The following is a 56,324-nucleotide window of genomic DNA, read 5'->3' as shown; positions in this document are numbered from 1 at the left end:
GGCAAGCTATGCGGACGCCGTTCGCCGCGCCAATGCAAAATCTCACCCCGGCGCTCGCGGCCGGCGGTCAGATCAGCAGCGCTCCCTCGTGGCGCAGCAGCCAGGTCTTGCGCTCCAGCCCGCCGCCGAACCCGACCAGGCCGCCGTCCGCCCCGATCACCCGATGGCAGGGCAGGACCAGGGCAAGCGGATTGCGGTTCAGCGCCACCCCCGCCGCCTGGGCCGCGCCCGCCTCTCCCGCGCGCCGGGCCATCTCGCCATAGCTCAGGGTGGTTCCGCCCGGCACCCGGGCCAGTTCCCGCCAGACGCGGCCGTTGAACCCCTCGGCGCCCGCCGCCCCGTCCAGAGACCAGGCGATCCGCGACAGGGCCGCGATCTCCCCGTCGAAATAGGCGTCCAGGGCCTGGGCCGTCGCCTCGGGCGCCGCCCCCGCCTGCCGGGCCGCGCCGGGATAGGTCCGCGCCATGGCCCGATCCAGTCCGGGCCCGAACGAGACGCCCCTCAGCCGTCCCTCCGTGTCGAAGGCCAGGCCCAGCGGCCCGATCGGGCTGGACCGCTCGGTCAGGATGAGACTCGGCGTCATGACCCCATCCTGCCGCGCCCCGCCCGTCGCGTCTCGCGGTTTTCGGCCGTGGTCAGGCCCGGCCGGTCGCCAGCCGCCGCAGGGCGCCGATGGCCCGGCCGGCGATCTCCAGCGCATTGATGATCAGGATCAGGACCAGCAGATGCCCCAGGTCGAACCGGCCGTGGACCAGGGCGCTGATCCGCTCGATCACATCGCCCAGCCCGTCGATGCGCGCCACGGGCGCCAGGGACGACTGGGTCCACACCCAGTAGAGAATGCCCGCGCTCGCCCCCGCCAGGCTCAGGTCGCCGACCGCCAGGGGCCGCACCGCCCCCGGCGCCGCCATACGCGCCAACTCCAGCCCGATCCGCGCCAGACCATAGACGATGACCGGCCAGTACAGCGGGTCGGCCAGGCCGCTCAGGGCCTCGCTGTAGTCCACCCCGGAGAAGGCCGATCCGGCCGCCGCCAGCATCTCCTGCGGGCTCAGCCCGCCGGGCGTGAAGACCCCCACCCACCACAGCAGGAACACCGTCCAGCCCGCCACACACCACAGGGCCCGGGCCACGGGACTGGTGCGGCCGCCCAGCCGCCGCGTCGGCGCCGCGGCCATGGCCGCCACCCGCTCGCCGAACCGCCCGCCGCCCAGGTCATCCCCGTTCAGGGACCAACGCCGGAACAGCTCCAGATCCCTGACCCGCCAATCCGTCATGAAGCGCGGCCGGTTCGGCTGACGCTCCAGGGCGAAACCGATCAGGGCGGCGATCCCGACCACCGTCAGCCCGCCGTTCACCAGGCCGCTGATGATCTCGCTGATCACATCGCCCATATCGCCGCCCTGGACCACTGCGGCGCCGATCGCCCCGACCGTCACGAACACGGCCAGCAGGGCCAGGGCCGCCTTCACCGCGAACCACCAGTAGGGGAACAGCTCCGGCCCGATCAGGTGGTCCGGGCCCCCGCGATAGCGCGCCGCCACGGTCAGCGGATGACCGAATTCGCGCAGCAGGGCTTCCGTCTCGGCCTCGGTCATCGCCCGTCCCAGCTCCGCCTCGCGCGCCTCGACCCGTTCCGCCAGGGCGTCGTCCAGCTCGGCCACGATGTCCTCGCGCCGGTCGCGCGGCAGGTGGGCCGCCACGGCGGCCAGGTAGCGTTCGATCAGGGTCATCGCCCTGTCCCCTCCATGTTGAGTGCTCACAGGATCCGCTCCAGCGAATCCGAAATCCGACGCCACTCGGCGTGAAGGCGGCCCAGGACGGCCTCCCCCTCGGCCGACAGGCGATAGAAACGCTTCCTGCGCTTCTCCTCCTCGCGCCATTCGCTGACCAGCAGCCCCTGCCCCTCAAGCCGGCGCAGCAGCGGATAGAGGGTGCTCTCCTCCATCTCCAGCCCGTCCTGGGCCAGGGCGACCCGCAGCGAATAGCCGTATTGCTCGGTCCGCAGCCGGGCCAGGACCGCCATCACCAGCGACCCCCGCCTCAGCTCCAGCCGCAGCGTTTCATAGAGATCGGTCTCGCCCACCTCGGGCCCTCACCTGCCGTCACATAGTGTGTGACACACAGTGTATGCCGCATACTGTGTGAGGGAGTCAATGCTCAATCGGATCAGTCCCCAGCCAGGCGCCGCACCCCTGGGCCTTCCTCAGCGCCCGCGCAGGAGAAGTCGCCACCCACAACGACAGTTTCAGTCGAGGCGCGACCTATGGCGTCGGGTCACCTTGCCGCCTACATTCCGTTCATGGCCCGTTCTCCTTCGAAATCCGGCAAGCCCCAACCTGCCTCGGGCGTCGCCCAGGCCGCGACGGCCTTCGTCCATGATGCCGGCCGCATGCCCATGTTCGCCCCCGTGGCCGGCCCCCGCCTGACGCCGGAAGAGGCGCCGGGCGCCCCCGCCGACTGGACCCCGCACCGCCCCTCGCGCCCCGACAAGCGGCGCCACATCCCCTTCCGCCTGGTCAGCGACTACACCCCCGCCGGCGACCAGCCCGCCGCCATCGCCGAACTGGTCGCCCAGGCCCAGGCCGGCGACCGCGATCAGGTGCTCTTGGGCGTCACCGGCTCGGGCAAGACCTTCACCATGGCCAAGGTGATCGAGGCGACCCAGCGCCCGGCCCTGATCCTGGCCCACAACAAGACCCTGGCGGCCCAGCTCTACTCCGAGTTCAAGGCCTTCTTCCCCGACAACGCGGTCGAGTATTTCGTCTCGTACTACGATTATTACCAACCCGAAGCTTATGTCCCAAGAACAGACACTTACATCGAAAAGGACAGTTCAATAAACGAGCAGATCGACCGCATGCGCCACTCGGCCACGCGGGCGATCCTGGAGCGGGACGACGTCATCGTGGTGGCCTCGGTCAGCTGCATCTACGGCATCGGCTCGGTCGAGACCTATACCGCCATGACCTTCGACCTGAAGGTCGGGGACCAGATCGACGAGGCCAAGCTGAGGGCCGACCTGATCGCCCTGCAGTACAAGCGCAACGACGCCGCCTTCGAGCGCGGCATGTTCCGCAAGCGCGGCGACACGATCGAGATCTTCCCCGTCCACCTGGAGGACCGGGCCTGGCGCGTCAGCCTGTTCGGCGACGAGGTCGAGGCGATCCAGGAGTTCGACCCCCTGACCGGCAAGACGACCAACGACCTGACCGAGGTCACCGTCTACGCCGCCAGCCACTATGTCACCCCGCGCCCGACGCTGAACCAGGCCATCGGCGGCATCAAGGCCGAGCTGAAGGAGACGCTCGACTGGATGGTCGAGAACGGCAAGCTCTTGGAGGCTCAACGCCTGGAGCAACGCACCCGCTTCGACCTGGAGATGATGCAGGCCACCGGCTCCTGCGCCGGCATCGAGAACTATTCCCGCTGGCTGACCGGCCGCGCGCCCGGCGAGCCGCCGCCCACCTTCTTCGAATACATCCCCGACAACGCCCTGCTGTTCGTGGACGAAAGCCACGTCACCATCGGCCAGATCGGCGCCATGTACCGGGGCGACTACCGCCGAAAGTCGACCCTGGCCGAATACGGCTTCCGCCTGCCGTCCTGCATCGACAACCGCCCGCTGAAGTTCGACGAATGGGAGGCCATGCGCCCCCAGACCGTCCACGTCAGCGCCACCCCCGGCGCCTGGGAGCTGGACCAGTCGGGCGGCGTCTTCGTGGAACAGGTGATCCGCCCCACCGGCCTGATCGACCCGCCGGTCGAGGTGCGCCCCGTCTCGACCCCCACCCGCACCCAGGTCGACGACGTGATCGACGAGGTGAAGGCCGTGGCCCGCGCCGGCTATCGTTCCCTGGTCACCGTCCTGACCAAGAAGATGGCCGAGGACCTGACCGAATACATGCACGAACAGGGGGTGCGCGTCCGCTACATGCACTCCGACGTCGACACCCTGGAACGGATCGAGATCCTGCGCGACCTGCGGCTGGGGTCGTTCGACGTGCTGATCGGCATCAACCTGCTGCGCGAGGGGCTGGACATCCCCGAATGCGGCCTGGTCGCCATTCTGGACGCCGACAAGGAGGGTTTCCTGCGCTCGGAAACCAGCCTGATCCAGACCATCGGCCGCGCCGCCCGCAACGTGGACGGCCGCGTCATCCTCTACGCCGACCGCGTCACCGGCAGCATGGAGCGCGCCATGGCCGAGACCGAGCGCCGGCGCGAGAAGCAGCAGGCCTACAACCTCGAACACGGCATCACGCCGGAATCGGTCAAGCGCGACATCAAGGAGATCCTGGCCAGCCCCTATGAGAGCCGCGCCCTGGACCAGCTGACCCGCCCCGGCGTCGCCGAGGCCGCCAAACCCTTCACCGGCTCCAACTTCCAGGCCGCTCTACGGGACATGGAAGGCCGCATGCGCGACGCCGCCGCCAACCTGGAGTTCGAGGAAGCCGCCCGCCTGCGCGACGAGATCAAGCGCATGAAGCTGATGGACCTGGAGTTCGCCAACGAGGCCCTGACGGGGGCGGGGGAAGAGGTGGACAAGAGCGCGCCGAAACGGTGGCGGGCGGAGGCGAATGCGGAGAGGGCGGAGCGGTTCAGGAAGGGGCGGTAGAGGGCAGCCAAGCCCTTCCATTTGAAATTACGACCTCGCGATCACCGTCGCATCTGGATAATCGTCCACCGTTTCTGGGTAGAGGATCAATTGGTGCAAGAAGCTCGTGGCCTGCCAGCCCTTAGGTAAAAGGACGGTAGCCGCTTCCAGAACCTGGCGGGCCGACATCGGAGCAGGAGACAAGGAGATGGGCGTTGTCATCAGATCGGTCGCCGGCCTCCTGCCTTGGGTTTCATATCGGAAAGTGTAAGGCAAAGCCTGCTTCAGACGGATGACCACCTCACCCACTGTTGAGGCATTAGAAAAATCGACATCTAGTGGCCGCTCGATATCGACGGGATACCGCGCATCAAAGTTCACGGTGCGAATACGTGTGCGGTCTCGCCGGCGTCCCGGATCATTGGCTCCAAAACCTCGGTTATTCCAGGCCGTTCCGTCTTTCGCATAGTGTTGGATAAGTTGGGTTTCGAGATCGATCGCGGTGAAGACGAAGATTCGGACCGCACGGAAACTAACTCGCGCAGGATCCAGTCCCACACGGTGCTGTATCTTCAACGCATGACGGTCCAGACGCTTTCTAAGGCCAGCTTCCGCGTCCGTCTTGCCAATGTAAACAAGCTGATCATCTAGGAAAAGTTGATAGACGCCTTGTGCTTCAGGCACCTCCGAGACGGCATTCGTATGCAATGCCGCAGGTTCCAGCGCATCCAGCACTTTGATCAGATGATTCAAGAGCGCATCGGGCAGATCGAACTCGAACTCGGTATAGCCCGCGATACCAGTCACGCAGCGAACCTCAGTCGCCGCGCCACATCCTTGCCCACCATTTCCGCCAAGCGCACCGGCACCGCGTTCCCCAATTGCCTCATCGTCTCGCTCCAGGAGCCGTGAAATACATAGTCATCCGGAAAGGTCTGCAAGCGAGCGCTCTCGCGCACAGTGAAATAACGCACCGCTCCGCTAGGCTTTAGCAGCATATTCTCACCGCCCGGCACGCCATGAACGCCCGCCTTCAAGGTCTTGGCTGGCTCATCCAACGGGCTACCCGTATGCCCCGGATAGCAGCGCGCACCAGGCTGCAACCGATGGTTCGCGAACACCTGGACATCATTCGAGGGATGTTCAGGATCCGGGAGGCCGGTGATCGCGTCGCGAACAGTTCTCCAAGCGGCCGCAATCGGCCTGGCCTCCATCCGCTCGGCGCGCTTGCGAAGAACCTCATTCACCGGACGCGCCTTGGTCGCAACCTCATGCCGTTCCCAGTAACTTCCGTCGCGGTATTGGTCCCACAGCAGGCTCTCGGCCGAATGTGTCTCGACGGGAAAGGACCATTCCAAATCCAGATCGTCTCGGAAACCGACAAACAAGACACGTTCCCGCTTCTGCGGCACGCCATGATTGGCAGCGTTCAGGAGACGGGTGACCAGGCGATAATTCAGTCCTTGGCGAGAGCCGGAGGTATGATGTTGCTCCAAACGGCCATAATGATCCGTCCAATCCTCACCGGTCTTGGCGGTCACATCGGGATGACGCATCTGTAGTTGGATGTATTCAAAATAGTTCTGGAAGCTGGCGCGGGTCAGGCCTTTGACATTCTCGAAAACAAAGGCGCGCGGCCGCGCCTCACGCACGGCGCGGATGGCCTCGGGAAACATGTCCCGCGCGTCGTCATAGGCTCTATGCTTGCCGCCCATTGAAAAGGGTTGGCAGGGCGGCCCGCCCGAAACGAGATCGAGCTTCCCCGCGTGGATGGAGAAATCCACGGCACGCACGTCGCCCTGTTCCAGCGTCCAATCCGCGACCAACGAACCGGCGCGCGCCTTGTTCTCGCGAATGGTGTCACAGCAATAGGGGTCGCGTTCGACCACCTGGACCGGATGGAACCCCGCCCTATGCAGGCCCATGCCAAGGCCGCCGGCACCAGCGAACAGTTCTATGGACTTCATGATACCCTCGTTCAGGCGCGCAAGAATGTTCCGATTTCGTTCGCGAGTGAAGCCCTGTCGCGCAACTGGCATTCCCAAACCGTCATCACTTCCCATCCCGCAGCCCGCAAAGCCGCTTCGTCACGCAAGTCGCGCGCGCGATTACCTTCGAGCTTGGGCCTCCAGAATTCCTGTCGCGATTTGGGCATTCTCGCCAATTTGCAGTCCGGATCCGGATGTCGATGCCAAAAACAGCCATGGACGAGAATGACCTTTCGGCGGCTCGGAAACACGAGATCCGGCGTGCCTGGCAAATCGCGACGATGAAGGCGGAAACGATAACCAAGACTGTGAACGAGGCTACGAACGGCTAATTCCGGGCCGGTATTCTTGCCCCGGACACGCGACATGCGCGCACTGCGTTGGACGGGCGAGAGTGAGTCCATGCGAAGGCTGTGAGCCCTTCGATTCATCAATGCAATGAAGATCACGTCCGCCCCTGACGCCTACGTCCCCTATCCTGTCCGCCATGACAGCCTGGCGCGACCACAAGATCCGATCCGAAGAGACCTGGGCCGAGGTGCGGCGGTGTTGGGAGGCGGGGGAGACGGGGGCCTCGGTCGCGCGGCGGTATGATGTGGGGCTGGCCAATCTGTGGCGGCGGCGGGCGGCCGAGGGGTGGGCGCGGGACCGGCCGGACGATCCCGCCGCCGAGCCGGTCGAGGGCTGGGACCGGTATGCGCAGGGCAGGCTGGCGGCCTGGGAGGGGGAACTGGAGGCGGCGCGGGAGCTGGCGCTGGACCTGATGGCGGCGTTGGCGGGCGGGCCTCTGGAAGGGGCGACGGCCTGGCGCCTGGGGTGGCTGTATCGGATGCGGGCCCAGCGGCTGGGCCCCGAGGTGGCGGCGGCCGACCGCGAGGCGGCGCGCGACAAGCCGTGGTTCGAGGCCTTCTGGACCGACGAGGGCCGGTTGCGGCGGCAGGGGCGGCTGGATCAGGCGACCCTGGTCCTGTGGCGCGACGACTGGCGGCGGCAGGCGGGCCTGCCCCAGGGGGCGGCCGAGCGGTTTCCCTGACGGCTCGGGATCAGCCGCCCGAGGCGGCGGCCGCAGCCGTGGCCGTGCGGGCGGCGGCGCGGCGGTCGGCCTGGGCCTTCTGCCAGGCCTGGAACTGTTCCACATGGGGCAGGCGGCGCAGGACGCGGTCGTTCGGGTCCAGCAGGATGTGGGCGCCGGCCGGGGCGTCGAAGGTCGCGCGGCCGCCAGCCATGTCGAGGGTCTGGACCCGGCCGTCCACCTCCACCTCGACCGGCATGGGGAAGGGTCGGCCCGAGGGGACGATCCATTCCACCGTCGCCCGGTCGCCGTCGCGGGTCAGGCGCAGTTCGGGCAGGGCGGCGTGGTAGAGATAGGCGTCGAAGAACCAGCCCAGGTCGCGGCCCGAGGCGGCCCGGGCGTTGGCGATGAACTCGGCCGTCGTGCCGTAGCGGGGGGTGAAGTTTCCGGGCCGCGGATCGGGGCGGCCATAGACGCTGGTGCGGACCGCGCTCCAGAAGGCCTGGTCGCCGATCAGCAGGCGCAGGGTGTGGGCGATCAGGGCGCTCTTGTAATAGAGGTCCAGCGCCGGGCCGGTGGCCTCGGTATAGACCTGGCCCGAGGTCTGGGTGTGGCCCGAGACGACGGGGAAGCGGTTGATCAGCTTCAGCCGCATGGCCGCCAGCTCGGCCTCCATCGCCCGGTCGCCGTGCAGCCAGCGGGCGTAGAGGGGCTGCATATAGGTGCCGAACCCCTCGTGCAGCCACATGTCGTCCCAGTCGGCGTTGGTCAGCTGGTTGCCGAACCACTCGTGGGCCAGCTCGTGCTGGAGCAGCCAGTCGTAGCCCTTGCCGTCCAGGGCGTAGCCGTTGCCGTAGGCGTTGATGGTCTGGTGCTCCATGCCCAGGTGCGGGGTCTCGACCACCCCCATCTTCTCGTCGCGGAAGGGGAAGGGGCCGACGGTGGCCTCGTAGAAGTCCAGCATGGGGGCGAACTGGGCGAACAGGTCGCGCGCCTGCATCGGGTCGTCGGAGGCCAGGCGCCAGAAATGCAGGGGGAAGGTGTCGCCGAAGCGGCTGGCGTAGCTGTCGGTCAGTTCGACATAGGGGCCGACCGCCAGGGTGATGGCGTAGGTGTCGGGGTCGCGGGTGGTCCAGTTCCAGGTGGTCCAGCCGTCGCCATGGTCCACCTTGCCCAGGAAGCGGCCGTTGGAGGGGGCCGACAGGTCGGACGGGATGGTGATGTGCAGGTCGGCGCGCCCCGGCTCGCCCTGGGGGTGGTCGATGCAGGGCCAGAACAGGTCGCAGCCCTCGCCCTGGACGGCGGTGGCGATCCAGGGCTTGCCGTCCGGGGTGGTGGCCCAGACGAAGCCGCCGTCCCAGGGCGCGCGGACGGCCTGGCGGGGCGATCCGGAATAGGCGATGCGGACGCGGACGGATCGGCCGGCGGCCAGGGCGCGCGGCAGGCGGATGGTCATCCGCCCCTCGGGATTGGACCACTGGCCCGGGGCCAGGGCGCGGCCGTCCACCGAGACCGCGGAAACGGCGAATACGGTGTCCAGCTCGACCACCACGGCCCGCAGGCTTGCGATGGCGGTGAAGTCCAGAACGGCGACGCCGTCGATGGTCTTGGTGTCCGGATGGACGCGGAAACTGAGGTCCGCCTTGTCGAACCGGACCGCCAGCTGTTCCGGCGCGCGCGGCCGGCCGGTGTCCAGGGTGAAGGCGGTCGAGGCGGCGGCGGGCGCCTGGGCCAGGGCCGGCGCAGCGGCGACGGCGGCCAGCCCCGCCAGGGCGGCCGAGACCAGCAGGCGGCGAACGGATGTCATGGCGCGGCTCCCCTCAGAACGAGGGGCCAGACTATCGGGCGCGGAGGACGGACAAAAGGCCGATCATTCAAGGCCGCGCGCGTCGCTGGGCCTTGGTCGCCCGGCGGGCCCAGGCCTTTTCGATCTGTTCGGCCAGGCGGGCGTCGTCGGCGGCCTCGTATCGCACCAGGACGGCGGGCCAGCCCTGATAGTGAGGCGTCTGGAAATAGGTCTGGGGCTCGGTCTCCATCAGGAAGGCCAGGGTCTCCAAGTCCAGCGCCAGGGCCAGGGCGTCGGGCTCGCGCCCTTCATTGACGATCCACTGACCGCGCACCCGCACGCAGCGCCCGCCGTGCAGGGTGGAATCCTCGGCGCCGGGCAGGGCCAGGGCGCAGGCGAACATCTGGTCGCGGGTCATATTCCTCCCCCTAGCGAAGCGGACGGGGGAGGAATAAAAAAGGCCGGCGTTTCCGCCGGCCTCGTTCGTTCGGAGTGTCGTCGCCCGATCAGGCGGCGGCCTGTTCGGCCAGCTTGGCCTTGACCTGGCGCTTGATGCGCTGGGCGGCGACCGACAGCTGCTCGTCGCGGGCCTTGACGATATAGGCGTCCAGGCCGCCCTTGAAGTCCAGGGTGCGCAGGGCCGCGTTGGAGATGCGCAGGGAGAAGGTCTGGCCCAGGGCCTCGGACGTCACCTTGACCGACTTCAGCGACGGCAGGAAGCGGCGCTTGGTCTTGATGTTCGAGTGGCTGACCGAATGGCCGACCATGGGGCCGACACCGGTGAGTTCGCAACGACGCGACATCGTCAGATCCTTGGGCTTGCGCGCCCCTTTCGCCAGGGGCCGGCGCATGAAACAGAAGCGCGCGGAAGACGGGTTCCGCGCGAGAGCCGGCGATATAGAGGAAAGCCGGGGGGCGGGTCAAGGTCTGGCGGCGGCCTAGGTGATATCGACATTCAGGATTCTCAGACGCTGAGATGTCTGATTCATAGGGCTCCGTTCGATGGACGGAGCCCTTTTGATGTCAGCCAAGCGCTACGAGTTGAGCCAGGTTCAGTGGGAGCGGATCGCGGACCTGCTGCCGGGCAAGGCGGGCGATCCTGGGCGGACTGCCGCCGACAACCGGCTGTTCGTCAACGGGGTGCTGTGGGTGCTGCGCTCGGGGGCGCACTGGTGCGATCTGCCCGAGCGCTATGGACGCTGGAAGACGCTGCACAAGCGCTTCAGCCGATGGTCGAAGGCCGGGGTGTGGGATCGGGTGTTCGCCGACCTGATCAAGGACCGTGACAATCAGTACCTGATGATCGACAGCACCTTGGTCCGAGCCCACCAGCAGGCGGCGACCGGAAAAGGGGGGCCTCGGATCAGGCTCTGGGGCGCTCCCGAGGCGGACTGACCACCAAGATCCACATGGCCGCCGACACCCTCGGCCGGCCGATCCGGTTCATCCTAACCGCCGGCCAAAGCGGCGACGCCCTGGCCGCGCCAGCCCTGCTGGAAGGCTTTCGCCCCCGCGCCGTGCTGGCCGACAAGGCCTACGATTCCAACGCCCTGCGCCAACTCATCGCCGACGCCGGCGCGCAAGCCGTCATCCCCTCCAACCGCACTCGCAAGGTGCTGATCGCCCACGACATTGAAGCCTATCGCGCTCGTAACCGCATCGAGCGTTGCTTCTCAAAGCTCAAGCACTTCCGACGCTTCGCCACCCGCTACGATCGCAGAGCCATTCACTTCCTAGGCTTCGTTCACCTCGCCGCCGCCATGATCTGGATGCGATGAATGTCGATTCCACCTAGAGCATGATCCGTAGAGATGGAATCGCTTCGCTATTTCATCGATGCGGTGAATCAGGCTCCAGCATTTAGCGAGAGCCTGATTCACGCTTCAGCCGGAACCGCGTCGCGGGTCCGTCTAAAACGATCAGGCTCTATCGCGCGACGTCGAACCCGTCGGCCCAGGCCTGGATCAGGGTGCGGGCGATGGCGATCGGGGGCGGCGGCTTGATCGGATGGGTTCCCGCCAGGCAGGCCCGCGCCTCGTCCCGGCTCAGCCAGGCCACGGCTTCCAGCTCGGTCTGATCGGGCCGGGCCTGGTCGGAATCGACCGTGCAGACCAGGCCGATCATCAGCTGGGACGGAAAGGGCCAGGGCTGGCTGGAGTGATAGCGGACGGCGGTGACCGTCAGGCCCGATTCCTCGGCGATCTCGCGGGCGCAGGCCTCCTCGATCGTCTCGCCCGGCTCCAGGAAGCCGGCCAGGGCCGACATCCGCCCGGCGGGCCAGGCCGACTGGCGGCCCAGCAGGCAGCGAGGCCCCTGCGGCCCGTCGTGGACGGCCAGCATGATGACCACCGGGTCCACACGGGGGAAATGTTCGGTCCCGCAGGCCTCGCAGACCCGTTTCCAGCCGCCGCAGGCGTCGCGGCTGGCCCGGCCGCAGGCGGCGCAGAAGCCGTGGCGGCGACGCCAGTCGAACAGGCTCTTGGCCGCCCCCGCCATGGCCGCCTCGGCCCCCGGCAGAAGGGCCGCGGCCGCCCGCATTTCGTGAAAGACGCCCAGGCCCCGCACCGGGCCGTCGGCGGGATCGACCGACCCCTCGATCTCGACCGCGAAGACCGGCGCCGCCTTCCACAGGCCCAGGAAGGCCTCGCGGTCGGGGACCAGATCGCGCGCGTGGTCCATGGGCAGCCAGACCAGGCGCGGCCCGTCGGGATGGTCCTCGATCAGGGGGCGGCCTTCCCACAGGAGCATGGCCTGGGCGCGAGGATCGGCGGCCTGGGCCGCCAGCCAGTCGGGATCGTCCCGGCGGTCGCCGGCGCGATCCAGCGGATTGCCGGCGAAGGTGTTGGTCGGCGTCAGACGCATGGGAGGCACATACCCCCGTCGCCCCGTCTTGGGGAGAGCGCCATGGCCCGGACCGCCTCAGATCAGGCGGATTTCCTTCAGCCGCTCGGTCAGGAAGTCCTCGGCCATGATGGCGCGGCCTTCGTAGCGGTCCGGATTGTCGGGCGTGACCATGGACGGCAGGGTCTGGATCACGAAGTCCGGGTTGAAGTGCAGGAAGAAGGGCGTCGAATAGCGGGCGAAGCCCCGCCGCTCGGGCGCCGGATTGACCACCCGGTGGGTCGTGGACGGCAGGACGTGGTTGGTCAGCCGCTGCAGCATGTCGCCGATATTGACCACCAGGGCCCCCGGCGGCGGGGCGATGTCCAGCCACTCTCCGTTGGCGTCCTTCAGCTGCAGGCCCGCCTCCTCGGCGCCCAGCAGCAGGGTGATGACGTTGATGTCCTCATGGGCGCCGGCGCGCACGCCGGGCGCGTCGGCCGGGACCGGCGGATAGTGCAGCATCCGCAGCACGGAATTGCCCAGCTGGACCTTGTCCTCGAAATAGTCGTCGCCCAGGTCCAGATAGCGGGCGATGGCCTTCAGCACCTTGCGGCCCAGGTCGTCCATGGCCGTGAACATGCCGTACAGATGGGCCTTAAAGCCCGGAATCTCGGTCGGCCACAGGTTGTCGCGCATGTATTTGCGATAGGGGTGGTCCTGGGGCAGTTCGCGGCCGACGTGCCAGAATTCCTTCAGGTCCACCGCCGCGGCGCCCTTGGCCGCCTCGACGCCGAAGGGGGTCAGGCCACGCGCCCCGCCCGTGCCCGGCACATGGTATTTGCGCTTGGTCGGCTCCGGCAGGGCGAAGAACATCTTGGCGTCGTCCAGGGCCGCGTCCAGCATGGCCTGGTCCAGGCCGTGGTCGGCGATGACGGCGAAGCCATAGCGTTTGAACGAGGCGCCCAGGGCGTCGGCGAAGGCCTGGAAGTCCTGGTCGTGCAGGGACATCGACACCGGGTCGATGGCGGATTTGACGGCGGTCATGCGGGGCTCGCGGCGGGACGAAACGGGATCGATTGCTGTTTCCATACGCCCTGTGGCGGCCTGATGGCAAAGCGGAGGGGCCATTCACCTGTGATACAGGTTGGAACCTTCACCGTAAGCCCGCGTTTTTCCGCAACCCGCTATTCGGAGCAAAATCCCATGCGCGCCAGACTGGCCCTTGTCAGCGTCTCGATCGCCGCCCTCCTGGGCGCCTCGGCCTGCACCACCACCGACCCCTATCGTTCCGCGCCCCAGCGCAACAACACCGGCACCGGCGTCCTGGCCGGCGCCGCCGCCGGCGCCCTGCTGGGCTATCTGACCAATACGTCCAATGGCGAACAGGGCCGCAAGAACGCCCTGATCGGCGCGGGCGTGGGCGCCCTGGCCGGGGGCGCGGTCGGCAACTATATGGACCGCCAGCAGCGCGCGATGGAGGCCGAACTGTCCGGCACCGGCGTCGGCGTGGCCCGCCAGGGCGACAACCTGGTGCTGCGGATGCCCGCCGACGTGACCTTCGCCACCAACCAGTCGACGATCGACAGTCGCTTCCTGTCCACCCTGGATGACGTGGCGCGGGTGCTGCAGGAATATGATCGGTCGATGGTCGATGTGATCGGCCACACCGATTCCTCGGGCGGCGACGCCATCAACCAGCCCCTGTCGGAACGCCGGGCCTCCTCGGTCGCCGGCTATCTGATCGACCGCGGCGTGATGCGCGAGCGACTGTTCGTTCAGGGCGTCAGCAGCCGCAGCCCCATCGCCGACAACGGCACCCCGGCCGGACGCGCCCAGAACCGGCGCGTCGAAATCCTGATCCGCCCCTTCACCGGCTGATCGAATAGAAGACCACAGATGGGACGGGCGGCCAGCGATGGTCGCCCGTTTCGCCTTTTGCGACACACCGTTCCGTGACTTGCGCCCAGCGCGCGAAAATGGTCCTTGGCGTCCGGATGCGATTCCGGGGGGAACGGTGGACGATCAGGAACTGGCGCAGGGTCTGAAACTGGCCGCCACCGCCGTGGCCTCGGCCGTCGTCGTCGCCGCCCTGGTCATCGCCATCGGCGGACCTTTCGTGAACCGCGCCGCCTCCACCGCCGCAGAGCCCGCAACCGGCGTGGTCCTGGTCCGCACCGCCGGCTGAGGCGTCAGGCCCGGCCGATCGAACTGTAGCGGAAGCCCCGCGCCCGCATGTCGTCGGGCTTGTAGACATTCCTCAGGTCCACCATCACCGGCTGGCGCAGCAACAGCTTGACCCGGTCCAGATCCAGCGCCCGGAACTGGTCCCATTCGGTCAGGATGACCACCGCATCAGCGCCCTGGACCGCCTCATAGGGGCCGTCCTTGAACTGGACGCCCTCCAGCACCTTGGAGGCCTCGTGCATGCCTTCGGGATCGAAGGCCTGGACCGTCGCCCCGGCCGCGATCAGGGCCGGCGCCACGTCCAGAGACGGGGCGTCGCGCATGTCGTCGGTGTTCGGCTTGAACGTCAGGCCCAGCAGGGCGACGGTCTTGTCCTTCAGGTCGCCCAGGGCCGTCTCGACCCGCCCGGCCATGGCCTTCTTGCGCGCATCGTTGACGGCCACCGTCGTCTCGACCAGGCGAACCGGGCTGCCGGCGTCGGTCGCCGTACGGACCAGGGCCAGGGTGTCCTTGGGGAAGCAGGAGCCGCCGTAGCCGGGCCCGGCGTGCAGGAATTTCGACCCGATCCGGTTGTCCAGGCCGATGCCCTTGGCCACCTGCTGGACGTCGGCCCCGACCTTTTCGCACAGGTCGGCCATCTCGTTGATGAAGGTGATCTTCAGCGCCAGGAAGGCGTTGGCGGCGTATTTGATCAGTTCCGACGTCCGCCGCCCGGTGAACAGGATCGGCGTCTCGTTCAGGTTCAGCGGACGATAGATCTCGCCCATCACGCCGCGCGCGCGGTCGTTTTCGACCCCGACCACGACCCGGTCGGGCCGCTTGAAATCGCCGATGGCGGCGCCCTCGCGCAGGAATTCGGGGTTGGAGACCACGGCGAAATCGGCGTCGGGACGGCGCTCGCGGATGATCCGCTCGATCTCGTCGCCGGTGCCGACCGGCACGGTCGACTTGGTCACCACCACGGTGAAGCCGTCCATCAGGTCGGCGACCTCCTGGGCCACCGCATAGACGAAGCTCAGGTCCGCATGGCCGTCGCCCCGGCGCGAAGGGGTGCCCACGGCGATGAAGACCGCATCGGCCGAGCGGATCGCCTCGGCCCCGTCCACCGCGAACGACAGGCGGCCGTCGCGCACATTGGCGGCCACCAGGTCGTCCAGCCCCGGCTCGTAGATCGGCATCTCGCCGCGGTTCAGCCGTTCGATCTTGCCCGCATCCTTGTCGACGCAGACGACGGTGTGGCCGAAGTCGGCGAAACAGGCGCCGGACACCAGGCCGACATAGCCCGTTCCGATCATGGCGATGCGCATGGCGTTCCCTCGGGCGGCCCTTTGAAGCGTGGCGGCCGGAATACCGCCCGGCCGCCCTCTTGTGAAGCGACGCCGGGTCTGCGACGGACGAAGCCATGACCGAGGGGACCGATCCCGCGAGCCGCCTGGGCCGCCTGGCGCGGCTGGAGGCCGAGAGCATCCACATCCTGCGGGAGGTGGCGGCCCAGTGCGCGCGTCCGGTGCTGCTCTATTCCATCGGCAAGGATTCGGCCGCCCTGCTGCATCTGGCGAAGAAGGCCTTCGCTCCCCTGCCCCCGCCGTTCCCGCTGCTGCATGTCGATACGACGTGGAAATTCCGCGACATGTACGCCCTGCGCGACCGGATGGCGGCCGAAAGCGGGATGGAGCTGCTGGTCCATTCCAACCCCGAAGGCCTGGATCGGGGGATCAATCCCTTCGACCATGGATCGGCCGTTCACACCGACATCTGGAAGACGCAAGGGCTGAAGCAGGCGCTGGACCTGCACGGCTTCGACGCGGCCATCGGCGGCGCCCGGCGCGACGAGGAGGCCAGCCGCGCCAAGGAGCGGGTGTTCAGCTTCCGGGGCCCCGGCCATCGCTGGGACCCGCGCCGCCAGAGGCCCGAACTGTGGAGCCTCTACAACGCCCGCATCCAGCCGGGCGAGAGCATGCGGGTCTTCCCCCTGTCCAACTGGACCGAACTGGACGTCTGGGACTACATCGCCGCCGAAGACATCCCGGTCGTGCCGCTGTATTTCGCCGCCCCGCGCCCGGTCGTACGGCGCGACGGCGTCTGGATCATGGTCGATGACGACCGGATGCGGCTGGCGCCCGGCGAGACGCCCGAAATCCGGTCGGTCCGCTTCCGCACCCTGGGCTGTTATCCGCTGTCGGGCGCGATCGAGAGCACGGCGACGACGCTGGAGGCCGTGATCGCCGAGATGCGCGCCTCGCGCAGTTCCGAACGCCAGGGCCGGCTGATCGACAGCGACCAGGCGGGATCGATGGAGAAGAAGAAGGCGGAGGGCTATTTCTGATGCCGACCCGTCCGCCCGCCTCCGACACCCTGCGCTTCATCACCTGCGGCTCGGTCGACGACGGCAAGTCGACCCTGATCGGCCGGCTGCTGGCCGAGGCCGGGGCCGTGCCGGACGACCAGATCGCGGCCCTGCCGACGGGGCCGGGCGGGCCGGACTATTCCTTCCTGGTGGATGGGCTGCTGGCCGAACGCGAACAGGGCATCACCATCGATGTGGCCTATCGCTACTTCTCGACCGAGCGGCGCAAATTCATCGTCGCCGACACCCCGGGGCACGAACAGTACACCCGCAACATGGTCACCGCCGCCTCGACCGCCGACGCGGCCGTGGTCCTGGTGGATGCGCGCAAGGGGGTCCTGGTCCAGACGCGGCGCCACGCCTTCCTCTGCGCCCTGCTGGGGGTCCGTTCGGTGGTGCTGGCGGTGACCAAAATGGACTTGGTCGCCTGGGACCGCGCCGCCTTCGAGGCCGCCGTGGCCCAGTTCCAGGCCTTTGCCGAGCAGATCGGGCTGACGACCGTCCTGCCCATTCCCCTGAGCGGCCGGGACGGGGACAATGTGGTCAGCCGCAACGCGCGCACGCCCTGGTTCGACGGGGCGCCGCTGCTGGAGACGCTGGAGACCCTGGCGGGCGCCCAGGCGGGCGACGGCGCCTTCCGCATGCCGGTGCAGCTGGTGCGCAAGGTCGGGGACGATCGCGCCTATCTGGGCCGGATCGCCCAGGGCCGGGTGGCGGTCGGCGACCGGCTGCGGGTCGAGCCGTCAGGCCGGGAGGCGGCGGTCCGCGCCCTGACCTTTTCGGGAGAGGCCGTCGAACAGGCGGGCGACCAGGCGTCCATCGCCGTGACCCTGGACGCCGATGTCGATGTGGCGCGCGGCGATGTCCTGGCGGCGGCCGGCGACCCGCTGGAGGCGGCCGATCAGTTCGAGGCCGTGATCGTCTGGATGGCCGATGCGGCCATGCTGCCGGGCCGGGTCTATGACATCCAGATCGGGACCGCCTCATGCGGGGGCCAGGTCACCGACATCCGCCATCGCATCGACGTCAACAGCCTGGAGCCCCTGGCGGCGCGCAGCCTGGCGCTGAACGAGATCGGGGTCTGCCACCTGGCCCTGTCGCGCGAGGTCGCCTTCGCCCCCTATGCGCAGAGCCGGGACCTGGGCGGCTTCATCCTGATCGACCGGGAGACGCGGGCCACGGTGGGGGCGGGGATGATCCGTTTCGCCCTGCGCCGCGCCCACAACATCCATCGCCAGTCGCTGAGCGTGGACCGGGCCCGCCGCGCCCTGGCCAAGGGGCAAAAGCCGACGGTGGCCTGGCTGACCGGGCTGTCGGGCTCGGGCAAGTCGACCATCGCCAATGCCGTCGAGGCCCGGCTGACGGCCGAGGGGCGGCATTGCTATCTGATCGACGGGGACAATCTGCGCCACGGGCTGAACCGGGACCTGGGTTTCACCGCCGCCGACCGGGTGGAGAATGTGCGCCGGGCGGCCGAGGTGGCGCGCCTGATGGCCGACGCCGGCCTGATCGTCCTGGTCGCCCTGATCTCGCCCTTCGCGGCGGAACGGCGGATGGCGCGCGAGATGATGGGCGAGGGCGAGTTCTTCGAGATCTTCGTCGATGCGCCCCTGGCCACGGTCGAGGCGCGGGACGTCAAGGGGCTCTACGCCAAGGCGCGGGCGGGTGAGCTGAAGAATTTCACCGGCATCGACAGCCCCTATGAGGCGCCGGAGACGCCGGAACTACATCTGGACGCCGGCGGCCAGACGGTCGAGGCCGCGGCGGACCAGGTGATCGCCGCCCTCAAGGCCGTAGGCCGGCTGGCGCCCTGATCGGTCTCGCACGGCGAACCGGGCGCATGGACGCCTGAAGGCTGCATCCTGAGCGGTCAGGAGCAGGATCGATGCACCATGAGGAACTCCGCCGCCCGCTGCGGCGCGATGGGAATGGGGTCAAGAAAGGGCTGTTTTCCCATTAGGTGCTGGGGATTGGATTTCACCGCTTCCCCGGCGACCCGAAGGGCGGCGCGTAGCCGCCAATGCCGGGGAAACGGAATGTCAGGACCCTGCCAACACTCAACGGGAACGCAGCCCAAAAAGAAAACCGCCGCCCCGTGAGGAGCGGCGGCTTCCGAAGTCGTCATCGACGCTTCCAGCCCATGATCGGGAGCCAGGTGACCGGCTCCCTCTCAAGGGTCTCAGAAGTTGATGTCGATGGTTGCGCGGCGGTTCAGCGGCTCGCGGACGCCATCGGCGGTGGCGCGGGCCAGCTGGGTTTCGCCCTTGCCGTCCAGAGCGATCACGCCGCCGTTCACACCCTGGGCGACCAGGGCGTCCGCGACGGTGCGGGCGCGGCGGTTGGACAGGCCGACGTTATAGGCGGCCGAGCCCGAGGTGTCGGCGTGGCCGACCACCAGCACGCGGGTCGGGTTGCCCGACTTGGCGTAGTTGGCCGCCTGGGTCACCACCGAGCGGGCCTCGGCCGTCAGGTCCGAGCGATCCCAGTCGAAATAGACCACGAACTGCCGCGCCGTCGGAGCCGGCGGAGGCGGCGGCGGGGGCGGAGGCGGCGGAGGCGGCGGGGGAGGCGGCGGCGGGGGCGGAGGCGGCGGCGGCGGGGGCGGAGCCTCCGGAGCGCCGAACGCATAGCGCAGACCCAGGCTCACCGTGTGCGACTGGTCATAGTCGCCGTCCCAGGTGCCGAACTGCGTCGCCGTGCCGGTGCCCGAAGACAGGCTGGCCACCTGCATGTCGCCGCTCAGATAGCGGTAGGTCAGGTCGATGTTGGTGCGGTCGCTGACCTGCCAGCTCAGGCCGGCGATGGCCTGGGCCGCGAAGCGGGTCGAGCTGTCGTCGGCGGCCAGATAGGCCGGACGGTTCTGACGCTGACGGCCCACCACGTCCAGGTTGACCTTGTTCACGCCGACACCGACGCCCACGAACGGACGCACGCCCCAGCCTTCCCAGCCGAAGTCGTAGATGATGTTGGCCATGACCGTCATCGAGGTCATGTCGCCTTCCGGCGAATAGCAGGCGCCCGAAGCCGGGGTCACGTTGCACAGGCCCTGCGGACCCGTCACCGCGCGAACGCGGCCGATGTCGCCCGAGCGATAGCCGCCTTCCAGCTCGACGCGCCAGTTCGGATCGAAGCGATAGCCCAGACGGCCAAAAGCCGCCCAGCCGCTGTTCACTTCCCAGTTCCAGTTCGCACCGGTCGTCGACGACTCCAGATTGGCGTCGTCCATCTGATGATAGCCCGCGTCAGCCGCGCCATACCATCCCGGCACCTGGGCCGAAGCAGCACCAGCCGACAGGGCGAGGGCCGCCGCCGCGCTGGATGCCAGAATCACATTTTTAATTCGCATAGGGATCAGCCCTCCGCAGCCATAATTATTCTTTCGCGGCGGGTTCGCCGCCTGATTGTGCTTTAACAGCCTTGTCGCAGCAGGTCGAGCAGCAAACTTGGCCTTTCGCCACAGGAAAGGCGAAAGCGTGGCGTTGAAGCTACAGGCGAAATCCCCCGGCGACTCCGGGTTTCGGGCGCCCCTGGCGTCGCTCTGGACCGTTGAGACCCGCCCCTGACCCGCCTAAGACACGACGGATGAGCGACGCCGACGCCCGATGTGAAGTGATCGCCGAGGCCGGGGTCAACCATAACGGCCGCGGCGACCTGGCGCTGGACCTGGTCGAAGCCGCCGCCATCGCGCAGGCGGACACTGTTAAATTTCAGACCTTTGATCCTGATGACCTGGTGACGGCCACGGCCTCGACCGCGACCTATCAGGCGCGAGCCGGGGCCGGAGAGGCGCAGAAGGCCATGCTGGAGGCCCTGGCCCTGCCCCGGCCGGATCTGAAGCGGGCGGCGCGGGCGGCGGAAGCGGCGGGCGTCGGATTCCTGTCGACGCCGTTCGACGTGGGTTCGGCCCGGTTCCTGGTGGACGAAGTAGGGATGAGGCGGATCAAGGTCGGGTCGGGCGAACTGACCAACCTGCCCCTGCTGCTGGACCTGGCGCGGCTGGGACGGCCGATCCTGCTGTCCACCGGCATGGCGACGATAGCGGAGGTGCGCCGCGCCCTGGGCGTCCTGGCCTTCGCCCGGCTGGCGGAGGCGTCGGAGACGCCGTCGCTGGCGGCGTTCGAGGCGGCCCTGGCGGCGCCGGAGGCGGATGCGGTGCTGGGCGAGACGGTGGTCATGCAGTGCACGACCCAGTATCCGGCCCCCCACGATCAAGCGAACCTGAGAGTGCTGGACGCCTATGCGGCGCTGGGGGTCCGGCCGGGGTATTCGGACCATACCCTGGGGCTGGACATCGCCCTGGCGGCCGTGGCGCGCGGCGCCGTGGTGATCGAGAAGCACCTGACCCTGTCGCGGGCCATGGAGGGGCCGGATCACGCCGCCTCTCTGGAGCCGCAAGAGATGGCCGAACTGGTGCGCGGCGTCCGGCGGGTCTTTGAGACCCTGGGGTCTGCGCACAAGACGCCCCAGCCGGCGGAGATCGCCAATATGGCCGTGGCGCGGCGGGTTCTGGTCGCGGCCCGGCCGATCCGTGCGGGTGAGGTCTTCACGCCGGACAATCTGACGGCCAAGCGCGCGGGCGAAGGTCTGACGCCGGGCCTGTACTGGTCGCTGCTGGGCCAGGCGGCGGCCCATGACTTCGCGGCCGACGAGGTGATCCGGCCATGAGGCGGATCGGCGTCTTCACCGCCACCCGGGCCGAGTTCGGCCTTTTGCGCCCGGTGATCGCGGCGCTGGAGGCGTCGGCGACGCTGAGGCCGCTGGTGATCGTGTCGGGCGCCCATCTGTCGGGAGCCCACGGCCTGACGGTGCGCGAGATCGAGGCCGAAGGCGTGCCGGTGGCCGCGCGGGTTCCGGTTCCCCTGGCCGGAGACGGGCCGGCGCAGATCGCCGCCGACATGGCCGCGACCCTGGACGGCTGTGCGAGGGCCTATGTGGAGTTAGGCCTCGACGCCGTTCTGATGCTGGGCGACCGGACCGAACTGCTGGCCGCGGCGACGGCGGCGGTCCCCCTGACCCTGCCGATCCTGCATCTGGAAGGCGGGCATCTGACGCATGGGGCGGTCGACGATTCCATAAGGCATGCGGTCAGCAAGCTGGCGGCCCTGCATTTCACCGCCGCCGAGCCTTATCGCGCCCGGCTGATCCAGATGGGCGAGGCGCCGGAGCGGGTGTTCACCGTGGGATCGACGGCGGCCGACAATCTGTTGGCCTTCGGACGGCGGACGCGGGCCGAGGTGGAGGCCGAGACCGGCCTGGACCTGTCGCCGGGCTTCATCCTGGCCACCTTCCATCCCGAGACGCTGGGGACGACGGCGCCGGACCGGCAGATCGACGAATTCCTGCGCGGGCTGGAGGCGGGGCGTGCGGGGCGCAAGGTGCTGATCACCCTGCCCAACACCGACGCGGGCTCTGGGGCCGTCCGTGAACGGATAGAGGCCTGGGCGGCGGCGAACGCCGACTGGGCCGCGGCGCGCGCCTCGCTGGGAGCGCGGCTGTATCTGGGGGCGCTGACGGCCTGCGACGCGGTGGCGGGAAACTCGTCCAGCGGGGTGATCGAGGCGCCGATCGCGGGCGTTCCGAGCATCAATGTGGGCGAGCGGCAGGCAGGGCGGCTGCGTCCGCCAGGGGTGATCGATGCGGCCCTGGACGCCCCGGCCATAGCGGCGGCGGTGAGGCAGGCGCTGGATCCCGCCTTCCGCGCCCATACGGCCAAGGCCCCTGCCCCGTTCGGCGACGGCCGGGCGGCCCGGCGGATCGTGCGGGTGCTGGAGGCGACGGATTTCGCCGGACTGGCGCGCAAGCCCTTCGTGGATAGGGCCTGAGCGACGTTTTCGCGGATCAGCCCCTGATCGCCGCCTCGGCCGCCGCGAACTCGGCCGCCGTGTCGATGTCCCAGCCGCGTTCGGCCGGCATGAGCCAGGCCAGGGCGCCGGGCACATCGAACCGGCGATCCGCCGCCAGTCGATCCGGCCGGCCGACATAGATCGCGCCGTTGATGACCCTCAGATCGTCCAGATCTCCCGCCGGGCCGATCAGCCCGTCCGTCACGCGGCGATGGAAGGCGGCGGGCTTCGGCGGCGGCGAGACCCCGACCACGGCGGGGGCCGACTGGGCGTGACACAGGGCGACGGCCCCCTGGACATCGGCCGCCGTCCGAAGGGGCGAAGTGGGCTGAAGCAGCGCCACATAGTCCCAGTCGCCGCCGATGACGCCCAGGGCGTGGGCGATGGCGTCGAAGACGCTGGCGTCCGCGCCCGCCAGGGCGGCCGGACGGTCGATCACCGTCGCCCCGTGCGCGGCGGCCAGGGCGGCGACGGCCGGATCGTCGGTGGTCACGGCCACGGCGTCGACCGCCGACGCGCCCAGGGCGGCGTCCAGGGTCCAGTCGATCAGCGGCCGACCGTTGAAGGGACGCAGGTTCTTGCCCGGCAGCCGCTGCGACCCCGCCCGCGCGGGGATCAGGGCCAGGACGCGCGCGTCGTCGATCATGCCGTCTTCCTTATCCCCGCGCGCGGCGGCTGATAGACTCGATTCGATCCAGAGAATCAGGGGGCGGCCCGCAGATGGCAAGGAACGGCGCGGAGCTGAACGGGCGCAGGGTGCTGGTCACCGGCGCCGGCGGCTTCATCGGCAGCCGGGTCTGCGAGCGGCTGGTCGAGGCGGGCGCAGATGTGCGGGCCCTGGTGCGCTATACCTCGGACGGCGAGGCGGGCTGGCTGGACCGGTCGCCGATCCGGGCCGGGATCGAGGTGGCGCGCGGCGACCTGGCCGACCGCGACAGCGTGGCCGAGGCCATGAAGGGGTGCGAGATCGTCCTGCACCTGGGGGCGCTGATCGCCATTCCCTATTCGTATCTGGCGCCCGAAAGCTATGTGCGGACCAACATCCTGGGCACGCTGAACGTGCTGCAATGCGCGCGGGAACAGGGGATCGGCCGCCTGGTCCACACCTCGACCAGCGAGGTGTACGGCAGCGCCCAGACCGTGCCGATGACCGAGGATCACCCCCTGGTGGGCCAGTCGCCCTATTCGGCGTCAAAGATCGCGGCGGACAAGCTGGCCGAAAGCTATCACCGGTCGTTCGGCATGCCCGTGGTGACCCTGCGGCCCTTCAACACCTTCGGCCCCCGGCAGAGCGCGCGGGCGGTGATCCCGGCCCTGGCGGTGCAGGCCCTGGCCGGTCAGGTGGTGCGGATGGGCGACCCGCGGCCGACGCGGGACTTCGTCTTCGTGGACGATACGGCCGACGCCTTCGTGCGGGCGGCCACGGCGCCGGGGATCGAGGGCCTGACCCTGCATTTCGGCGGCGGACGGGAAATCGCGGTCGGCGATCTGCCGCGCATGATCGGCGAGGCGGCAGGGATCGACATTACGGTCGAGCATGATCCCCAGCGCATGCGCCCGGCCGCCAGCGAGGTCGAGCGGCTGGTCGCCGACGCCTCTCGGGCGCGTGAGTGGCTGGGCTGGACCCCGCGCGTCTCGGTGGAAGAGGGGCTGGCCCAGGTGGTCGACTTCATCCGGGCGCATCCGGACCTGTATCGCCCCCAGGAGTACGCCGTGTGACCGGCCCGGTCGGCATCCAGGCCAATCTGATCGGCGAGGACGCCACCGTCCTGTCGGCCGTCGAACGCATGGACGCGGTGCGGCGCAAGCTGCTGCTGGTGGTGGACGCCGACGGCCGGCTGCGCGGCGCCCTGACGGACGGAGACATCCGGCGCGGCCTCATGCGGCGGGTGCCGGTCGAGGCGCCGGTCGGGGAGATCATGAACCGGACGCCGGTCGCCCTGAAGGCAGGGGTTCGGGACCGGGCGGCGCTGCGGCGGCTGGAGGCCCTGGGCGTCAGCCTGGCGCCGGTGGTCGACGACCAGGGCCGGGTGACGGGGCTGTATCCCGATGCGGTCGGTCCGGCGCGGCCGCGCGACAATCTGGTGGTCATCATGGCCGGAGGACGGGGCGTGCGCCTGGCCCCCCTGACGCGCGACTGCCCCAAGCCGATGCTGAAGGTGGCGGGGCGGCCGTTGCTGGAGACCATCATCGAACGGCTGCGGGCCGAGGGGTTCCGCCGCATCCGGCTGGCGGTCAACTATCTGGCCGAGGTGATCGAGGACCATTTCGGCGACGGGTCGGCCCTGGACGTGGATATCCGCTATCTGCGCGAGGACCATCCGCGCGGGACGGCGGGCGCCTTGTCGCTGCTGGACGAGCCTGTCGAGGCGCCGATGCTGGTGATGAACGGCGACGTGCTGACGCGGGTCGGGTTCGGCGACCTGATCGACTTCCACCAGGGCCTGGGGGCCGAGGCGACCCTGTGCGTGCGCGAGCACAGCTTCCAGTCGCCGCACGGGGTGGCCGAGACCGACGGGCCCAGGCTGGTCTCGCTGAAGGAAAAGCCGACCTTCCGCTGGCTGGCCAACGCCGGGATCTACTGCCTCGACCCCGCCGCCCTGACCCGGGTCCCGGCCGAGGGGCGGTTCGACATGCCCGATCTTCTGGCCGGCCTGGCCGCCGACGGACGCCTGGTCGGGGCCTTTCCCCTGCACGAATACTGGCTGGATATCGGGCGGCCGCCGGATTTCGAGACGGCCCAGCAGGATTTCGCCAACCTGTTCCAGGAGCCCGCGCCCCTGTCGTGAGCGCTTGCAACTGCGAGGCGCGCGGCTATGGTCGCGGCCGACGGCCGGTCAGGCCGCCGGGGCCGGCATCCGACTCAGCCGGACCGCCCCGAACCTGTCACGCCGTGCTGGGGCGCCGGTCCGCTTTTCATGAACGCCATCAAGTCCAGCGTCTCCTTCTTCGCCGGCCAATTGCGCATCATCGGCGCGCTGATGATGCGCGAGCTGGCGACCCGTTTCGGCCGCGAGGGGCTGGGGTTCCTGTGGCTGATCGGCGAACCGCTGATCTTCTGCATCGGCGTGATGATCATGTGGAGCGCGACCAAGCCGGCCTATGAGCACGGCATCCGCATCGCGCCCTTCCTGATGACGGGCTATATGGCGCTGCTGCTGCTGCGCCATCAGATCGGACTGAGCCAGGGCGCGCTGCAGGCCAATATCGGCCTGATGCACCACCGCCAGATCTCGGTGCTGCACCTGTATGTGGCCCGCAACCTGCTGGAGATCGCCGGGACGACGATGGCCTTCATCGTGGTCTATATCGCCCTGATTTCCCTGCGCCTGATCGGCCCGCCGCATGACCTGCTGCTGCTCTATCACGGATGGTTCCTGCTGGCCTGGATGGGGATGGGGTTCGCCCTGATCCTGGCAGGCATCGCCATGCGCTATGAGTTTATGGAGCGTGTGGTCGGCCTGCTGTCCTACATCCTGATTCCGTTCTCGGGGGCCTTCTTCATGGTGGCCTGGTTGCCGCCGGCCTATCGCGACCTGTTCCTTCTGGCGCCCTTCCCCCATCCGATCGAGATGGTTCGGGCCGGGGTGTTCGGCGAATTCACCCCTACCTTCTATGACGCATCTTACGCCCTGATCTGGTCCGCTGTATTCAACATCATCGGGATGGCTCTGATCTATGGCGCGCGCGACCGTATCGACGTGGAGTGATCCAGTGTACGTCAGCCCTCCGCCTTCCCTTGTGGGACCGAAATGACCGACTCCAAGCTCAACTACATCGGCCCCATTCCCAAGGCCCTGACCTTCGACCGGCCCAAGGGGGCGTGGTGGACGCGGCTACCGCTGGGCTTCCTGCTGATCGTGGTGCTGCCGACCCTGATCACGGCGATCTATTTCCTGATGATCGCCAGCCCCCGCTATGTGTCCGAAGCGCGGTTCGTGGTCCGGGCGCCCAGTTCGAACCAGCCGTCGGGCCTGGGCCTGGCCCTGCAGTCGGCCGGCATCGCCTCCAGCCAGACCGACGCGTTCGCGGTGCATGAATACGCCCGTTCGACCCAGGCGGTGATCGACCTGGAGAAGACCCTGGACCTGAAGCAGATCTTCGGTCCCAAGAACGCCGACGTCTTTTCCCGCTATCCGCGCCTGGGCGAGAGCCGCTCGATCGAGGGGATGCGCAAGGGGCTGGAGCGGTTCGTCACCGTCGGATACGACGCCACGACCGGGATTTCGGTGCTGCGCGTCGAGGCCTATCGCCGCGAGGACGCCCAGCGGGTGGCCCAGGGCCTGCTCGCCGGAGGCGAACGCCTGATCAACAGCATGAACGCCAGGGCCGCCGCCGACGCCGTGGCCGACGCCGAACGCGCCCGCACCGAGGCCCAGGCCAACCTGGCCCTGGCGCAACAGCAGCTGACCGCCTTCCGCAACCGGGAACAGATCGTCGACCCGACCCGCCAGGCCACCGAGGGCCTGCAGATGATCGGCGACCTGATGAGCGCGGTCGCGCGGCTGAGGGCCGAGCGGTCGCAGCTGGCCGGCGAGGCGCCGAACAGCCCACAACTGCCCCTGCTCGATTCGCGCATCGCCGCGTTCCAGCGGCAAATCGACATCGAACGGGCCAATATGGCCGGGGCCCGGGGCTCCCTGGCGTCCAAGATCAGCACCTATGAGGACCTGGCGCTGAACCGCGAATTCGCCGACAAGCAGCTGGCCGCCGCCACCGCGGCCCTGACCTCGGCCCAGCAGGAGGCCCGGCGCCAGAAGCTGTATCTGGATCGCATCGTCGAACCCAGCCGCCCGGACGAGGCGCTGGAGCCGCGGCGCTGGCTGTCGATCCTGACCGTCCTGGCCAGCTGCCTGCTGATCTATGGCGTCGGCTGGCTGATGTGGGCCGGCATCCGCGAGCACAGGCAGGGCTGATGGAGGCGCAAGCCGACCCCATCGGACTGCGCGTCGAGAACCTGGCCAAGACCTATCACGGTCGCAGCCGGCCGCTGTTCACCGGGCTGAATTTCGAGCTGGAGCGGTCGGGGCGTCTGGCCCTGCTGGGACGCAACGGCCAGGGCAAGTCGACCCTGATCAAGATGCTGGGCGGCGTCATGCCGCCGACGGAGGGCCAGATCAACTGGTCGATGGCCGCCTCATGGCCCATCGGCTTCGGCGGCGGCTTCCAGGGCAGTCTGTCGGGGCTGGACAACATCCGTTTCCTGTCCCGCCTGTATCGCAAGAATTTCGAGAACATCCTGGCGCGGGTCGATGACTTCGCCGAACTGGGGCCCGCGCTGAAACTGCCGGTGAAACACTATTCCTCGGGCATGCGCGCCCGTCTGGCCTTCGGCCTGTCCCTGGCCATCGAGTTCGACTGTTATCTGATCGACGAACTGGTGGCGGTGGGCGACGCCCGCTTCCAGCAGAAATGCCAGCATGAACTGTTCGGCCGGCGCGGCGAGCGGGCCTTCATCATGGCCTCGCACAGCATGGACCTGATCTCGGCCTATTGCGACCGGGCGCTGATCATCGAGAGCGGCAAGGTCAAGCTGTTCGACGACATCCAGGAGGCCGTCGAGATCTACACCTGGCTGCGGGCCGCATGACCCAGCCGCTGCGGATCCTGTTCACGCCTTCGCTGCGCGAAGGCTACTGGCTGCATGTGATCCATACGGAGGCGGGCGCGCGGGGCGTGTCCGTAGCCAATTTCGGCGAGGGGGAGGCGGACATCCTGCTGGCCCACGCCATCGACCATGATGAGGCCTTGGCCCAGACAGCGAGCGACTGGATCATCCTGGCCGACAGCCCTGAAGCCGCCCTGTCGATCTGCGGCGCGGCGCTTGAAGAGGTCCCGCCAGGGCGGCAGGCCTGGCTGGCGGCCAACCACCGGTTGGCGCCCGCGGCTCTGCTGGCCGGTAGAGGATCGACCGTGTTCGACATGGGCGCCGCCCGGCTGGACCTGCCGCGACTGGGGCCCATCGAGATGCCGTTCGAAATTCCGGTCCAGACGCCGCCGCCCGCGCCGCAGCTTGGCCTGTACGCGCAACTGCCGATACCGGTGGGGGCGGCCAGCGTCTGGCCGGCGGATCTGTTCAACTACCCCCTGGGCGACGACCCCACGGGAGGCGAGTCCCAGATCGACCTGACCGGCCGGGCGCGGACCCTGATGTTCGGCCCCTATGCGACCCTGCCGCCGGGCCGCTGGCGCGCGACGGTCAAGGTCATGGTCGATCCCGAGGGCGGGTGGACGCCCCTGTGGTTCGACTGGGGCGCCCAGGACAATATGACCGTCCACGAAGAGACGATCCACGAAGCCGGGGTTTACAGCCTGTCGCTGGATGGGGGCTGGGACCGGCCGACCGAGGTGCAGATGCGGGCCGTCCTGACCCAGCCCGTCTTCCAGGGCCGGTTCGAGATGCTGGAATGCCGGGTCGAGCGACTGGACGACGCCGAACCCGCCGGCGATCAGCCGGCCGAGGCCGCCGCCTCCGCCTGAGTCAGGCCGAGGCGACGGGTCGCCGAGCCGTCGGCGACGATCGGCGCCCACCAGTCCGAGTTCTCGAGATACCAGCGCACGGTCTCAAGCAGGCCCGTCTCGAACGCGGTCGTCGGCCGCCAGTCCAGCTCCCGGCCGATGCGGGTCGGATCTATGGCGTAGCGGCGGTCGTGGCCCGGCCGGTCGGCGACATGTTCGATGGCCGAGGCGTGGGGCCGGCCGTCCGGGCGCGGGGCCAGGCGGTCCAGGGCGGCGCAGAGGCCGGAAACGACGTCCAGATTGGCGCGCTCGGCCTCGCCGCCGACGGCGTAGGTCCGGCCGGGGCGGCCGTCGTCCAGAACACGGATCAGGGCCTCGGCATGGTCCGACACATGCAACCAGTCGCGCACCTGGCGGCCGTCGCCATAGACCGGCAGGGGCTGGCCCGACAGGGCGCGCAGGATCGTCAGGGGGATCAGCTTCTCAGGGTGCTGGCGCGGGCCGTAGTTGTTCGAACAGTTGGTCACCAGGACCGGCAGGCCGTAGGTATGGCCCCAGGCGCGGACCAGATGGTCCGACGCCGCCTTGGACGCCGAATAGGGCGAGCGGGGATCATAGGCGGTCGCCTCGTCGAACCGCCCCCGGGGGCCCAGGGCGCCGAACACCTCGTCGGTCGAGACGTGGAGGAAGCGGAAGGCGTCGCGGTCGGCGGGCGGCAGGCCGTCCAGATGGGTCCGGGCGGCCTGGAGCAGGACGAAGACCCCGACCACATTGGTGCGGATGAAGTCGGAAGGGCCGTCGATCGAACGGTCGACATGGCTTTCGGCCGCCAGGTTCATCACGGCGGACGGGCGGAAGCGGGCGAAGACCTGATGCACCGCCGCCTCGTCGGCGATGTCGGCCTGGACGAAGTCGAAACCGGGCCGGCCCTCGCATTCGGCCAGGGAGGCGCGGCGGCCGGCATAGGTCAGCTTGTCCAGGGCGACGACCGGCCGGCCCTGATCCAGCATGCGCCGCACCAGGGTCGAGCCGATGAAGCCCGCCGCCCCCGTGACCAGGACGGGGCCCGTCACGACACGATCTCCAGCGCCATGGGGCGGCCGTCATAGTCGAAGGGGGGCGCGATCCCGGACAGGCGGGGCCATTGGCGATCCCGGTCCGAAAGGACGGATTCGCCCGCCTCGGGCCAGTCCAGGGCCAGGGCCGGATCGTCCCAGGCCAGGCCGCCCTCGCTGTCCGGCGCATAGGGGGCCGAGACCTTGTAGGCGACCACGGCGTCGGGGGTCAGGGTCATGAAGCCGTGGGCGAATCCGACCGGGACATAGAGCTGGTCGCCCGACGCCCCCTCCAGGGTCGCCGACACGGCCCGGCCGAAGGTGGGGGAGCCGCGCCTCAGATCGACGGCCACATCGAAGATCGCCCCGGCGAGACAGCGCACCAGCTTGGCCTGGGCCTGGGGCGGGCGCTGGAAATGCAGGCCGCGGACCGTGCCCGCGCGGCGGGACAGGGATTCGTTGTCCTGGATGAAGTCGTGATCCAGCCCCAGGGCGCGCAGGCGCGCGGGCGAATAGGTTTCCTGGAACCAGCCCCGGTCATCGGCATGGCGACGGGCGCGGATCAGGGTGAGGCCCAGGCCCATGGCGGACGGATCAGGCGCCGGCCGAGGCGGCAGCGGGCTCGGCGGGCGCTTCGGACCGGCCCATGGCCAGGGCGTAGGCCCGCTCCAGCGCCTCGTTGCGGACGAAGATCAGGCCTGTCTGGCGCGGCGGGGCGGCGGTCTCCCCCTCGCCCGCGCCGGGATTGGCCCCGCTGAGCGGCGAGCCGTAGAAGATGTGGGCCCCGATCTGGCGCACCCGTTCCAGCCTCTGGCCCCAGGACGGGCGGACGTAGTTGGCGTGATAGTTGACCGCCGACTTGGGCAGCTGGGCCGTCGCGCGGCCGTCATAGACCTCGCGCGCGATGCGCTCGGCCCGTCGCCAGGCGGTCAGGTTGACCTGGCCGCGCCCGATCGAACCGTCGCAGGTGAAGGTGAACTGGCAGGTCTTGCTGTTGCGCTGATAGACCACGGCGCAGATCGAGCGGGGGTAGCCCCCATGGCGCGAGCGGTTCAGCACCACCTCGGCCACCGCCGCCTGGCCCGCCTCGCTCTCGTTGCGGGCCTCGTAATAGATGGCCTGGGTCAGGCACTCGATGTCGTTGTCCGGGATGCGCGGCGCCGTGGCCAAGTCCAGGCGCGGGGCGACATAGCGGCCGCCGCGGTTGGCGCTGGGCCGGGCGAAGGGATCGGCCGTCGGCGGGGCGATGGATCCGGGCGGCTCTTCGCGCGACGGGGCGACCGAGACGGCCGGGCGCGCGCGGGGCCGGGCCGGAGCGGCGCGGGGCGGGGCGGCCGGCTGGGCGCGGCGGGCCGGATCGGCCAGGCGGCCGCCCTTGCCGTCGCGGATCATCTGGGCCAGGCGGGCGTTCAGTTCGGCGCGGCGATCCGCGTCGGAGACCGGAGGCGCGGCGATGACGGCCGCGGGCGTCGTCGGCGCAGGGCGCACGCGCTCGGACTGGGCGGCGGTGGCCAGGCCCGCGCCCCCCAGCAGGCAGATCACGCCCGCGACCGACAGTGTTCGAACCGAAACGCCCAAGACCCGACCTTTGAAACCAAATCCCTGAAATACCAGCGCGGAGCCTTCGCGCCAAGCATGGCCGTCGGAACGGCCCGCTCCGCCTTTGTGCGGCCATCCACTCGGGTCTAGAACAAGGCATGATTTTCGCGCGCCGCGCCGGATTCTCGCTGATCGAAGCCCTGGTCGTCCTGGCGGTCGGCGGCCTGGCCCTGGCCGTCATCTTCTCGATCGGCACGCGCGCCGGGGACACGGGTTTCCGACTGGGGCGGGGCGCGATGGCGGCGGCCGATCAGGACATCGCCCTGGGCGACATCCGCGCCACGGTGCGCAGCATCGCCCTGAGACCCCCAACCACCTTTCTGAGGGATGTGGACCGGCCCATGGACGGGCAGGCGGCGCGGCTGGAGGCCGAGGTGGTGATGGAGCGGGCGACCCAGTGCGCGCCCGAAGGCTGGTCCGGGCGGCTGGTGCTGGAGATCGTCAACAGCGGGGGCGAGCGGACCCTGACCTGCCAGGCGGGCGACCGGCCGCGGTCGCGGCTGATGACCCTGGCGGCGGGACCGGCGGGCTTTTCCTATTCGACCGACGGCGCGACCTGGACGCCGGCCTACAGCAACACCCCCACGGCGCGTGGCGAGGGGCCGCCCCAGGCCGTCAATCTGTGGGTGCGGGTGGCCGCGCCGGGCGTGGATGTCATAGAGATGGCGTCGTCCGGCCAGCCGGATGCGTGGATCAGGGCGGGCGACGATGGCCTTCTGTAATCCCCGTGTCCGAACAGGCTTCGCCCTGCCCGCCGTGCTGACGGTGACCGGGGTGGTGATGATCATCTTCCTGGCGGCCATCACCGCCCTGGCCAGCCTGCAGGCCGAGGCGGCCTCGGCGCGGAACCGGGTGCGGTTCCTGCAGCGCGCCCTGACGGCCGAAACGGACCTGGCCTATCTGCTGGCGACCGAGCCGTTCCGCCCGCGGTCGCTGATGGTGGGGGCGGCGAGAAACGTCGACGACATCGTGGCCCCGGCCATGAGCGCGCCGACGGCCTCGGGCCTGCCGGAAGCTGACATCTGGCTGGATGGACGGCCCTATCTGATGGATCTGGACGGGCCGCTTCTGGTATCGCTGCAGGATGCGGCGGGGCTGGTGAACCTGGCGCGGACGCCGGCCGAGGTTCACGCCCGGGTCGCCCAGCGCGCGGGCCTTTCGGCCACCCAGGCCCAGTCCGTGTTGGCGCGCTATCTGGACTACACCGATCCGGACGATCTGCGCGGGGTGAACGGAGCCGAGCGCGGCGAATACGGTGCGGCGGGGGGGCCCGCCAACCGTCCTCTGCTGAGACCGGCGGAATGGCTGTCCATACTGGGGGTGCGCCAGGCGGTGGACGCCCGGCGATGGGCCGAGGTGCGGCCCATGCTGATCGACGAACCGTCGATGGTCGCCATCAACGTCAACACGGCGCCATCAGCGGCCCTGCAGCTGATGTTCGGCATCAGCGCGGCCCAGGCCGAGAGCGCCATCCGGCGGCGCGAGACCACGCCCTTCCTGTCGCTGGAGGAATTTCTGCAGGCCGTGGGATCGACCTATCCCGAGGCGCTGGAGCGAACCTATACCTATCCGGGCGGCCGGATCGTGTATGAAATCCGCGACGGCCGCTCGGCCTGGACCTATCGCGGCATGATCGTCCTGACGCCGGGCGCCCTTGCGCAGCCCTTGTGGATCAAGCAGACGGAACTGTTGGAGGCGCCCAGGCGGGCCGCGGCGGACACGACGAATGCGACTCGACTTCCTTACGCCCCGGATTGACCGGCTGAGCGCCGACGGCGCGGTCGAGGCCGTGCACACGGGCGCCCTGCTGGGCCGTCTGTTCCGCAAGCCGGTGATGCTGCTGGCGCGCGAGATGTGCGCCTTCGCCCTGTTCGAGACGGCCAACCTGCCGCGCAACCGGCGGAGGCAGGCGGCGCGGCTGCATGCGCGCACGGCCTCGCCCTATATCGCCGGCGGGGCGGCCCTGGTGAAATCGGGCGAGGATTTCGGTGTCTGGTGGTGGGATTTGGCCCGTGTCGCCCCGATGATCGCCGGGCGCGGCGACGTCGCCCTGAGGCCCGAGACCCTGGCCCAGCCGGCGGGCCGCGACTGGCGGATCGTCAAGCTGGCGCGCGGCTATGAGGCCCAGCACTGGCGCGACGGCGCCCTGAGGGCCTCGGCCTGGCGGCCGACCCGCTATGACGAGGCGGCCTGGACCGCCTTCGCCCGGACCCAGCGCGACGCCCGCATCGACGCGCCAGAGACGCCGCCGCCGGCCGAGACCCTGCCGGTGGACACGGCGGGCGAGGCCTTCTCCCTGGCCCGCACGGAGATCACCCGGGAGCAGGCGATCGGCCTGGGCCTGGGGGCCCTGGCCCTGGCTTCGACCAGCCTGTTCGCCCTGGTTCTGGGCCAGACGATCCAGACCCAGGAGGCGGCGCGCAAGATCGAGGCCGAGACCGCCGAGATCCAGGCCGCCACGCCGCGCCAGGCCGACACCATGGCTCTGGAAGGTGAACGGCGGATGCTGGCCTCCTATCGGGAGATCGAGGGGCGGACCAATCCGCTGAGCGCCGCCGGGGCGGCCATCGGCATCGTCGCCATGCACGATCTGACGCCCCAGTCGCTGGAATCGGCCGAGGACAAGGTGACCGTGACCCTGCCCTATGAGGCGGTGAAGATCGTCGGCGACCTGGTGGCCGAGTTCGAGACCTCGGGCTATTTCCGGGATGTCCAGCCACGCACCGACGCGGGGGCCAAGACCCTGGTCATCGAGATGCAGGTGCGGGAGGCGGCGCCGCCGTTGTCGCCTGACGCATGAAGCGGCAGTCGCCGTCCTGGGTCTTGAGGGTCATGACCACCTGATCCCCGGTCAGCAGATTGGCGGTCGTCGAGGAACAGGCCCCGCCGGCCGCGATCTCCAGCGGCGGCGCCAGGGTGTAGCGCCAGGGCTCGCGCAGGATCGCCACCCGGTCGTCGGGGCCGGGTTCGGCGGCGGGGTCGATCAGGCGCAGGGGCTGGCCGGTGCGGTTGGCCTCGCGCCGCAGGTCGGACACCTGGCGCTGAAACTCGAAGAAGACCGCATGGGCCGTCGCCTGGTCCAGCATGCGGGCGGTGGACGGCATGATGATCGCCGTGGCCAGGGCGAAGATGGCCAGGACGATCAGTATCTCCATCAGCGAAAAGCCGGGACGGCGATCCGATGCGGACGGCGGCCGCAGGCGGTTAGCGCTGCTGTTCCGAGCTGACATCGGCATTGACGCCCGTGCCGCCTTCCTGACCGTCGGCGCCATAGCTGAGCACCGTCGCATTGCCCCCGCCGGACACGGCGGCGCCCGAGGTCTCGGCCGGGGCGACATAGACATAGGGACGGCCCCAGGGATCGGACGGCAGGGCGTCCATATAAGGCCCCTGCCAGCCGGGCACGGCGGTCGGATCGCCCTGAAGCAGCAAGTTCAGGCCTTCCTGCTGGGTCGGCAGGCGGCCGATATCGATCCGCATCGTCTCCAGGGCCGATTTCAGCGCCTTGGCCTGGATGCGGGCGGCCGTCGTCTTGGATCGGTCCAACTGGGCGAACAGACGGGGGCCGACCACCGCCGCGATCAGGGCGATGATGGCCAGGACGACCAGGATTTCCAGCAGGCTGAAGCCCTGGCGAAGGCGGCGTTGGGCCACGGCCGGGCGACGGTTTTGGAGACGGAACGTCAAGGTCTGCCTTGATAATCTGTTACGAACGGCTGGCGACTGCTATAGCTCACCGGCGGTGGGCGGTCGAAAGAAAAAACAGACGACGCGCGGGGGCGTGCGGCGCATGGAGCGGAATTGAAAGCGCAACTGGCCGGGTTGAGATCGGCGTGGGCCGCCCGTGGCCGCGCCCTGGTCGTCCGTTTCCAGCGGACCACGCCGCGCGAGCGCCTGCTGCTGGCTGGGCTGGCGCTGGGGGTGCTGCTGTATGGGCCGGTCCTGGCCATGGACCGGCGCGCCCAGGCGTCCGAACGCTATATCGACGCGGTGACCGAACGGGCCTCGGCGCGGCTGGCGCTGAACGCGGCGCGGCGGGCGGTGGCCGATCCGGTGGACCGGGCGGTGTTCGAGGACATGCGCGGCTGGGGCATAGAGGCGACCAATCCGGCCACGGCCCAGGTGCTGCTGGAACGACGGCTGTTCGAGGCGGTGACGGCGGCCGAACTGGGCGGCGCCCAGATCACCACCCAGCCCGAGCTGGAGACCATCGGCGCGACCCGCTGGGTGCGTGGCGAGGTTCAGGCCAATCTGCGCTGGACCCCGACCTTCGCCTTCCTGGACGCCCTGGCCGCCTGGCCCGAAGGCTTCCGCATCACCGGTTTCCAGTATGAGATGACGCCCCAGCCCAGCAATGACGCCGGGCTTCCGCCCGAAGTTTTGGCTCAGATGATGGCCTCCCGCCCCCTGGGCCGGGTGCGGATCGGGGTGGCGGCGCCGGTCCGGCTGACGGCCGAGACGGAAGGGGGCGCCTGATGCGCTGGCTGCCCTTTGTCGCCGTGGTTCCCGTCCTGGCCTTCCTGCTGGGCCTGGTCTTCCCCGGCCTGCCGCCCGAGCCGCCGGCCGTCACGCGCGGCGGCGGCGGCCAAAGGGCCGAAATGCTGCGCCCCGGCGAGACGGCGGCGGCGGCCACGCGCTTCCTGCGGACCCTGAGATCCGATCCGAAGCCGCCGCCTCCTCCTGCGCCGCCCCCTCGCCCGACGCCGCCCCCTCCCCCGCCGCCGCCGGATGTCGCTGTGGTGTTCAAGAGCCTGCTGGCGGGTGTCGAACAGGACGCGGACACCGGGACCTTGCGGGCCCTGGTGCGTCAGTCCGCCTCGCCCTCGCCGCAAATCGCCCGCATGGCTGTGGGCGACAGCTTCGGCGACGGCTGGAAGCTAAGTGAAATTTCAGAGACCGCCGTCACACTGCGAAAGGGCAAGGATGTCCGCGTGGTGCGTCTGTACGGATGATTTCGGGGAGAGCCGCATGATCAAGACGACCCTCCGTCGCCGAACCGGCCGCGTCGTTCGCGCCGCACAGCGCTTTGCGGCCCTGGCGCCCCTGCTGGCGGCCGCCGGCTGCGCCGCCTTTCCCTATCTGGACACGGCCACCGCGCGGCCGAACGGCGGCGACACGACCCTGGGCGCGGGCCAGGACGACCTGACGCCGATCGGCGGCCAGGTCGGGGGCCAGCGTCGGCCAACCGAGGTCATGACCCTGCCCGGCGGCGCCCCGCCGCCCCAGACCACGCGCCAGCCGGCGACCGAGGCCCAGATCGCGGCCCTGCTGCCGGACGAACAGGTCGATGCGGCCCTGGCGCCCCAGTCGATCCCGCAATTCGTGGCCACGGCCTTTGCCGTCCTGGGCACGCCCTACAACATGACGCCGGACGTGGCCCAGCGGACCGAGACCATCGCCGGCGGCACCGGCGGGACCGTGTCCAAGCGCGCCCTGTTCCGCATGGTCCAGCTGGCGCTGAAGCAGTATGGGATCGAGGTCTTCATCGACAACGGGGTGGTCACGATCGGCGACGCCGGGACCTCGGCCTCTCCGGGCGGGGCCCAGGTGGTGCGGGGGCGCGTCGCTCCCAACACCACCGGCCGGGTGGTTCAGGTCTTCAACGTCCAGACCATTGAAGTCAGCTCGATGCAGGCGCTGCTGAACGACCTGTTCCCCGGCGCCAGCCAGGCGCGGATCACGGTCGACCCCCTGACCAACAGCATGATCATCTCGGGGCCCGGACGCGACGTCGCCCGGGTGGTGTCGATGATCCGCGAACTGGACCAGCCGCGCTTCGCCGGATCCAATGTGCTGCGGGTCGAGCCGGCCTTCATGGCCGCCGACGCCCTGGCCCAGGCGGTGGAACAGGCCCTGACGGTCGAAGGCTATGTGGTGTCGCGCATCGCCGCCGCGGGGCGCTCCATCGTCATCCTGGCCTATCCGGCGTCCAACCAGGTGCTGATCTTCGCCCGGGATCCGGAACTGGCGGCGCGGGCCGAATACTGGGTCGCGGCCCTGGACCGGCCGGCCACCCTGGGGGACCGCACCTCGACCTTCGTCTATCAGGTGCGCAACACCGACGCGGCCTCCCTGGGGCGGCTGGCCATCGGCCAGGGTTCGGCCACCGAGACCCGTCAGACGCCGGTCGGGGTGCCCGGAACCCCGCCTGCGGCCGCCAACGCCGAGGGCGCCGCCCGGCGTCAGAACGGCACGGGCAATGTCGCCTCGGGCGGCGACGGCCAGTTCATGAACGGCCGGGTCCTGACCGATCCGGTCGGCAACCGCATCCTGTTCACCGGCACGGCCAGCGACTACGCCCAGCTGCGGTCGCTGCTGACCACCCTGGACACGCCGGCGCCCCAGGTGGTGGTCGAGGTGATGATCGCCGAGGTCACCCTGACCGACAAGACGTCCCTGGGGGTCAACCTGTTCGGGACCGAAGCGCACGGCGACGGCATCCTGACCGGCACAACCGAGGGGATCGAGATCGGCGGCGCGGGCGCCACCTTCACCTTCATCGGGCCCGACCTGCGCGCGGCGATCAACGCCAACGCCTCGAACAACCGCATCAATGTGCTGCAGCGGCCGCAGATGGTGGCGCGCAGCGGCGAGACCGTGCGGTTCCAGGTCGGCACCGACGTGCCGATCATCACCTCTCAGCGGGCCACGGACTTCTCTTCCGGCGGCAATGGCACGGACGTGCTGCAGAGCGTGCAATACCGCCAGACCGGCGTGATCACCGAGGTGACGCCCATCGTCTATGGCGACCGGGTGGACCTGGCGATCAGCCAGGAAATCTCCTCGGCCGGCGAGCCGCCGGCGGGCACCAGCATCGGCAGCCCGACCATCCTGAACCGCAGCCTGACCACCCGCATCCAGATCGCCAACGGCTGGACCGGGGTGCTGGGCGGGCTGATCGCCAACGACTACACCAAGACCAACAGCGGCGTGCCCTTCCTGAAGGATATTCCGGTCATCGGCTCGGCCTTCCAGGCCAACAGCGTGTCGGGAACCCGCACCGAACTGCTGCTGCTGATCACCCCGCACATCATCCGCAGCGACGAGGACATGGCCGATCGCGCCGATCGCGCCTCGGCCGACATCAACGCCGCCTTCCGCACCGGCGCGGGCTGGTCCTACACCCTGACGCCGTGGAGCGCGGGGCCCGCCATCCGGGGCCTGGGGATCGACCTGCCCAGCGCCGGCCGGGCGTCCGAACGCCGCCCTCTGTTCCCCCGCCGTCCGGCCGAGCCCGAGGACCAGACGCCGCCGCCTCCGCCGACCGTCATCGTGGCGCCGGCCGAGGACCAGGCCGGCGCCTGACCGGAACGTCGGCCCGACGGACCCGGCGGATCAGAACGGCAGGCCGTCGCTGGCCTGATACATCCGCCGCCAGCCCAGACGGTCGAAGACCAGGGGCGCGGGCGGCGGACCCTCGGCCGGGGTCATGACCACGGTCAGGGTGTAGCGCTGGACACGATAGGCGCCCTGGCCCACCGGAAAACCGGCGTTGATCACGTCCGCCCCCTTTGGAATGCTGGTCCAGCGCACCGTCCCGCCGCCGGGCAGGGCGATGACGCCTTCGGGCTGTTCCATCGGGTTGACCGCGCGGGTCAGGGCCAGGGCGTTTTCCTGCATGGCCGACTGGGCGATGGCGCGGGCGGCGCGCTGCTGGCCCCGCGCCATCTGCAGCTGAAGCTCGAAGATGGCCATCAGGGTCAGGGCGGCGATGGTCAGGGCCACCAGGGCCTCGATCAGGCTGAACCCCGCCCGGCGGCGCATCACACCGCGCCCTCGTAGACGCTGGACAGGGCCAGGACCAGGGACAGGGCCACGAAGCCCACGATCAGGGAGATGAAGGCGATGGCCAGGGGCTCCAGCAGCGACGTCAGCCGCTTCATCCGGTCGCGCAGCCGGCCTTCGTAGTTGTCGGCGATGAAGCCGAACATGGCGCCGACGGCGCCGGACTTCTGGCCCGCCCGCAGCAGGCTCAGGTCCATGGCCTCCAGGGTCGTGTGCGAGGCCAGGGAGGCGTCCAGGGTCAGGCCGGCGCGCAGGTCGCTGTCCAGCATGTCCAGGCCGCGCCGGAACGATCCGATCGGCACCGCCGCCCGCGACAGGGCCATGGCCGACAGGATCGGCACCCCGCTGTTCAGGGCGAAGGCCGACAGCCGCGCCCAGGCGGTGATCTCGCGCGCCTGGATCACAGGGCCGACGACCGGGGCGCCATGGGCGATCATATAGGCCTGGGCCCGGACCCGGGCGCTGGCGACCACCAGCACGCCCAGCACCACCAGGGCCCCGATGGCCAGGCCCACCAGAGGAAGGTTGGCGTTGGCGAACTCTCCGGCCGACAGGACCCAGCGCGACATGGCGGGCACGCGGGACCGGTCCTCGCCGATCATGGCGCCGAAGCGCGGCACGACCTGGGTGAAGATGAAGCCCACGGCCGCGAAACCCGCGAACAGCAGGAAGGCCGGATAGGTCATGGCATTGGTGAAATCGCGCCTCAGGCGGTCCTCATAGGCCATCTGTTCGGCCGCCTGACGCAGGACGTCGGCGATTTTGCCCGAGGCCTCGCCCACCCTGGCCATGGCGTAGACATAGTCGGGGAAGCCGCGCACGTTCTGCTCCATCGCCGCGCCGAAGGAATCGCCGCGGCGCAGGGCGGCGATGGCGGCCTGGAACTGGGCCTTGCCCTTCTTCGCCTGAATGCCCTGGGCCACCGTCTCCATGGCTTCCAGCAGGGAGACCCCGGCCTCGATCATCAGGGCCAGCTGGCGCAGCACCAGCACCCGTTCGGCCGCGTTCAGATTGCGGTCGCGGCCGGCCGACTTCACGGCCGCGGGTCGGATGCTGAGCACCGTCAGGCCGTCGGCCGACAGACGGCGCACGGCGGTCGTCTCGTCCGAGGCCAGCACCTGACCCTTCATCGTCAGCCCGTCACGGCCCACGGCTTCGTACTGGAACGGGAGGTCGGTCATGGATGCCGGAAGGCGGCGATCCTCTGGCCGCGCAGGTGGCCCCAGTCGCCGATGGACTCGAAATCCCAGCCGGTTTCCCGCGCCGCCCATTCCAGATCGGTCAGGCGGTAGTGATAGGGATCGCGGTCGTCATGGCTGACGACGCCGGCCGGAGGATGGGTGAAGGGCTGGAACAGGTCCGCCTCGGGCGGGCATTCGAAATAGGTGAACAAGGCCTGGCCGCCGGGCTTCATCCGCCCCTTCAGCCGGGCCAGGCAGCGGCGCATGTGGTTCAGGGGCAGGTGGGTGAAGACCGACTGGGCGATGGCGAAATCGACGGGTTCGGGCAGGAAGCCGAAGTCGAAATCGTCATTGACCGCGAAATGATCGCGCGGGGCCTTGGCGCGCAGGGCGTCATCCAGCTCAGCCGCGTATCCGGCGTCGATCAGGGCCTGGGACAGGTCCGAACCGAAATACCGGCCGGGCGCCAGCCAGGCGATGGCGCGGACGCCCAAGCGCAGGGAGCCGCAGCCGATGTCCAGCAGCCGGTGTTCGGGCTTCAGGCCCCGCGAAATCAGGAAGTCGAGTTGGTGCGCGCCCATCTCGTCCCACAGGCCGCCGATAATGCGGCGATGTTCGCCGGCGGCGACGCCCTGGGCCACGGTTTCCAGGTCGTAATAGCTGCTGGGCCCGGCGCTCATGGGGTTTCGCCTCCACCGCCGACGATGCGGTGCACCTCGGTCAGGGCCGTCTCACCGCGCCGCGCCTTCAGGAAGGCGTCGTCGCCGAAGCTGAGGAAGCCGTCGGCGCGGGCGATCTCGGTCAGGCGATCCTCGTCCGCGCCCTGGCGCAGGCCGGCGGTCAGGGCCGGGGACATGGGGGCGATCTCATAGACGCCGATCCGGCCGCGGAAGCCTGACTGACCGCATTTCGGACAGCCGACCGGCTCGTGCCAGTTCGCCGGCTGGCCCTTGACCTGCTTGCGCAGCGACGCGGGCAGGTCGGCCTCATGGACGGCGGCCTCTTCGGGGGTTGAGGGGCGTTTGCAATCGACGCACAGGCGGCGGACCAGGCGTTGGCCCTGGACGCCGCGGATCACGTCGGCCAGCAGATAGTCCTCGATCCCCAAGTCCAGCAGGCGCGGAATGGCCGCCAGGGCCGAGTTGGTGTGGACGGTCGAGATGACCAGGTGGCCGGTCAGGGCGGCCTGGACGGCGATGCGCGCCGTCTCGGGGTCGCGGATTTCGCCGACCATGATCACGTCCGGGTCCTGGCGCAGGATCGAGCGCAGGCCGGCGGCGAAGGTCAGGCCGATTTCCGAACGCACCCGCACCTGGACCACGCCCGGCAGGTCCAGTTCGACCGGATCCTCGACCGTGATGATCTTGCGTTCGCCATCGTTCAGATGGGTCAGCAGGCGATAGATGGTCGTGGTCTTGCCCGAGCCGGTGGGGCCGGTGACGAGAAGCACGCCGTTCGGCTGTTCCGACAGCTCCAGCAGGCTTTTCTCCTGGGCCGCCGAGACGCCCAGTTCGGACAGTTCGGGCAGGCGGCTGGTCTTGCCCAGCAGGCGCAGGACGATGGATTCGCCCCAGGAGGCCGGCAGGGTCGAGACGCGCAGGTCCACCTCCTGGCCCGAGACGCGGATGGTCTGGCGGCCGTCCTGGGGCAGGCGGCGCTCGCCAATATCCATGCCGGACAGCAGCTTGATGCGCGAACAGACGGCGTCATAGGCGGAGCGGGGGGCGGTGCGGCTGGTGCTGAGCACCCCGTCGATCCGCATACGGACCAGGAAGCGGTCCTCGAAGGGTTCGACATGGACGTCCGAGGCGCGGCGGGCCAGGGCCTCGGCGAAGACGGCGTTGACGAAGTCGATGGTGGGGGCTTCCTGCGCCAGTTCGCGCAGGCGGGCGGCGTCGGCGCCCCCGCCCATTATGTCCATCTCCAGCCCGGCGCGGCCCTGGTGCGTCAGGTCGCCGGTCAGGCCCTCGATGGTCGAGCGCTGGGCCAAGAGGAAGGTGACCGGCTGGTCCGTCGCCTGGCCGATGCGTTCGGCCAGGAGGGTGTCCAGGGGCTGGACCGCGGCGCACAGGATGGGCGAATCGGGCGCATCCCCGTCGCGCCAGGCCACAGCCTCGCGTTCCGCCCACCAGGAGACGGGGGAGCCGATCTCGGACAGGAAGGCGGCGATGCGGTCGGGGGCGGGGGCGTCTTCGGGCGCCAGGACGGCCAGGCCCAGCTGTTCCGACAGGGCCTCAAGCAGGCTGGTCTCGGACAGGGCGCCCAGGCGGACCAGGTTCAGGCCGATCAGGCCGCCGTTCTGGGCCTGGAGGGCCAGGGCGTTCTGGACGTCGGCGGGTGTGACCAGGCCGCGCGCCAGCAGCCGTTCGCCCAGCCGCCGGCGGTCGGCGGAAGGAAAACGGATCTGGACGGGGTCGGGGGCGGTCACGGGGCGCTGTTGCGGGACGACGCCGGGGCGTCAGGCCTTCAGTTCGGGGATAAGGCCATCGACGATGAAGCGCATGTTCGTCGAGGGATGTGCCATGGAGCGGATGAAGGCCAGGGTGTTTCCGGCCTGTTCCTGGAAGGTGAAGCTGCAGCCTTCGCGGAAGGTGACGTTCTGGAAATTCGGGGCCTTGCCGCCGGAATAGAACAGAGCGGCATTGTCGAACACCACATTGATGTAGGTGTTGCCGTCCAGTTCCGCCCGGCCGTTGACGGTTTGATCCTTGATCTCGGCCACGGCCGCGCTCCTGAAAAATGATGCTGGAAAGGACTGATAGCCGGTTTTGCCGTGCGGTGCAGCCCGCTGCTTCAGTCCAGAACCAGACAAATGGAAAGGCGCCGCACGGGCGGATGAGAGACAGGGAGGCCGCATCCCCGACGACCCGAAGGGCGGCGCGTAGCAGCCAATGCCGGGGCCCAGATGGCAAGCCTCCGTCGCCCGCCGATGATGACTCCAGGCCTGATCCCGAGAGATCGAGCCTTTCAGCTGGGCCCCGGCATTCGCCGGGGGAGCGGTGAGGGTTGCCCCACCCGCCGGAAAAACAGGTCGCAAAGAAAAAGGGGAGGGCCGAAGCCCTCCCCTTCCGAGACGATCCGAAGACCGTTTCGTTTTCTTACGGGATGTAGTTCGGCGTGGTGCCGGTGACACCCGCGGCCTGGTCGCCGGCGACCGTGCCGCTTTCGAACTCGGTCACCGAGCCGTTGGCCAGGGTGGCGTAACGGCGGGCCGTGACCTGTTCGGGACGGGCCTCGATCGAGATCTGCACGTCGCCGCGGCCGAAGTCGCCGACAGCGCCGGTCAGGGTCGCGGTGTTGATCAGACGCTCACCGCCGGCGGCGATGCTCGGGTAGATCTGCACCGGGGCGGTCAGGGCGACGTAGCCCGAGTCCGCGCCGACCGAGTTCAGGACCTGAGCGAAAACGGCGCCGGTGACGGTGCCGCTGACGTTGGCCAGACGGATCATGTTGGTGGTGCCCGAAGCCGACTGGATGGTCGAGCTGTTCATCCACGGGAACACGATGTTGGTGCCGTCACGCTCGATTCTCTCGAGAGCTTCGTCCGCCGCGGTTTCCTGGTTGTACTTGGTGGAATCCAGGACATAGGAGATCGCGACCGAGTAGTCCGACGACGGAATGGCGGCCGCGCCGGCCTTGGTGACGACGAACTCGTTGGCAGCCGTCCAGGTTTCAGCGCCCAGCACTTCCACGACACCCGCCTCGATGCTGGCGTGGGTCGAGGTGTTGCCGGCGATCACGCCCGCCACGCCGCCGAAGGCGGTGGTGAAGGTCGAGAAGTTGCCCGTCACGACGGCATCGACGTCGGAGACGTCGGTGGCGGCCACGACGTTGTCGGTGCGCAGAAGGCCGTATTGGGCGTCTTCATCAACCAGCAGGGCGGCGGTGCCCAGAACGCCGACGGTGGCGGTTTCCGGAGCCGCAGCATGGAAGCCCGTGCCGGTCTTGAAGGCGGTGTAGGCCGGCGAGGCGTCCAGGGTCGCCAGGGTATTGCCGCGAGCGCCCTGGTTCAGGACGTGGCCGGAGTTGACCGAGGCATCGACTTCCCAGGCGAAGGCGTCCGGACGCGAGATGATCACCTTGGTGGCCGAGCCGCCGTCGATCGGGGTCATGGCGCCGTCGGTGACCAGGGTGGTCTTGACCGAGACGTCGCCGGCGCCCAGCACCTGCAGGTCCAGGTCCATCCAGTAGCCCGAGCAGTCCGGAGCGGAGTTCGAGATGATGAAGGTGGCCGTGGTCGCGGTCGGAGCCACCGACGGAGCGGCGGTGAAGGTGGTGCAGCCGCCGCCCGTGGTGTCGGGCAGGACGCTGGCGGCCGTCGGGGCCGTGGCGAACTTGGCGTTGCCGACCAGTTCGATGGTCAGCAGGACGTTGCCCGACGGCAGGGTGCCCGACGACAGAGCGTCGGCCAGGGCGAACACGTTGGTGTTCGACGGCGTCTTGGCTTCCTGAGCCAGCGGATAGGTGGTGCCCGTGCCGGTGGCGTCGGTCACGTTGATGTCCGTGGCGGCGGTAGCGTCAGCCGCGGCGCGGAAGGTGATGGTGTGAGCGCTGGCGGCGCCCGCAAAGGCCATGACCGAAACGGCGGTCGCGGCGAGAAGAACGTTCTTAGTCATCTGGATATGGTCCCCCAAAGAAACCCGTTGTGTGGACGTAGCCAACGTTGAAACGCCTTTCGGCCACAGTTCAAGTCGGAAATTTCCGGCATGGCTGCGCCCACGGCAGGCGCTTTCTATCCCGACGACTTTCCCCGGGTCAAGGGGATTTGATCGCGCCGCCCGTCGTGCGGACGACGGAAAGACCAAGCCCCATGGGTGGTTAGAGGCAGCGGGTTTTTGCTCGACATCTTCGGGCGCCGCCCCCGAGACGGAAGAACGACGATACCTGACGCCAGGGGAAATGCTCGATCCGGGGCGCCGGTTCGCCCCAAAGACGGCGCGGTCAATCAAGGTTATGATTTCAAAGGAAATCCGGCAACAATGGCGCCGATCCGGGTCGATTCCCGGCCCGCACGTCCCATCGCGACAAAGGCCGGATCGGTCGCCCGCCGGTTGAGCGGGCGTCCGGCCTCGACTGGCCGACGATCACGCCGGAACCGGCCGGAACGCGCGAAGGTCGCCAGACGATCATCCGCCGAACGTGACCTTCAGACCACAGTGACGGGCGGGTCTAGGCAGGGGACTCATAGCCGAGCCCAATTCCGTCACCCTCGGGCTTGTCCCGAGGGTGACGAGATTTTTGGCTTCACACTGCTAGTCCGCCTGGGCCAGGACCCGGCGCAGATAGTCGCCATAGGCGTTGGTCATGCCGGCGGCCAGGTGCTCCAGCGCCGCCGAATCGATGAAGCCGCGACGCCAGGCGATCTCTTCCGGGCAGCCGATCTTGAAGCCCTGACGCTGTTCCAGGGTGCGGACGAACTGGGCCGCCTCCAGCAGGCTGTCGGGCGTGCCGGTGTCCAGCCAGGCGTAGCCGCGCCCCAGGCGGCGCACCGACAGGGCGCCCAGGTCCAGATAGGCGCGGTTCAGATCGGTGATCTCAAGCTCGCCGCGCGGCGAGGGACGCAGGGCCGCCGCCAGGGCCGGGGCCCGGCCGTCATAGACATAAAGCCCGGTGACGGCCCAGCTGGAGCGCGGGCGGGCCGGCTTCTCCTCGATAGACAGGGGGCGGCCGTCGGGGGCGAAGGCGACCACCCCATACCGTTCCGGATCGGCGACGTGATAGGCGAAGACGGTCGCGCCCTGGCCGCCCTGGGCCGCCGCCACCGCCTCGGCCACCGTCTGGCCCAGGCCGGGGCCGTAGAAGATGTTGTCGCCCAGGATCAGGACCGAGGGCCCGTCGCCCACGAAGTCGGCGCCGATCAGATAGGCCTGGGCCAGGCCCTCGGGCCGGGGCTGTTCGGCATAGGTCAGGCTGAGACCCCAGCGCCCGCCGTCGCCCAGCAGGGCCTGGAAGGCCGGTTTCTCGTGCGGGGTGGTGATGATCAGGATGTCGCGGATACCCGCCAGCATCAGGACGCTGAGCGGATAGTAGATCATCGGCTTGTCGTAGACCGGCATCAGCTGCTTGGACACGACATGGGTCATGGGGTGCAGCCGGGTGCCCGCCCCGCCCGCCAGGATGACGCCCTTCATCGTCCGTCACCCATTGCCCGTTCCCCCCGCGTCATCCGGCCGACCAGATCGGCCACCGCCTCGCGCCAGGGCGGGGCCGTGATCCCATAGTCGCGCGCCAGGGCGTCCGACGCCAGCGGCGAAGCGGTTGGGCGGGGGGCGCGGTCCGGCCCGACATCGGCCGGACGACCGGCGACGGGCGGGGCCACCGGCCCTCCGGCGGCCTGGCGCGCCTGAAGCACGGCCTCGGCCAGGTCGCGCCAGCTGGCCGAACCGGCGCCGGCGAAATGATAGATCCCGCCCGGCGCGGACGGGTCGCGGGCCAGGCGCGCCGCCACGGCGATCAGGGCGTCGGCCAGGGCCGGGGTGGTCGTGGGAGAGCCGAACTGGTCGTCCGTGACTTGCAGCGGCAGGCCGGCGTCGGCGCGATCCAGGATGGCGGTCAGGAAGTTGGGCCGGTCGGGACCGATCAGCCAGGCGGTGCGGACCACGACCGAATCGGGCGCGGCGGCCAGGACGGCGATCTCCCCTTCCCGCTTGGTGCGGCCATAGAGGTTCAGGGGCCGGGCCGGGTCGGCCTCGACATAGGGACGGGCGGGCGTCCCGTCGAAGACATAGTCGGTCGAGACCTGGATCAGCCGCGCGCCCGCGTCCGCCGCCGCCCGGGCCAACCGGGCCGGGCCGTCGCGGTTCAGCAGGGCGGCGGCCTGGGGCGCGCGCTCGGCGCCGTCGACATCGGTGAAACCGGCCGCATTGATCACCACCGCCGGCTTCAGGGCGGACAGCACCCGCCGCGGCGCATCAGGATCGGCCAGGTCCAGGGCCGCGCGGTCCAGGGCGACGGGCGTGAGGGCCTGAGGCCAGTCGGCGCGGATCAGGGCGCGACCCAGCCGCCCCCCGGCGCCGACCACGGCCACGACAGCGGGGTCTGGCGCCGGCCCGCTCACGCGCCGGTCGCGGGCGGCGGGGGGCGCAGCCGGTCGAACGGACGGCCGTCGCGCGCGAAATGGGGATTGAAGGCCGGGTCGTCCTTGAACCTCTGGCCCCAGCGGTTCCAGACCCGCCGCGTCGCCTCCTGCGACAGGCGCAGCCGCTCGCCCGCCTGGCTGAGGCCCCGCGACTTGGATTCCAGGTGATAGAGGGTCGCCGCAGGCTCGTAGATCACCGCCAGCCCCTCGGCCCGGGCGCGCAGGCACAGGTCGACGTCATTGCCCTCGATCGGCAGGCGGGCGGCGTCGAACCCGCCTAGACGCCGGAACACCTGCGCCGACACCGCCATACAGGCGCCGGTCACCGTCATGCAGCCGCGCGTCAGGGCGTGGCGGCCCAGATAGCCCGGTTCCGACCCTGGAATCCCCACCCCCTCATGGATCAGGAAGGCCCGGTCGCGCGGCCGGGCGATCATGCCGGCGTGCTGGATCGTCCCGTCCTGATAGACCAGCCGCGCCCCGACGACGCCGACGCCCGGCCGCAGTGCCTGGCGCACCAGGGCGTCCAGCCAGTCGGGGCTGAGGGCCAGGGTGTCGTCGTTCAGGAAGACCAGGACATCGCCGTCCGCCTGGGCCGCCGCCTGGTTGTTCATCAGGGCCCAGTTGAAGGTTCCGTCATAGGGCAGGATGTCCAGGCCGCCCGCGTCCCTTCGGGCCTCCAGCAGGGCGCGGGTCTCCGGGTCGCGGCTGTCGTGATCGACGACCAGGATCTTCATGGCGCAGCGGTTGGCGCCGCGATGGGCCTCCAGACTGTCCAGGCAGGGACCGATCAGGTCGGCCCGGTCGCGCGTGGGGATGATGACCGTGGCCGTGGCGCCCTCGGGCAGGCGATGGTTCAACCGGACCGCGCCGGGAACCGCCGCGCCCAGGCTGTCGGCCAGGGGCGCGACCTCGGCCGTCTCGCCCATCCGGGCCAGGTGATCGCGAACGGCGCCGGCCCAGGCCTGGGCGTCCGCCGACGGCGGCGCCTCCTGACGCCGGCTGAACAGGACACGAGGCAGGCCGACCGCAGTCCCGCCCGCGGCGACCACCGACAGCACCGCCTCCGGTCCGCCGGCCGCGGCGTCCCCGGCGAAGGCCAGGCAGTCCCCGACCCAGGGGGCGCCTCGCAGCAGGTCCAGGTCGAAGCCCGGCTTCAGCACCGGGTCCCGATGCGGGCGCTCGCGCCAGTCGTCCGGCCCCTCGGCGTCCGCCGCCAGGACGTCCTCGTCGACATAGAGGACGGCCGCGTCGGGCCGGGCGGCGAACAGGGCCTCGACCGCCTCGACCGCGTCGGGCGCCAGCACCCCGCAGGCCGGAAAGGCCAGGACAGGCCCGCCGCCCTTTTTCGGCTCTCCGCAGGCGACTGCCGGGCGACGGCCGGCGGTCCAGCCGCGCCGGGCGGCGGAATCCTCGACCAGTTTGCGGCCCTGGGCGTCCAGTCCGGCGACAAAGACCCCGGCGGCGGCGCGGCTCTGCTCCAGGGCGCTTTCGATCGCCTCCTCGACCCAGTCGGCCGGGCGGCCCGCGGCGTCGATCCGGATGCGGATGGCGCTGCGCCCCGGGGCTGTCCGCCGGGCCGCCTGGCGCCAGGCCGGGCGATACCAGGTCTCGACATAGGCGTCCCAGTCCTCCAGCCGGTCGGTCAGGGCGGCCTCGACCGAGGGCATCATGGCCTCCAGCCGCGCCAGGGCCTGGCGCGCGGCGTCCAGTTCGCGACGGGCGACGGAGGCGGTCAGAGCCTCGGCCGGATCAGGCAGGGTGACGGTCGTCTCGGCGATGACTTCCGGCCGGCCCGCCTCGCGCAGTTCAAGCCTTACGGCGCCGCCCCGGCCGAGGCGCGGCGACGGCAGGACGAAGCCGGCCCCGTCCGCGCCGGGGTGATGCTCCTGGATGTCGCGGCGGAAGACGCCGGTGGTCCCGGCCGAAACGAACACCCCGTCGGCCCACAGTTCCAGCGCCGTGCGCCGGGCGGGGTCCTCCAGATCGACCGCCCAGCCGTGGACCCCCGTTCCGCTCACCTGCTCAAGGGCGCCAACGACATGACGGCGAGCCTGCGCCTCGGCCAGGGCGCGCAGACCGTCCCAGGCCAGGGTGTCGAAGGGCCGTCGTTCCAGGCCCAGGCCCGCCAGCCGACCCTCGTCCTCGAACAGGGCCAGATACAGCTGGGCCCAGCCGCGCGCGCGGCGCGCCCGCGCCGCCGCGGCCGGCGTCAGGCCGAACGCCCCTGCGGCCCAGTCGGTCAGGTCCGAGGGCGGGAGGCGGTTGAACAGGCCGTCGACCGGTTCGGCGCCCCGGGCATAGGCCGAGGCCACGCGGTCGCGGAACTCCGACGACCCGAAGATCAGCGCGGCCGGATGATCGGCGGACAGCAAGCCGCCCAGGTCGGCGCCCGGCTCCGGCCAGCGGCCGAGCGCCAGCCGATAGAAGTGTTCGATCTGATCGCGCCGGTCGCTCACGCCCGTCCCTCGTCCCCCAGTCTTCGATCTAGCGACGCGCCCGCCCGGCGGCAACGCTCCGCGTGCGGGACTCGAGACCTGGGGCCGACCGTTTTTTGGATATCGAGTCTGCCTCTGCTAAGCCCCCACGGGTTCTGTGACGCTTGTGGAGGTGCTTCATGGCCCGCTTCGGCCTTCGCCGTCCGTCCTCGCCGCCCCCGTCCGATCCGGTCGATCCGGTCCAGGCGCGGATCCAGGCGGGCGATGCGGCGCGCGATCTGCGCCACTGGCCCGAAGCCGCCCGCGAATACGACGCCGCCCTGAAGCTGAAGCCGCACATGGCCCCGATCTGGGTCCAGTACGCCCATATGCTGAAGGAGATCGGCCGGCTGGACGAGGCCGCCGAGGCCTATGGCCGGGCCAGCGGGCTGGAGCCGCAGGACGCCGATCCGCATCTGCACCGCGCCCATGTGCTGAAACGGCTGCACCGCCCGGACGAGGCGACGGACGCCTTCCTGTCGGCCATCGAACGCGATCCCGAATCGCCCGGCGCGCTCGCGGAACTGAAGACCCTGCTGGCCGCCGGCGTTCGGGTCGATGACGAACGGCTGGGCCGGATCGTCCCGTCGCTGCGCGCGCCCGCGCCGACGCCTGCGCCGGCCGACACCCTGGCTGGCCTGAGCCAGAGGATGCAGGGTGTGCTGGACCGGTCCCTGGCGGCGAAGGATCCCCAGGCCCGCGATTTGGTCCGCGCCCTGGTCGACGGGGTGCGGGCCGCCGACGCCCTGGAGGCGCTGGAGGCCGAGGCGGCGGCGGCGATCACCCAGCTGGTGTTCGACGTCTCGGACCTGGTCGCCCATTTCGACGCGGCGCGCCTGCCCAGCGGCATCCAGAGGGTCCAGATCGAGGTGATCGCCGCCCTTCTGGCCGATCCGGCGCCGGCGGTCTCGGTGCGGGTCTGCGCCTTCGACAACGACCGCGACCTCTGGGCCGAGATTCCGGAGGCGGCCTTCCTGTCCCTGGCGCGTCAGGCCCTGGCCGGGGGCGGCGAGGACGATCCTCAGTGGCGCGAGACGGTGGGCGACCTGAAGACCCGGATGGCCCTGTCGCCGCCGATGGCCTTCCCGCAGGGGGCCAGCCTGATCAACCTGGGCGCCTCCTGGTGGCAGCCGAACTATTTCCTCCAGCTGCGCCGCGCACGGGCCGCCCATGGGGTGCGCTACATCCCCTTCGTCCACGACCTGATCCCGGTCATGGCGCCGGAGTATTGCGTCGAGGGGCTGGCGCCGGACTTCGTCGGCTGGCTGGTCGGCGCCCTGGCCCACGCCGACCGTTTCCTGACCAATTCCGACTCGTCCCGGCGCGACCTGCTGAAGGCGGCGGAGGCCCTGGGCGTCGCCCTGGCGCCGGAACGGGTCCATGTGGTGCGGCTGGACGCCGACTTCAGGAAACCGGCCGCCGACGTCCCCATGGCCGAGACCCTGGAACGCCACGGGGTGACCGCCGACGGCTTCGTCCTGTTCGTCTCGACCATTGAGCCGCGCAAGAACCATCTGGCCGCCTTCGAGGCCTGGATCGACCTGGCGGAACGCCGTGGGGTGGAGGCCCTGCCGATCCTGCTGTGCGTCGGCGGCCGGGGCTGGATGAACGAGGCGGTGTTCGAGCGGATCGAGCACGAGCCGGTGCTGCGCGCCCGTGTGCGGATGGCCTCGGGCGTGTCCGACGCGGATCTGGCCAACCTGTACCGCGCCTGCCGCTTCACCCTGTATCCCAGCCTCTATGAGGGCTGGGGCCTGCCGGTGACCGAATCCCTCTGCTACGGCAAGGCCGCCCTGGTGTCGGACGCCTCGTCCCTGCCCGAGGCGGGGGGCGAGCACGCCCTCTATTTTGACGCCAGGGATCCCAAGGCCCTGGCGGACGCCCTGGACCGGCTGATGTTCGACGCCGACTGGCGCAAGGCGGCCGAGGCCCGGGCCCGGGCCTTCCGGCCGCGACCGTGGCGGGCCCTGGGGCTGCAGATCGCCGACCAGGCCCGCGCCTGGACCGATCAGGACGCCGAGGCCGCCCCCTTCCCCGCCCCGACCGCCGAAGCCGAGCGCTACTATCCCCTGGGCCGGGCCGAGGCGGCCGTGCTGTCGCCGGGACTGGTCGCCGCCGAGGCCTTCCGCAGCGGCGACGGCTGGTGGCGGCCCGAGGATTGGGGCGTGTGGATCAGACCCCAGGGCGGAACCCTGACCCTGGCCCTGCCGGCGGACCTGAATCCGGCGCGGCTGATCCTGGGCCTGCGCGGGGCCGAGGCGGCGCCGACCGCCTATGCCGTCGCCCTGGGCGGCGAGACGGCGGAGGACGGGGTTCTGGAGCCCGACGCGCGGCGCTGGCTGGCGCTGGAGGTGCGGCCCGACCATGTCACGAACGGGGTGCTGAAGGTCCGCGTCAACGGCCGCCCTGCGCCCGAGGCGGCGCCGCCCGAACAGGACGGTCCGCGCCTGGAGCCCGTCGGGATCGTCGGCTTCATGGTCTGCGCGGCCGACCGGGCGGAGGCCTGCCTGGAGCGGGTCCGGGGCGTCGACGCCCAGGGCTGAACCGGCCGTCGCGAGCCGCGCCTGCGTCGCGGCGATTGCCGTGGGCCCGTTTCTCGGCTTACCTCCGCGCCAAGGGAGAGGAGCCTTCACCATGACCGACGCCGCCACGCCCGCCCCCGTCGCGGGCAAGCGCATCGAATTCACCCCGCGGGCCCTGGTCCTGGGCTGTCTGCTGGCGGTGATCTTCACCGCCGCCAACACCTATCTGGGGCTGAAGGTCGGCCTGACCTTCGCCTCGGCCATCCCGGCGGCGGTCATCTCCATGGCCCTGCTCAGGGCCTTCCGCACCTCGACCATCTGGGAAAACATGACGGTCCAGACCGTCGCCTCGGTCGGCGGCGCCATGAGCGCCATCATCTTCGTCCTGCCGGGCCTGGTCATGGTCGGCTGGTGGCGCGAGTTCCCGATCTGGGAATCGATCGGCATCTGCCTGCTGGGCGGGATCCTGGGCGTGACCTTCTCCATCCCCCTGCGCCGCGCCCTGGTGGTCAACAGCACCCTGCCCTATCCGGAAGGCGTCGCCGCCGCCGAGGTGCTGAAGGTCGGGTCGCCCGGCGCGGACCAGGACGCCTCGGCCGTGCGCGAGAACAAGGCCGGACTGTGGGTCGTCATCGGCGCCTCGATCGTCTCGGCCGTCTATGCCTGGCTGGCCGCCGCCCGTGTCTTCGCGGGCGAAGCCTCAAAATTCATCAAATTGCCGGCCACCCTGGGCGGCGGGGCCACGGGCATGGGCCTTGGGATGCAGTTCGCCCTGCTGGGCGCCGGCCATCTGATCGGCCTGACGGTGGGCCTGGCCCAGCTGTTCGGCCTGCTGGTGGCCTGGCTGATCGCCGTGCCGATCATGACCTCGCCCGACTATGTCGCCTGGACCTCCGGCATGGGACTGGAGTCCGTCGCGGCCACCGTCGCCGCCGGGGCTTCGGCCGAAGACCTGGCTTCCCTGGTGTGGAGCCGGGAGGTGCGCTTCATGGGGGCCGGGGTGATCGGCGTGGCCGCCGTCTGGACCCTGCTGAAACTGGCCGGCCCGCTGGTCGGCGGCCTGACCTCGGCCCTGGCGGCGCAGGCGCGACGCAAGGCGGGCGTGGTGATGGACATCACCGAACAGGACATTCCGATCTCCCTGGTCGGGATCATCTCCGTCATCTGTCTGGTCGGCATCGCCGGCCTGTTCACCGCCGTGGCCCAGGGCGCGCCCGCCCTGGCCGGATCGGCCGCCCTGCTGGTGATCGGAGGCGTCGCCTATGTGGTGCTGATCGGCTTCTGCATCGGCGCCATCTGCGGCTACATGGCCGGGCTGATCGGCTCGTCCAACAGCCCGGTGTCGGGGGTGGGCATACTGGCGGTGGTCATCGCCTCCCTGCTGATGCTGGGGGTCATGGCCCTGGCGGGGGCGCCGGCGGACCCGGCCTTCGTCGCCTACGCCCTGATCGTCACCGCCGTGGTCTTCGCCGCCGCCGTGATCGCCAACGACAACCTGCAGGACCTCAAGACCGGCCAGCTGGTCGCCGCCACTCCCTGGCGGCAGCAGGCGGCCCTGATCGTCGGGGTCACGGCCGGCGCCATCGTCATCCCCTTCGTGCTGAACGCCCTGAACAAGGCCTTCGGCTTCGAGGGCGGGCCCGCCGGCATCGCCTCTGAGCCGCTGGCGGCGCCCCAGGCGACCCTGATCTCGGCCCTGGCGCGCGGGGTCATCGGCGGCGACCTGCGCTGGGATCTGATCGGGATCGGCGCCCTGATCGGGGTGGCCGTCATCATCCTGGACGCCGTTCTGCGCGGCGCGACCAAGGACCGGATCAAGCTGCCGCCCCTGGCCGTCGGCATCGGCTTCTACCTGCCCGCCGCCGTGACCATGATGCTGGTGGTCGGCGCCGTGGCCGGCTGGATCTATGAGAAGGGGATCGCCCGCACCGGCTTCGCCGCCGTCGGCCGTCGCATGGGGGTGCTGATGGCCTCGGGCCTGATCGTGGGCGAAAGCCTGTTCGGCGTGCTGAACGCCGGGATCATCGGGGCGACCGAGAACGAGGCGCCCTTCGCCATCTTCGGCCTGGGCGAGGGCTGGCCGGCCATGCTGATCGGCCTGGTCGTCTTCGTCGTCCTGACCATGGGCCTCTACGGCTGGGTCCGTCGCCAGTCGGCCAAGATCTGATCCGGCCGGAGGAGGTCGGCTTGCTCCAGGTTTCGTCGCGCATGGGCGCCGCCGCGCGCGCCCTGGCGGGCCTGGCGCCGGGCCTGGTCCTATGCCTGCTGGTCGCGGGCCTGGCGGTCCTGGGCGGTCGGCTGGAGGCCCAGGCCTTCGGCCGCGCCTGGATCGAGCCCCTTGTCCTGGCCATCCTTCTGGGGGCGGCGGTTCGGCTGGTGTGGACGCCGGGTCCGCGCTGGACCGCCGGAATCGCCTTCTGCGCCGGGCCGCTGCTGGAGGCCGGGATCGCCCTTCTGGGGGCCACGGTCAGCGCCCAGGCCATGGCGGCGGCGGGCCTGCCGCTTCTGGCCACGGTGGGGGTGCTGGTGGCCGGCGCCCTGGCGGGCGGCTACGCCATCGGCCGGGCGGTGGGCCTGGCCCCGCGCCTGGCCCTTCTGGTCGCTACCGGCAACGCCGTCTGCGGCAACTCGGCCATCGTCGCCGTGGCCCCGGTGATCAAGGCCGAGGCCAAGGATGTGGCCGCCGCCATCGGCTTCACCGCCGTCTTCGGCATCGCCGTGGTCCTGCTGCTGCCCCTGGCCGGGGCGGCCCTGGACCTGAAGCCGGCGACCTATGGGGTGGCGGCGGGGCTGACCGTCTACGCCGTGCCTCAGGTGCTGGCGGCGGCCGCCCCCATGGGGCCGGTGGCGATCCAGGTCGGCGCCCTGGTCAAGTTGATGCGGGTGCTGATGCTGGGCCCGGTCTGCGTGGTCCTGGGGCTGATCGCGCCGCGGCTGGGCGACAAGGCGGCGGTCTGGCCCCGGCCGAAACTGACCCTGGGCAAGCTGGTCCCCTGGTTCATCGTCGCCTTCCTGGGCCTGATGGCGGCCCGTTCGGTCGGGTGGATCGACGAGACCGCGGCCGCCCGAATCGGTCCGGCGGTCACGGTCATGACGGTGACCGCCATGGCGGCCCTGGGCCTGGGCGTGGATCCGCGCGCCCTGTTCCGCTCGGGCCCCCGGGTGGCGGCGGCGGCCAGTCTGTCGATGCTGGCCCTGGCGGTCGCGGCCTTGTTGGCGGCGGTCGTCCTGGCGCGTCTTTGAGCGCAAAGCTGGCGTTCGGGCGCAACAGCCTGTAAGAGGCGCCGCCTTCCCTGAAACCGCCCTGATTTGCAGCGGCGCGGCCCCGCCGCGACCGAACACAGTCCGCCCGAGCCCGAAATGAACCTGCGCAACGTCGCCATCATCGCCCACGTCGACCACGGCAAGACCACCCTGGTGGACCAGCTTCTGGCCCAGTCGGGCGTCTTCCGAGCCAATGAGGCGACCACCGAACGCGCCATGGACTCCAACGATCAGGAGCGCGAGCGCGGCATCACCATCCTGGCCAAGGCGACCTCGGTCGTCTGGAAGGACACCCGCATCAACATCATCGACACGCCCGGCCAT

General features: G+C 70.0%; 53 protein-coding genes. 25 read left to right on the top strand and 28 right to left on the bottom strand.

Going from position 1 to position 56,324, the window contains the following annotated elements; translation table 11 throughout:
- Positions 1–67 precede the first annotated feature (67 nt).
- From KF910_RS12270 to KF910_RS12260, 3 genes are read right to left on the bottom strand one after another with little or no spacing between them, the layout of a single operon-like run.
- The gene (locus KF910_RS12270; RefSeq protein WP_292263287.1) at positions 68–583 is read right to left on the bottom strand and encodes a methylated-DNA--[protein]-cysteine S-methyltransferase; all 516 of its coding nucleotides are present in this window, start codon (positions 581–583) and stop codon (positions 68–70) included.
- A gap of 52 nt (positions 584–635) precedes the next feature.
- Positions 636–1,733, bottom strand: coding sequence for an HAAS signaling domain-containing protein (locus KF910_RS12265; protein ID WP_292263285.1), 1,098 nt, complete (start codon positions 1,731–1,733; stop codon positions 636–638).
- A 26-nt stretch (positions 1,734–1,759) separates the two neighbouring features.
- Positions 1,760–2,026: a PadR family transcriptional regulator gene (locus KF910_RS12260; protein ID WP_292263316.1), complete on the bottom strand. Its 267-nt coding sequence runs from the start codon at positions 2,024–2,026 to the stop codon at positions 1,760–1,762.
- Between the two features lie 276 nt (positions 2,027–2,302).
- Here KF910_RS12260 and uvrB point away from each other — a divergent pair, with 276 nt between their 5' ends.
- Positions 2,303–4,618, top strand: a complete 2,316-nt coding sequence (gene uvrB, locus KF910_RS12255; protein ID WP_292263283.1) for an excinuclease ABC subunit UvrB — start codon at positions 2,303–2,305, stop codon at positions 4,616–4,618.
- 27 nt (positions 4,619–4,645) lie between these two features.
- Here uvrB and KF910_RS12250 read toward each other — a convergent pair whose 3' ends face one another.
- From KF910_RS12250 to KF910_RS12240, 3 genes are read right to left on the bottom strand one after another with little or no spacing between them, the layout of a single operon-like run.
- Positions 4,646–5,404, bottom strand: a complete 759-nt coding sequence (locus tag KF910_RS12250) for a GIY-YIG nuclease family protein (RefSeq protein WP_292263281.1) — start codon at positions 5,402–5,404, stop codon at positions 4,646–4,648.
- Entirely contained in the window at positions 5,401–6,564 is a 1,164-nt protein-coding gene (locus KF910_RS12245; protein ID WP_292263279.1) for a DNA cytosine methyltransferase, read from the bottom strand. Before KF910_RS12245 ends, KF910_RS12250 begins: the two co-directional genes overlap by 4 nt.
- Before the next feature lie 11 nt (positions 6,565–6,575).
- On the bottom strand, positions 6,576–6,989 hold the full coding sequence (locus KF910_RS12240; protein WP_292263314.1) for a very short patch repair endonuclease: 414 nt from the start codon (positions 6,987–6,989) through the stop codon (positions 6,576–6,578).
- A gap of 83 nt (positions 6,990–7,072) precedes the next feature.
- Here KF910_RS12240 and KF910_RS12235 point away from each other — a divergent pair, with 83 nt between their 5' ends.
- Complete coding sequence (locus tag KF910_RS12235; protein WP_292263277.1) at positions 7,073–7,618, top strand: hypothetical protein; 546 nt, start codon at positions 7,073–7,075, stop codon at positions 7,616–7,618.
- A gap of 10 nt (positions 7,619–7,628) precedes the next feature.
- On the opposite strand, the gene KF910_RS12230 is transcribed toward KF910_RS12235, so the two are convergent.
- The 3 genes from KF910_RS12230 to rpmB form a co-directional block, all read right to left on the bottom strand.
- Positions 7,629–9,404 (bottom strand): M1 family metallopeptidase, encoded by a 1,776-nt coding sequence (locus KF910_RS12230; RefSeq protein WP_292263275.1) that lies wholly within the window; start codon positions 9,402–9,404, stop codon positions 7,629–7,631.
- Between the two features lie 67 nt (positions 9,405–9,471).
- A complete protein-coding gene (locus tag KF910_RS12225) occupies positions 9,472–9,801 on the bottom strand; it encodes an MmcQ/YjbR family DNA-binding protein (RefSeq protein ID WP_292263272.1) in 330 nt (109 codons plus the stop codon).
- An 88-nt stretch (positions 9,802–9,889) separates the two neighbouring features.
- Positions 9,890–10,186, bottom strand: coding sequence for a 50S ribosomal protein L28 (gene rpmB / locus KF910_RS12220; RefSeq protein WP_292263271.1), 297 nt, complete (start codon positions 10,184–10,186; stop codon positions 9,890–9,892).
- Between the two features lie 217 nt (positions 10,187–10,403).
- Between rpmB and KF910_RS12215 the strand changes: the two genes are divergently transcribed.
- Positions 10,404–11,161, top strand: a protein-coding gene (locus KF910_RS12215) for an IS5 family transposase (protein WP_292258833.1) whose coding sequence is annotated in 2 segments (ribosomal slippage) — positions 10,404–10,746 and positions 10,746–11,161 — 759 coding nt in all. Because the reading frame shifts where the segments join, the coding sequence is not laid out codon by codon here.
- Positions 11,162–11,309: 148 nt separating this feature from the next.
- Here the strand turns inward: KF910_RS12215 and nudC are convergent.
- A complete protein-coding gene (gene nudC, locus KF910_RS12210; protein WP_292263269.1) occupies positions 11,310–12,245 on the bottom strand; it encodes an NAD(+) diphosphatase in 936 nt (311 codons plus the stop codon).
- A gap of 57 nt (positions 12,246–12,302) precedes the next feature.
- Entirely contained in the window at positions 12,303–13,250 is a 948-nt protein-coding gene (locus KF910_RS12205) for an isopenicillin N synthase family dioxygenase (protein ID WP_292263267.1), read from the bottom strand.
- 159 nt (positions 13,251–13,409) lie between these two features.
- Here KF910_RS12205 and KF910_RS12200 point away from each other — a divergent pair, with 159 nt between their 5' ends.
- Both KF910_RS12200 and KF910_RS12195 read left to right on the top strand, forming a co-directional pair.
- Positions 13,410–14,084 (top strand): OmpA family protein, encoded by a 675-nt coding sequence (locus tag KF910_RS12200; protein WP_292263266.1) that lies wholly within the window; start codon positions 13,410–13,412, stop codon positions 14,082–14,084.
- A 136-nt stretch (positions 14,085–14,220) separates the two neighbouring features.
- Positions 14,221–14,391, top strand: a complete 171-nt coding sequence (locus tag KF910_RS12195) for a hypothetical protein (protein WP_292263264.1) — start codon at positions 14,221–14,223, stop codon at positions 14,389–14,391.
- A gap of 4 nt (positions 14,392–14,395) precedes the next feature.
- Here the strand turns inward: KF910_RS12195 and KF910_RS12190 are convergent, their stop codons facing one another.
- The gene (locus KF910_RS12190; RefSeq protein WP_292263262.1) at positions 14,396–15,697 is read right to left on the bottom strand and encodes a UDP-glucose dehydrogenase family protein; all 1,302 of its coding nucleotides are present in this window, start codon (positions 15,695–15,697) and stop codon (positions 14,396–14,398) included.
- Between the two features lie 95 nt (positions 15,698–15,792).
- Between KF910_RS12190 and cysD the strand changes: the two genes are divergently transcribed.
- Together cysD and cysC are read left to right on the top strand one after the other, a co-directional pair.
- Complete coding sequence (gene cysD, locus KF910_RS12185) at positions 15,793–16,716, top strand: sulfate adenylyltransferase subunit CysD (protein ID WP_292263260.1); 924 nt, start codon at positions 15,793–15,795, stop codon at positions 16,714–16,716.
- On the top strand, positions 16,716–18,551 hold the full coding sequence (gene cysC / locus KF910_RS12180; RefSeq protein WP_292263258.1) for an adenylyl-sulfate kinase: 1,836 nt from the start codon (positions 16,716–16,718) through the stop codon (positions 18,549–18,551). The genes cysD and cysC overlap by 1 nt, the downstream gene beginning before the upstream one ends.
- A 365-nt stretch (positions 18,552–18,916) precedes the next feature.
- Here the strand turns inward: cysC and KF910_RS12175 are convergent, their stop codons facing one another.
- Positions 18,917–20,077, bottom strand: coding sequence for an OmpA family protein (locus KF910_RS12175; RefSeq protein WP_416354711.1), 1,161 nt, complete (start codon positions 20,075–20,077; stop codon positions 18,917–18,919).
- A gap of 242 nt (positions 20,078–20,319) precedes the next feature.
- Between KF910_RS12175 and KF910_RS12170 the strand changes: the two genes are divergently transcribed.
- Positions 20,320–21,402, top strand: coding sequence for an N-acetylneuraminate synthase family protein (locus KF910_RS12170; RefSeq protein WP_292263254.1), 1,083 nt, complete (start codon positions 20,320–20,322; stop codon positions 21,400–21,402).
- On the top strand, positions 21,399–22,559 hold the full coding sequence (gene neuC, locus KF910_RS12165; RefSeq protein WP_292263252.1) for a UDP-N-acetylglucosamine 2-epimerase: 1,161 nt from the start codon (positions 21,399–21,401) through the stop codon (positions 22,557–22,559). Before KF910_RS12170 ends, neuC begins: the two co-directional genes overlap by 4 nt.
- Before the next feature lie 16 nt (positions 22,560–22,575).
- On the opposite strand, the gene KF910_RS12160 is transcribed toward neuC, so the two are convergent.
- Entirely contained in the window at positions 22,576–23,226 is a 651-nt protein-coding gene (locus KF910_RS12160) for a cytidylyltransferase domain-containing protein (protein WP_292263251.1), read from the bottom strand.
- A gap of 74 nt (positions 23,227–23,300) precedes the next feature.
- On the opposite strand from KF910_RS12160, the gene KF910_RS12155 reads away from it, so the two are divergent.
- From KF910_RS12155 to KF910_RS12130, 6 genes are all read left to right on the top strand, one after another.
- On the top strand, positions 23,301–24,299 hold the full coding sequence (locus KF910_RS12155; RefSeq protein WP_292263249.1) for a GDP-mannose 4,6-dehydratase: 999 nt from the start codon (positions 23,301–23,303) through the stop codon (positions 24,297–24,299).
- Positions 24,296–25,369, top strand: a complete 1,074-nt coding sequence (locus KF910_RS12150; protein WP_292263247.1) for a nucleotidyltransferase family protein — start codon at positions 24,296–24,298, stop codon at positions 25,367–25,369. Before KF910_RS12155 ends, KF910_RS12150 begins: the two co-directional genes overlap by 4 nt.
- Positions 25,370–25,498: 129 nt before the next feature.
- On the top strand, positions 25,499–26,290 hold the full coding sequence (locus KF910_RS12145) for an ABC transporter permease (protein ID WP_292263245.1): 792 nt from the start codon (positions 25,499–25,501) through the stop codon (positions 26,288–26,290).
- 42 nt (positions 26,291–26,332) lie between these two features.
- Positions 26,333–27,496, top strand: a complete 1,164-nt coding sequence (locus tag KF910_RS12140; protein ID WP_292263243.1) for a chain-length determining protein — start codon at positions 26,333–26,335, stop codon at positions 27,494–27,496.
- Positions 27,496–28,170, top strand: a complete 675-nt coding sequence (locus tag KF910_RS12135; RefSeq protein WP_292263241.1) for an ABC transporter ATP-binding protein — start codon at positions 27,496–27,498, stop codon at positions 28,168–28,170. The genes KF910_RS12140 and KF910_RS12135 overlap by 1 nt, the downstream gene beginning before the upstream one ends.
- Complete coding sequence (locus KF910_RS12130; protein ID WP_292263239.1) at positions 28,167–29,060, top strand: hypothetical protein; 894 nt, start codon at positions 28,167–28,169, stop codon at positions 29,058–29,060. The genes KF910_RS12135 and KF910_RS12130 overlap by 4 nt, the downstream gene beginning before the upstream one ends.
- Here the strand turns inward: KF910_RS12130 and rfbB are convergent.
- The 3 genes from rfbB to KF910_RS12115 are packed head-to-tail and all read right to left on the bottom strand — an operon-like array spanning position 29,030 to position 31,672.
- Complete coding sequence (gene rfbB, locus KF910_RS12125) at positions 29,030–30,112, bottom strand: dTDP-glucose 4,6-dehydratase (protein ID WP_292263237.1); 1,083 nt, start codon at positions 30,110–30,112, stop codon at positions 29,030–29,032. The genes KF910_RS12130 and rfbB overlap by 31 nt on opposite strands.
- On the bottom strand, positions 30,109–30,678 hold the full coding sequence (rfbC, locus tag KF910_RS12120) for a dTDP-4-dehydrorhamnose 3,5-epimerase (RefSeq protein ID WP_292263235.1): 570 nt from the start codon (positions 30,676–30,678) through the stop codon (positions 30,109–30,111). The genes rfbB and rfbC overlap by 4 nt, the downstream gene beginning before the upstream one ends.
- 10 nt (positions 30,679–30,688) lie before the next feature.
- Positions 30,689–31,672, bottom strand: a complete 984-nt coding sequence (locus KF910_RS12115; protein WP_292263233.1) for a cell wall hydrolase — start codon at positions 31,670–31,672, stop codon at positions 30,689–30,691.
- 119 nt (positions 31,673–31,791) lie between these two features.
- Between KF910_RS12115 and KF910_RS12110 the strand changes: the two genes are divergently transcribed.
- From KF910_RS12110 to KF910_RS12100, 3 genes are read left to right on the top strand one after another with little or no spacing between them, the layout of a single operon-like run.
- Positions 31,792–32,415, top strand: a complete 624-nt coding sequence (locus KF910_RS12110; RefSeq protein ID WP_292263231.1) for a prepilin-type N-terminal cleavage/methylation domain-containing protein — start codon at positions 31,792–31,794, stop codon at positions 32,413–32,415.
- Complete coding sequence (locus tag KF910_RS12105; RefSeq protein ID WP_292263229.1) at positions 32,402–33,451, top strand: general secretion pathway protein GspK; 1,050 nt, start codon at positions 32,402–32,404, stop codon at positions 33,449–33,451. The genes KF910_RS12110 and KF910_RS12105 overlap by 14 nt, the downstream gene beginning before the upstream one ends.
- Entirely contained in the window at positions 33,420–34,493 is a 1,074-nt protein-coding gene (locus tag KF910_RS12100) for a hypothetical protein (RefSeq protein ID WP_292263228.1), read from the top strand. The genes KF910_RS12105 and KF910_RS12100 overlap by 32 nt, the downstream gene beginning before the upstream one ends.
- Here the strand turns inward: KF910_RS12100 and KF910_RS12095 are convergent.
- Together KF910_RS12095 and gspG are read right to left on the bottom strand one after the other, a co-directional pair.
- Entirely contained in the window at positions 34,441–34,923 is a 483-nt protein-coding gene (locus tag KF910_RS12095; protein WP_292263226.1) for a pilus assembly FimT family protein, read from the bottom strand. The genes KF910_RS12100 and KF910_RS12095 overlap by 53 nt on opposite strands.
- On the bottom strand, positions 34,898–35,347 hold the full coding sequence (gene gspG, locus KF910_RS12090; protein ID WP_292263224.1) for a type II secretion system major pseudopilin GspG: 450 nt from the start codon (positions 35,345–35,347) through the stop codon (positions 34,898–34,900). Before gspG ends, KF910_RS12095 begins: the two co-directional genes overlap by 26 nt.
- A 147-nt stretch (positions 35,348–35,494) precedes the next feature.
- Here gspG and KF910_RS12085 point away from each other — a divergent pair, with 147 nt between their 5' ends.
- The 3 genes from KF910_RS12085 to KF910_RS12075 are packed head-to-tail and all read left to right on the top strand — an operon-like array spanning position 35,495 to position 38,998.
- Positions 35,495–36,169 (top strand): hypothetical protein, encoded by a 675-nt coding sequence (locus KF910_RS12085; protein WP_292263222.1) that lies wholly within the window; start codon positions 35,495–35,497, stop codon positions 36,167–36,169.
- Positions 36,169–36,645 carry a hypothetical protein gene (locus KF910_RS12080; RefSeq protein ID WP_292263221.1) on the top strand — a complete coding sequence of 159 codons (477 nt, stop codon included), beginning with the start codon at positions 36,169–36,171 and terminating at the stop codon, positions 36,643–36,645. Before KF910_RS12085 ends, KF910_RS12080 begins: the two co-directional genes overlap by 1 nt.
- A gap of 16 nt (positions 36,646–36,661) precedes the next feature.
- Positions 36,662–38,998, top strand: coding sequence for a secretin N-terminal domain-containing protein (locus KF910_RS12075; RefSeq protein WP_292263219.1), 2,337 nt, complete (start codon positions 36,662–36,664; stop codon positions 38,996–38,998).
- Positions 38,999–39,028: 30 nt separating this feature from the next.
- Here the strand turns inward: KF910_RS12075 and KF910_RS12070 are convergent, their stop codons facing one another.
- From KF910_RS12070 to KF910_RS12030, 9 genes are all read right to left on the bottom strand, one after another.
- Positions 39,029–39,457, bottom strand: coding sequence for a type IV pilus modification PilV family protein (locus KF910_RS12070; protein ID WP_292263217.1), 429 nt, complete (start codon positions 39,455–39,457; stop codon positions 39,029–39,031).
- The gene (locus KF910_RS12065; RefSeq protein ID WP_292263216.1) at positions 39,457–40,659 is read right to left on the bottom strand and encodes a type II secretion system F family protein; all 1,203 of its coding nucleotides are present in this window, start codon (positions 40,657–40,659) and stop codon (positions 39,457–39,459) included. Before KF910_RS12065 ends, KF910_RS12070 begins: the two co-directional genes overlap by 1 nt.
- Positions 40,656–41,339 (bottom strand): class I SAM-dependent methyltransferase, encoded by a 684-nt coding sequence (locus tag KF910_RS12060; RefSeq protein WP_292263214.1) that lies wholly within the window; start codon positions 41,337–41,339, stop codon positions 40,656–40,658. Before KF910_RS12060 ends, KF910_RS12065 begins: the two co-directional genes overlap by 4 nt.
- Entirely contained in the window at positions 41,336–43,087 is a 1,752-nt protein-coding gene (locus KF910_RS12055; RefSeq protein WP_292263213.1) for a GspE/PulE family protein, read from the bottom strand. Before KF910_RS12055 ends, KF910_RS12060 begins: the two co-directional genes overlap by 4 nt.
- A gap of 30 nt (positions 43,088–43,117) precedes the next feature.
- On the bottom strand, positions 43,118–43,381 hold the full coding sequence (locus tag KF910_RS12050) for a hypothetical protein (protein ID WP_292263212.1): 264 nt from the start codon (positions 43,379–43,381) through the stop codon (positions 43,118–43,120).
- A 376-nt stretch (positions 43,382–43,757) separates the two neighbouring features.
- On the bottom strand, positions 43,758–45,275 hold the full coding sequence (locus KF910_RS12045; RefSeq protein ID WP_292263210.1) for a hypothetical protein: 1,518 nt from the start codon (positions 45,273–45,275) through the stop codon (positions 43,758–43,760).
- 636 nt (positions 45,276–45,911) lie between these two features.
- Complete coding sequence (gene rfbA / locus KF910_RS12040; protein WP_292263208.1) at positions 45,912–46,790, bottom strand: glucose-1-phosphate thymidylyltransferase RfbA; 879 nt, start codon at positions 46,788–46,790, stop codon at positions 45,912–45,914.
- Complete coding sequence (gene rfbD / locus KF910_RS12035; RefSeq protein ID WP_292263206.1) at positions 46,787–47,716, bottom strand: dTDP-4-dehydrorhamnose reductase; 930 nt, start codon at positions 47,714–47,716, stop codon at positions 46,787–46,789. The genes rfbA and rfbD overlap by 4 nt, the downstream gene beginning before the upstream one ends.
- A complete protein-coding gene (locus KF910_RS12030; protein ID WP_292263204.1) occupies positions 47,713–50,196 on the bottom strand; it encodes a glycosyltransferase family 2 protein in 2,484 nt (827 codons plus the stop codon). Before KF910_RS12030 ends, rfbD begins: the two co-directional genes overlap by 4 nt.
- A 158-nt stretch (positions 50,197–50,354) precedes the next feature.
- Here KF910_RS12030 and KF910_RS12025 point away from each other — a divergent pair, with 158 nt between their 5' ends.
- The 4 genes from KF910_RS12025 to KF910_RS12010 form a co-directional block, all read left to right on the top strand.
- The gene (locus KF910_RS12025; protein ID WP_292263202.1) at positions 50,355–52,757 is read left to right on the top strand and encodes a glycosyltransferase; all 2,403 of its coding nucleotides are present in this window, start codon (positions 50,355–50,357) and stop codon (positions 52,755–52,757) included.
- Between the two features lie 91 nt (positions 52,758–52,848).
- Positions 52,849–54,903, top strand: a complete 2,055-nt coding sequence (locus KF910_RS12020; protein WP_292263200.1) for an OPT family oligopeptide transporter — start codon at positions 52,849–52,851, stop codon at positions 54,901–54,903.
- A 20-nt stretch (positions 54,904–54,923) separates the two neighbouring features.
- On the top strand, positions 54,924–55,979 hold the full coding sequence (locus KF910_RS12015; RefSeq protein ID WP_292263198.1) for a YeiH family protein: 1,056 nt from the start codon (positions 54,924–54,926) through the stop codon (positions 55,977–55,979).
- 117 nt (positions 55,980–56,096) lie between these two features.
- Positions 56,097–56,324, top strand: a 228-nt coding sequence (locus tag KF910_RS12010; RefSeq protein WP_292263196.1) for a GTP-binding protein, incomplete at its 3' end; no start/stop codon positions are given.

Source organism: Brevundimonas sp. (assembly GCF_019636155.1).
Classification (GTDB): Bacteria; Pseudomonadota; Alphaproteobacteria; order Caulobacterales; family Caulobacteraceae; genus Brevundimonas.
The sequence above is the reverse complement of the archived record's forward strand: the minus strand, read 5'-3'. Positions and strand labels throughout refer to the sequence as shown.

Excerpts from the sequence above, each read along its gene's own strand:
- KF910_RS12205 (WP_292263267.1), bottom strand. The coding sequence starts at position 13,250 with ATGACCGCCGTCAAATCCGCCATCGACCCGGTGTCGATGTCCCTGCAC.
- KF910_RS12135 (WP_292263241.1), top strand. The coding sequence starts at position 27,496 with ATGGAGGCGCAAGCCGACCCCATCGGACTGCGCGTCGAGAACCTGGCC.
- KF910_RS12140 (WP_292263243.1), top strand. The coding sequence starts at position 26,333 with ATGACCGACTCCAAGCTCAACTACATCGGCCCCATTCCCAAGGCCCTG.
- cysD (WP_292263260.1), top strand. The coding sequence starts at position 15,793 with ATGACCGAGGGGACCGATCCCGCGAGCCGCCTGGGCCGCCTGGCGCGG.
- KF910_RS12075 (WP_292263219.1), top strand. The coding sequence starts at position 36,662 with ATGATCAAGACGACCCTCCGTCGCCGAACCGGCCGCGTCGTTCGCGCC.
- KF910_RS12225 (WP_292263272.1), bottom strand. The coding sequence starts at position 9,801 with ATGACCCGCGACCAGATGTTCGCCTGCGCCCTGGCCCTGCCCGGCGCC.
- KF910_RS12265 (WP_292263285.1), bottom strand. The coding sequence starts at position 1,733 with ATGACCCTGATCGAACGCTACCTGGCCGCCGTGGCGGCCCACCTGCCG.
- KF910_RS12245 (WP_292263279.1), bottom strand. The coding sequence starts at position 6,564 with ATGAAGTCCATAGAACTGTTCGCTGGTGCCGGCGGCCTTGGCATGGGC.
- KF910_RS12105 (WP_292263229.1), top strand. The coding sequence starts at position 32,402 with ATGGCCTTCTGTAATCCCCGTGTCCGAACAGGCTTCGCCCTGCCCGCC.
- KF910_RS12095 (WP_292263226.1), bottom strand. The coding sequence starts at position 34,923 with ATGTCAGCTCGGAACAGCAGCGCTAACCGCCTGCGGCCGCCGTCCGCA.
- nudC (WP_292263269.1), bottom strand. The coding sequence starts at position 12,245 with ATGCGTCTGACGCCGACCAACACCTTCGCCGGCAATCCGCTGGATCGC.
- cysC (WP_292263258.1), top strand. The coding sequence starts at position 16,716 with ATGCCGACCCGTCCGCCCGCCTCCGACACCCTGCGCTTCATCACCTGC.
- rfbC (WP_292263235.1), bottom strand. The coding sequence starts at position 30,678 with ATGGGCCTGGGCCTCACCCTGATCCGCGCCCGTCGCCATGCCGATGAC.
- KF910_RS12110 (WP_292263231.1), top strand. The coding sequence starts at position 31,792 with ATGATTTTCGCGCGCCGCGCCGGATTCTCGCTGATCGAAGCCCTGGTC.
- KF910_RS12130 (WP_292263239.1), top strand. The coding sequence starts at position 28,167 with ATGACCCAGCCGCTGCGGATCCTGTTCACGCCTTCGCTGCGCGAAGGC.
- KF910_RS12200 (WP_292263266.1), top strand. The coding sequence starts at position 13,410 with ATGCGCGCCAGACTGGCCCTTGTCAGCGTCTCGATCGCCGCCCTCCTG.
- KF910_RS12145 (WP_292263245.1), top strand. The coding sequence starts at position 25,499 with ATGAACGCCATCAAGTCCAGCGTCTCCTTCTTCGCCGGCCAATTGCGC.
- KF910_RS12080 (WP_292263221.1), top strand. The coding sequence starts at position 36,169 with ATGCGCTGGCTGCCCTTTGTCGCCGTGGTTCCCGTCCTGGCCTTCCTG.
- KF910_RS12065 (WP_292263216.1), bottom strand. The coding sequence starts at position 40,659 with ATGACCGACCTCCCGTTCCAGTACGAAGCCGTGGGCCGTGACGGGCTG.
- rpmB (WP_292263271.1), bottom strand. The coding sequence starts at position 10,186 with ATGTCGCGTCGTTGCGAACTCACCGGTGTCGGCCCCATGGTCGGCCAT.
- KF910_RS12020 (WP_292263200.1), top strand. The coding sequence starts at position 52,849 with ATGACCGACGCCGCCACGCCCGCCCCCGTCGCGGGCAAGCGCATCGAA.
- KF910_RS12240 (WP_292263314.1), bottom strand. The coding sequence starts at position 6,989 with ATGGACTCACTCTCGCCCGTCCAACGCAGTGCGCGCATGTCGCGTGTC.
- KF910_RS12190 (WP_292263262.1), bottom strand. The coding sequence starts at position 15,697 with ATGCGCATCGCCATGATCGGAACGGGCTATGTCGGCCTGGTGTCCGGC.
- KF910_RS12170 (WP_292263254.1), top strand. The coding sequence starts at position 20,320 with ATGAGCGACGCCGACGCCCGATGTGAAGTGATCGCCGAGGCCGGGGTC.
- KF910_RS12270 (WP_292263287.1), bottom strand. The coding sequence starts at position 583 with ATGACGCCGAGTCTCATCCTGACCGAGCGGTCCAGCCCGATCGGGCCG.
- KF910_RS12070 (WP_292263217.1), bottom strand. The coding sequence starts at position 39,457 with ATGCGCCGCCGGGCGGGGTTCAGCCTGATCGAGGCCCTGGTGGCCCTG.
- KF910_RS12060 (WP_292263214.1), bottom strand. The coding sequence starts at position 41,339 with ATGAGCGCCGGGCCCAGCAGCTATTACGACCTGGAAACCGTGGCCCAG.
- KF910_RS12235 (WP_292263277.1), top strand. The coding sequence starts at position 7,073 with ATGACAGCCTGGCGCGACCACAAGATCCGATCCGAAGAGACCTGGGCC.
- KF910_RS12100 (WP_292263228.1), top strand. The coding sequence starts at position 33,420 with ATGCGACTCGACTTCCTTACGCCCCGGATTGACCGGCTGAGCGCCGAC.
- KF910_RS12045 (WP_292263210.1), bottom strand. The coding sequence starts at position 45,275 with ATGACTAAGAACGTTCTTCTCGCCGCGACCGCCGTTTCGGTCATGGCC.
- KF910_RS12230 (WP_292263275.1), bottom strand. The coding sequence starts at position 9,404 with ATGACATCCGTTCGCCGCCTGCTGGTCTCGGCCGCCCTGGCGGGGCTG.
- KF910_RS12155 (WP_292263249.1), top strand. The coding sequence starts at position 23,301 with ATGGCAAGGAACGGCGCGGAGCTGAACGGGCGCAGGGTGCTGGTCACC.
- KF910_RS12260 (WP_292263316.1), bottom strand. The coding sequence starts at position 2,026 with ATGGCGGTCCTGGCCCGGCTGCGGACCGAGCAATACGGCTATTCGCTG.
- neuC (WP_292263252.1), top strand. The coding sequence starts at position 21,399 with ATGAGGCGGATCGGCGTCTTCACCGCCACCCGGGCCGAGTTCGGCCTT.
- KF910_RS12025 (WP_292263202.1), top strand. The coding sequence starts at position 50,355 with ATGGCCCGCTTCGGCCTTCGCCGTCCGTCCTCGCCGCCCCCGTCCGAT.
- uvrB (WP_292263283.1), top strand. The coding sequence starts at position 2,303 with ATGGCCCGTTCTCCTTCGAAATCCGGCAAGCCCCAACCTGCCTCGGGC.
- KF910_RS12160 (WP_292263251.1), bottom strand. The coding sequence starts at position 23,226 with ATGATCGACGACGCGCGCGTCCTGGCCCTGATCCCCGCGCGGGCGGGG.
- rfbA (WP_292263208.1), bottom strand. The coding sequence starts at position 46,790 with ATGAAGGGCGTCATCCTGGCGGGCGGGGCGGGCACCCGGCTGCACCCC.